The sequence below is a fragment of the Alkalimonas sp. genome (genome assembly GCF_020831925.1).
Taxonomy (GTDB): domain Bacteria; phylum Pseudomonadota; class Gammaproteobacteria; order Enterobacterales; family Alteromonadaceae; genus Alkalimonas.
The window spans coordinates 55783-113453 of sequence record NZ_JAFIFQ010000003.1; the positions used below are offsets into that span (position 1 = coordinate 55783).

General features: G+C 49.8%; 49 protein-coding genes and 1 other RNA gene (2 of these 50 only partly in view). 31 read left to right on the forward strand and 19 right to left on the reverse strand.

Annotation, left to right across the window (positions count from 1 at the left end; translation table 11 throughout):
- The 13 genes in view from JJU14_RS01935 to tilS are tightly spaced (at most 54 nt apart) and all read left to right on the forward strand, a layout consistent with a single transcriptional unit that may run on beyond the window.
- Positions 1 to 690 carry the 3' portion of a phosphatidate cytidylyltransferase gene (locus tag JJU14_RS01935; RefSeq protein WP_228610913.1) on the forward strand. It extends 174 nt beyond the left edge of the window, so only the last 690 of its 864 coding nucleotides appear in the window; its start codon lies beyond the left edge, outside the window; its stop codon occupies positions 688 to 690.
- Complete coding sequence (gene ispC, locus JJU14_RS01940) at positions 691 to 1902, forward strand: 1-deoxy-D-xylulose-5-phosphate reductoisomerase (RefSeq protein ID WP_228610914.1); 1212 nt, start codon at positions 691 to 693, stop codon at positions 1900 to 1902.
- On the forward strand, positions 1899 to 3254 hold the full coding sequence (rseP, locus tag JJU14_RS01945; RefSeq protein WP_228610915.1) for a sigma E protease regulator RseP: 1356 nt from the start codon (positions 1899 to 1901) through the stop codon (positions 3252 to 3254). The genes ispC and rseP overlap by 4 nt, the downstream gene beginning before the upstream one ends.
- A 31-nt stretch (positions 3255 to 3285) precedes the next feature.
- Complete coding sequence (bamA, locus tag JJU14_RS01950; protein ID WP_228610916.1) at positions 3286 to 5772, forward strand: outer membrane protein assembly factor BamA; 2487 nt, start codon at positions 3286 to 3288, stop codon at positions 5770 to 5772.
- A gap of 19 nt (positions 5773 to 5791) precedes the next feature.
- Entirely contained in the window at positions 5792 to 6313 is a 522-nt protein-coding gene (locus JJU14_RS01955) for an OmpH family outer membrane protein (protein ID WP_091344641.1), read from the forward strand.
- Complete coding sequence (lpxD, locus tag JJU14_RS01960; protein ID WP_228610917.1) at positions 6314 to 7357, forward strand: UDP-3-O-(3-hydroxymyristoyl)glucosamine N-acyltransferase; 1044 nt, start codon at positions 6314 to 6316, stop codon at positions 7355 to 7357.
- Positions 7358 to 7377: 20 nt separating this feature from the next.
- Positions 7378 to 7830: a 3-hydroxyacyl-ACP dehydratase FabZ gene (gene fabZ, locus JJU14_RS01965; protein ID WP_228610918.1), complete on the forward strand. Its 453-nt coding sequence runs from the start codon at positions 7378 to 7380 to the stop codon at positions 7828 to 7830.
- A 1-nt stretch (position 7831) separates the two neighbouring features.
- The gene (gene lpxA, locus JJU14_RS01970) at positions 7832 to 8602 is read left to right on the forward strand and encodes an acyl-ACP--UDP-N-acetylglucosamine O-acyltransferase (RefSeq protein ID WP_228610919.1); all 771 of its coding nucleotides are present in this window, start codon (positions 7832 to 7834) and stop codon (positions 8600 to 8602) included.
- A gap of 54 nt (positions 8603 to 8656) precedes the next feature.
- Positions 8657 to 9826: a lipid-A-disaccharide synthase gene (gene lpxB / locus JJU14_RS01975; RefSeq protein ID WP_228610920.1), complete on the forward strand. Its 1170-nt coding sequence runs from the start codon at positions 8657 to 8659 to the stop codon at positions 9824 to 9826.
- Entirely contained in the window at positions 9819 to 10415 is a 597-nt protein-coding gene (gene rnhB, locus JJU14_RS01980; protein WP_228610921.1) for a ribonuclease HII, read from the forward strand. The genes lpxB and rnhB overlap by 8 nt, the downstream gene beginning before the upstream one ends.
- Entirely contained in the window at positions 10412 to 13885 is a 3474-nt protein-coding gene (dnaE, locus tag JJU14_RS01985) for a DNA polymerase III subunit alpha (RefSeq protein WP_228610922.1), read from the forward strand. The genes rnhB and dnaE overlap by 4 nt, the downstream gene beginning before the upstream one ends.
- A 28-nt stretch (positions 13886 to 13913) precedes the next feature.
- Positions 13914 to 14870, forward strand: coding sequence for an acetyl-CoA carboxylase carboxyl transferase subunit alpha (accA, locus tag JJU14_RS01990; protein ID WP_228610923.1), 957 nt, complete (start codon positions 13914 to 13916; stop codon positions 14868 to 14870).
- 22 nt (positions 14871 to 14892) lie between these two features.
- Positions 14893 to 16239 (forward strand): tRNA lysidine(34) synthetase TilS, encoded by a 1347-nt coding sequence (gene tilS, locus JJU14_RS01995; RefSeq protein WP_228610924.1) that lies wholly within the window; start codon positions 14893 to 14895, stop codon positions 16237 to 16239.
- Between the two features lie 3 nt (positions 16240 to 16242).
- Here tilS and JJU14_RS02000 read toward each other — a convergent pair whose 3' ends face one another.
- Both JJU14_RS02000 and JJU14_RS02005 read right to left on the reverse strand, forming a co-directional pair.
- On the reverse strand, positions 16243 to 17142 hold the full coding sequence (locus tag JJU14_RS02000; protein WP_228610925.1) for a GGDEF domain-containing protein: 900 nt from the start codon (positions 17140 to 17142) through the stop codon (positions 16243 to 16245).
- 161 nt (positions 17143 to 17303) lie between these two features.
- Entirely contained in the window at positions 17304 to 18446 is a 1143-nt protein-coding gene (locus JJU14_RS02005; RefSeq protein ID WP_228610926.1) for a patatin-like phospholipase family protein, read from the reverse strand.
- Positions 18447 to 18615: 169 nt separating this feature from the next.
- On the opposite strand from JJU14_RS02005, the gene JJU14_RS02010 reads away from it, so the two are divergent.
- The 3 genes from JJU14_RS02010 to ffs all read left to right on the forward strand — a co-directional run bounded on the left by JJU14_RS02010 (position 18616) and on the right by ffs (position 21475).
- Positions 18616 to 19512: a DUF3014 domain-containing protein gene (locus tag JJU14_RS02010; RefSeq protein WP_228610927.1), complete on the forward strand. Its 897-nt coding sequence runs from the start codon at positions 18616 to 18618 to the stop codon at positions 19510 to 19512.
- 124 nt (positions 19513 to 19636) lie between these two features.
- Complete coding sequence (locus tag JJU14_RS02015) at positions 19637 to 21265, forward strand: methyl-accepting chemotaxis protein (RefSeq protein ID WP_228610928.1); 1629 nt, start codon at positions 19637 to 19639, stop codon at positions 21263 to 21265.
- A 113-nt stretch (positions 21266 to 21378) separates the two neighbouring features.
- Positions 21379 to 21475, forward strand: an RNA gene (ffs, locus tag JJU14_RS02020) — signal recognition particle sRNA small type.
- Between the two features lie 20 nt (positions 21476 to 21495).
- Here ffs and JJU14_RS02025 read toward each other — a convergent pair.
- A complete protein-coding gene (locus JJU14_RS02025) occupies positions 21496 to 21756 on the reverse strand; it encodes a late competence development ComFB family protein (protein ID WP_091344617.1) in 261 nt (86 codons plus the stop codon).
- Between the two features lie 135 nt (positions 21757 to 21891).
- On the opposite strand from JJU14_RS02025, the gene JJU14_RS02030 reads away from it, so the two are divergent.
- A complete protein-coding gene (locus JJU14_RS02030; RefSeq protein WP_228610929.1) occupies positions 21892 to 22986 on the forward strand; it encodes a tryptophan 2,3-dioxygenase family protein in 1095 nt (364 codons plus the stop codon).
- On the opposite strand, the gene JJU14_RS02035 is transcribed toward JJU14_RS02030, so the two are convergent.
- Genes JJU14_RS02035 through dinG form a run of 4 tightly spaced genes read right to left on the reverse strand, consistent with a single transcriptional unit; the run spans position 22960 to position 27280 of the window.
- Positions 22960 to 23889 (reverse strand): histone deacetylase, encoded by a 930-nt coding sequence (locus JJU14_RS02035; protein WP_228610930.1) that lies wholly within the window; start codon positions 23887 to 23889, stop codon positions 22960 to 22962. The two genes, JJU14_RS02030 and JJU14_RS02035, sit on opposite strands and share 27 nt — an antisense overlap.
- A 1-nt stretch (position 23890) precedes the next feature.
- Positions 23891 to 24442, reverse strand: coding sequence for a primosomal replication protein PriC (gene priC, locus JJU14_RS02040; RefSeq protein ID WP_228610932.1), 552 nt, complete (start codon positions 24440 to 24442; stop codon positions 23891 to 23893).
- A gap of 1 nt (position 24443) precedes the next feature.
- Positions 24444 to 25223: a TSUP family transporter gene (locus JJU14_RS02045; RefSeq protein WP_228610933.1), complete on the reverse strand. Its 780-nt coding sequence runs from the start codon at positions 25221 to 25223 to the stop codon at positions 24444 to 24446.
- An 11-nt stretch (positions 25224 to 25234) separates the two neighbouring features.
- On the reverse strand, positions 25235 to 27280 hold the full coding sequence (gene dinG / locus JJU14_RS02050) for an ATP-dependent DNA helicase DinG (RefSeq protein ID WP_228610935.1): 2046 nt from the start codon (positions 27278 to 27280) through the stop codon (positions 25235 to 25237).
- A 290-nt stretch (positions 27281 to 27570) separates the two neighbouring features.
- Here dinG and JJU14_RS02055 point away from each other — a divergent pair, with 290 nt between their 5' ends.
- The 3 genes from JJU14_RS02055 (at position 27571) to JJU14_RS02065 (ending at position 34822) form a co-directional block, all read left to right on the forward strand.
- Positions 27571 to 30426 carry a TonB-dependent receptor gene (locus tag JJU14_RS02055; RefSeq protein WP_228610936.1) on the forward strand — a complete coding sequence of 952 codons (2856 nt, stop codon included), beginning with the start codon at positions 27571 to 27573 and terminating at the stop codon, positions 30424 to 30426.
- 498 nt (positions 30427 to 30924) lie between these two features.
- Positions 30925 to 33798 carry a TonB-dependent receptor gene (locus JJU14_RS02060; protein WP_228610937.1) on the forward strand — a complete coding sequence of 958 codons (2874 nt, stop codon included), beginning with the start codon at positions 30925 to 30927 and terminating at the stop codon, positions 33796 to 33798.
- 79 nt (positions 33799 to 33877) lie between these two features.
- Positions 33878 to 34822 carry a class I SAM-dependent methyltransferase gene (locus JJU14_RS02065; protein WP_228610939.1) on the forward strand — a complete coding sequence of 315 codons (945 nt, stop codon included), beginning with the start codon at positions 33878 to 33880 and terminating at the stop codon, positions 34820 to 34822.
- 30 nt (positions 34823 to 34852) lie between these two features.
- Here JJU14_RS02065 and JJU14_RS02070 read toward each other — a convergent pair whose 3' ends face one another.
- On the reverse strand, positions 34853 to 35554 hold the full coding sequence (locus JJU14_RS02070; RefSeq protein WP_228610941.1) for a SapC family protein: 702 nt from the start codon (positions 35552 to 35554) through the stop codon (positions 34853 to 34855).
- Between the two features lie 153 nt (positions 35555 to 35707).
- Between JJU14_RS02070 and JJU14_RS02075 the strand changes: the two genes are divergently transcribed.
- Positions 35708 to 37114 carry a putative 2OG-Fe(II) oxygenase gene (locus JJU14_RS02075; protein ID WP_228610942.1) on the forward strand — a complete coding sequence of 469 codons (1407 nt, stop codon included), beginning with the start codon at positions 35708 to 35710 and terminating at the stop codon, positions 37112 to 37114.
- On the opposite strand, the gene JJU14_RS02080 is transcribed toward JJU14_RS02075, so the two are convergent.
- Positions 37111 to 37458 (reverse strand): hypothetical protein, encoded by a 348-nt coding sequence (locus JJU14_RS02080; protein ID WP_228610944.1) that lies wholly within the window; start codon positions 37456 to 37458, stop codon positions 37111 to 37113. The genes JJU14_RS02075 and JJU14_RS02080 overlap by 4 nt on opposite strands.
- A gap of 405 nt (positions 37459 to 37863) precedes the next feature.
- Here JJU14_RS02080 and apt point away from each other — a divergent pair, with 405 nt between their 5' ends.
- The 6 genes from apt to adk all read left to right on the forward strand — a co-directional run bounded on the left by apt (position 37864) and on the right by adk (position 44518).
- Positions 37864 to 38412, forward strand: coding sequence for an adenine phosphoribosyltransferase (gene apt / locus JJU14_RS02085; RefSeq protein ID WP_228610946.1), 549 nt, complete (start codon positions 37864 to 37866; stop codon positions 38410 to 38412).
- 86 nt (positions 38413 to 38498) lie between these two features.
- Positions 38499 to 40568, forward strand: coding sequence for a DNA polymerase III subunit gamma/tau (dnaX, locus tag JJU14_RS02090; RefSeq protein WP_228610947.1), 2070 nt, complete (start codon positions 38499 to 38501; stop codon positions 40566 to 40568).
- A 65-nt stretch (positions 40569 to 40633) separates the two neighbouring features.
- Positions 40634 to 40960: a YbaB/EbfC family nucleoid-associated protein gene (locus JJU14_RS02095; protein ID WP_228610949.1), complete on the forward strand. Its 327-nt coding sequence runs from the start codon at positions 40634 to 40636 to the stop codon at positions 40958 to 40960.
- Positions 40961 to 40974: 14 nt separating this feature from the next.
- The gene (gene recR, locus JJU14_RS02100; protein ID WP_228610950.1) at positions 40975 to 41577 is read left to right on the forward strand and encodes a recombination mediator RecR; all 603 of its coding nucleotides are present in this window, start codon (positions 40975 to 40977) and stop codon (positions 41575 to 41577) included.
- A gap of 142 nt (positions 41578 to 41719) precedes the next feature.
- Entirely contained in the window at positions 41720 to 43642 is a 1923-nt protein-coding gene (htpG, locus tag JJU14_RS02105) for a molecular chaperone HtpG (RefSeq protein WP_228610951.1), read from the forward strand.
- A gap of 231 nt (positions 43643 to 43873) precedes the next feature.
- Positions 43874 to 44518: an adenylate kinase gene (gene adk / locus JJU14_RS02110; RefSeq protein ID WP_228610952.1), complete on the forward strand. Its 645-nt coding sequence runs from the start codon at positions 43874 to 43876 to the stop codon at positions 44516 to 44518.
- Positions 44519 to 44591: 73 nt separating this feature from the next.
- Here adk and tpx read toward each other — a convergent pair whose 3' ends face one another.
- On the reverse strand, positions 44592 to 45203 hold the full coding sequence (tpx, locus tag JJU14_RS02115; RefSeq protein WP_228610953.1) for a thiol peroxidase: 612 nt from the start codon (positions 45201 to 45203) through the stop codon (positions 44592 to 44594).
- A 118-nt stretch (positions 45204 to 45321) separates the two neighbouring features.
- Between tpx and JJU14_RS02120 the strand changes: the two genes are divergently transcribed.
- Together JJU14_RS02120 and JJU14_RS02125 are read left to right on the forward strand one after the other, a co-directional pair.
- Positions 45322 to 46338, forward strand: a complete 1017-nt coding sequence (locus JJU14_RS02120) for a response regulator (RefSeq protein ID WP_228610954.1) — start codon at positions 45322 to 45324, stop codon at positions 46336 to 46338.
- Positions 46339 to 46340: 2 nt separating this feature from the next.
- Entirely contained in the window at positions 46341 to 47327 is a 987-nt protein-coding gene (locus JJU14_RS02125) for a diguanylate cyclase (RefSeq protein ID WP_228610955.1), read from the forward strand.
- On the opposite strand, the gene JJU14_RS02130 is transcribed toward JJU14_RS02125, so the two are convergent.
- The 4 genes from JJU14_RS02130 to sodB form a co-directional block, all read right to left on the reverse strand.
- Complete coding sequence (locus tag JJU14_RS02130; protein WP_228610956.1) at positions 47322 to 48836, reverse strand: SpoVR family protein; 1515 nt, start codon at positions 48834 to 48836, stop codon at positions 47322 to 47324. The genes JJU14_RS02125 and JJU14_RS02130 overlap by 6 nt on opposite strands.
- Positions 48837 to 48856: 20 nt before the next feature.
- Positions 48857 to 50125: a YeaH/YhbH family protein gene (locus JJU14_RS02135; RefSeq protein ID WP_228610957.1), complete on the reverse strand. Its 1269-nt coding sequence runs from the start codon at positions 50123 to 50125 to the stop codon at positions 48857 to 48859.
- 19 nt (positions 50126 to 50144) lie between these two features.
- A complete protein-coding gene (locus JJU14_RS02140; RefSeq protein ID WP_228610958.1) occupies positions 50145 to 52067 on the reverse strand; it encodes a PrkA family serine protein kinase in 1923 nt (640 codons plus the stop codon).
- A gap of 207 nt (positions 52068 to 52274) precedes the next feature.
- Positions 52275 to 52859, reverse strand: a complete 585-nt coding sequence (sodB, locus tag JJU14_RS02145; protein WP_228610959.1) for a superoxide dismutase [Fe] — start codon at positions 52857 to 52859, stop codon at positions 52275 to 52277.
- Between the two features lie 245 nt (positions 52860 to 53104).
- On the opposite strand from sodB, the gene JJU14_RS02150 reads away from it, so the two are divergent.
- Positions 53105 to 53449 (forward strand): Grx4 family monothiol glutaredoxin, encoded by a 345-nt coding sequence (locus JJU14_RS02150; RefSeq protein ID WP_228610960.1) that lies wholly within the window; start codon positions 53105 to 53107, stop codon positions 53447 to 53449.
- Positions 53450 to 53497: 48 nt separating this feature from the next.
- Here the strand turns inward: JJU14_RS02150 and rnt are convergent, their stop codons facing one another.
- Positions 53498 to 54160, reverse strand: coding sequence for a ribonuclease T (rnt, locus tag JJU14_RS02155; RefSeq protein ID WP_228610961.1), 663 nt, complete (start codon positions 54158 to 54160; stop codon positions 53498 to 53500).
- 113 nt (positions 54161 to 54273) lie between these two features.
- On the opposite strand from rnt, the gene JJU14_RS02160 reads away from it, so the two are divergent.
- The gene (locus JJU14_RS02160) at positions 54274 to 55149 is read left to right on the forward strand and encodes an OmpA family protein (protein WP_228610962.1); all 876 of its coding nucleotides are present in this window, start codon (positions 54274 to 54276) and stop codon (positions 55147 to 55149) included.
- Here the strand turns inward: JJU14_RS02160 and JJU14_RS02165 are convergent.
- The 4 genes from JJU14_RS02165 to mnmC form a co-directional block, all read right to left on the reverse strand.
- Positions 55146 to 55493: a hypothetical protein gene (locus JJU14_RS02165; RefSeq protein WP_228610963.1), complete on the reverse strand. Its 348-nt coding sequence runs from the start codon at positions 55491 to 55493 to the stop codon at positions 55146 to 55148. The genes JJU14_RS02160 and JJU14_RS02165 overlap by 4 nt on opposite strands.
- A 118-nt stretch (positions 55494 to 55611) precedes the next feature.
- Positions 55612 to 56013 (reverse strand): response regulator, encoded by a 402-nt coding sequence (locus JJU14_RS02170; RefSeq protein WP_228610964.1) that lies wholly within the window; start codon positions 56011 to 56013, stop codon positions 55612 to 55614.
- Positions 56006 to 56635 carry a response regulator gene (locus tag JJU14_RS02175; RefSeq protein WP_228610965.1) on the reverse strand — a complete coding sequence of 210 codons (630 nt, stop codon included), beginning with the start codon at positions 56633 to 56635 and terminating at the stop codon, positions 56006 to 56008. Before JJU14_RS02175 ends, JJU14_RS02170 begins: the two co-directional genes overlap by 8 nt.
- Positions 56636 to 56755: 120 nt before the next feature.
- On the reverse strand, positions 56756 to 57671 hold the 3' portion of the coding sequence (gene mnmC, locus JJU14_RS02180; RefSeq protein WP_228610966.1) for a bifunctional tRNA (5-methylaminomethyl-2-thiouridine)(34)-methyltransferase MnmD/FAD-dependent 5-carboxymethylaminomethyl-2-thiouridine(34) oxidoreductase MnmC. 947 nt of this gene lie beyond the right edge of the window; only the last 916 of its 1863 coding nucleotides appear in the window; the start codon falls outside the window, past its right edge — the gene reads right to left on this strand; its stop codon occupies positions 56756 to 56758.

The following is a 57671-nucleotide window of genomic DNA, read 5'->3' on the forward strand; positions in this document are numbered from 1 at the left end:
GTCGCCTTAACTGCTGTTCTAATGCTAGCTACCTATGTGCTGCTGCCTGCTGGCCTGAACTGGCCTTATACCGGTTCTGCACTGATTTTTGCCGTGTTGGCGGCTGGTATTTTGTGGTGGGGCTTGGCTGTGGTGCTGGTGGTGAGCTTTCCTGCAAGCCAGCCGTTTTGGTCACAGCAACTTTGGTTGCGTGCCTTGATGGGGCTTCTTACTTTGGTGCCGGCCTGGCTGGCCATTGTGCTGGTGCGCAGTGTTGGCATCGAGGTCAACCCCTATGCGGGTGCCTGGCTTATTTGTGGCTTACTGGCGCTGGTGTGGGCCGCCGATATCGGCGGCTATCTGGTGGGTAAGCCTTTTGGCCGCACCAAGTTGATGCCTAAAGTCAGCCCGGGCAAAACCATTGAAGGCATGTTGGGTGGCCTTGGCATGGTCTTTTTGCTGTTGGCGGCTTTTTGCTGGTATTTAGGCTGGCCGGAGCAAAGCCCGGTGCTTTTTGTCGCTGCTTTTGTCCTCACTACGTTATCCGTCTTTGGTGATTTGACCGAAAGCATGTTAAAGCGGGTGGCTGGGGTGAAAGACAGTGGCCGGATGCTGCCAGGACATGGTGGTATTTTGGATCGGATTGACAGCCTAACGGCAACAGCACCGCTTTACGCCTTGCTGGTCGCCTTATTGGGTGGTTTTTACTAGATGCAGCAACTGGTGATCTTGGGAGCCACTGGCTCCATCGGGCAAAGTACTTTGAAAGTGGCGGCAGAGCATCCAGAGCGTTTTGCTGTGCTGGCATTGACAGCGCATCGCTCGGTCAATGCCATGCTGCAACTTTGCCTGCGTTTTCAACCGCGCTTTGCCGTGATGTCGGATCACACAGCGGCCTTAGAGTTGCAGCAGCGATTACAGGCAGTGCAAAGCAATACGGAAGTGCTGGCTGGTGAGCAGGCACTTTGTGATATAGCGGCGCACCCGGATGCAGACATGGTGATGGCTGCCATTGTCGGAGCCGCTGGTTTGTTACCCACTTTGGCTGCTGTCAAGGCAGCTAAAACAGTTCTGTTGGCAAACAAAGAAGCACTGGTGATGGCTGGGGCTTTTTTTATGCAACAAGTGCGACAAAGTGGTGCCCGGTTATTGCCGATTGATAGTGAGCACAATGCTATTTTCCAATGTTTGCCTGCGACGTTGCAGCAGGCCGTCTGTAAGCACCAATTGCATGCTGATAGCCTGCAACAACAGAGCATCAGTAAAATCATACTGACAGCCAGTGGCGGGCCTTTTTTACAGAAACCGCTTGATGAGTTTGCTCAGATTACACCCGCTCAGGCAGTAGCCCATCCGAACTGGGACATGGGTCAGAAAATATCTGTCGACAGTGCCACTATGATGAACAAAGGACTGGAGCTGATTGAAGCTCATTGGTTGTTTCAGTGTCCGGTTGAACAGATTGAGGTGGTGATCCACCCGCAGAGTGTGATTCATTCCATGGTACAGTATCAGGATGGATCGGTGATTGCGCAGCTTGGACAGCCTGATATGTGCACGCCCATCGCCTATGCTATGGCGTACCCTGAACGAGTCAGAACTCAGGTGCCGCCATTGGACTTTAGCACACTGACCGCACTGACATTCTCAAAAGCAGAGCAGGCGCGCTTCCCCAATCTCTATTTGGCGATTGATGCCTGTCGCTATGGTCAAGCCGCCACTACCGCATTGAATGCCGCCAACGAAGTGGCGGTAGCAGCATTTCTTGCCGGACGGCTGCGTTTTGATCAAATCGCACTGGTCAATGCTGATGTACTGGAGCAACTCGCAACAGCACAAGCAACAGAGCTAGAGGCTATTCTGGCGTTGGATCAACAGGCCAGAAAGGCCACCGAGCAATTCATCATAAGGCAACTGGCATGAGCGCGCTTATCTGGAATATTGCTAGTTTTGTGATTGCCCTGGGCATTCTGATTACCGTGCACGAGTTTGGTCACTTTTGGGTGGCACGAAGAAACGGTGTCTTGGTCAAACGGTTTTCCATCGGCTTTGGTAAGGCTTTATTTCGTTGGCGCGATCGGCAAGGGACCGAGTTTGTGGTGGCGATGATCCCGCTTGGCGGCTATGTTCGCATGCTGGATGATCGTTTTGACCCTGTGTTGCCGCAATTTAAAGATCTGGCTTTTAACCAGAAAACCGTGCAGCAGCGCATGGCCATCATCGTTGCTGGCCCTATGGCCAACTTTATTTTTGCCATCTTCGTACTCTGGTTGATGTACATGATAGGTGTACCGGAAGCTAAGCCAGTTATTGCCGATGTGCGAGCGGGCTCTATTGCGGCCCATGCCGAACTTCGGCCAGACTACCAGATAACAGCAGTGAATGGCCGCACGGCAGCAGATGTCCGCACACTGAACTTGTTGCTGGTAGAACAGCTTGGGCGTAACCAGATGACGCTGCAGCTGGAACACCGGCAAAGTGGCCAGCGTGCCGAACGCCAGCTCGATACCCGCCAGTGGCAGTTTGACCCGGATCGGCAAACGATCTTTGATAGCCTGGGTATTGATTTGATGATGCCAACACCATTGACGACTTTGGCTCATATTGAGCCGGGTTCTCCGGCTGAGCAAGCAGGCTTGGAAGTTGGTGATGAAATTACTCATGTTGATAATTCGTCGTTGCAAAACTGGTATCAGTTAACTGAATGGATACAAAATAATCCATCCAGGCCCCTTGACATACGCATTCTGCGGCAAGGCCAGTCACTGGCCTTGACAGTAGTACCCGGAGAACGGCAAACTGCCGATGGCTTTACGCAGGGCTATCTTGGGATAGTACCGGCAAGCAGTGGCTGGCCTGAAGGAATACGCTATACCAAGCGGCACAACCCACTGACTGCATTGCAAGTTGGGGTGGAGCAAACCTGGCAGTTAACCCGGCTTAGCTTTAGCATGATTGGCAAGTTTATCTTTGGCGATGTCTCAGTGCGGCATTTAAGTGGACCTATTTCCATTGCCCAGGGCGCAGGGACTACCGCCAGTATTGGGCTGATTGCATTTTTGACCTTTCTGGCCTTGATTAGCGTCAACCTTGGGGTCATCAATTTATTGCCTTTGCCAATTTTGGATGGCGGGCACTTAATGTACATGGTTGTTGAACTAATACGTGGCAAACCGGTCTCTGAAAAGGCGCAGGAGATAGGTTTTCGGATAGGGGCCATGGTTCTTCTGCTGTTGATGGGAATTGCGCTACTCAACGATATTTCTCGTTTGTAATCACTAATCAAAAGTTGTTCACAGAATGATAATGAAACGATTGGCAGCTGCCATGCTGCTTGCTGGAATCAGTCACACCATCCATGCAGATGAACCCTTTGTGGTGCAGGATATTCAGGTCGAAGGTTTGCAGCGAGTTGCTTTAGGTGCAGCTCTGAATAACATTCCTTTCAGTATTGGTGACTCGGTGACAGAGTACACCTTGTCCCGAAGCATTAAGACGCTGTTTTCTGCCGGCCATTTTGATGACATCCGCGTGCTGCGTGATGGCAATGCGGTGATCTACCGCTTGAAAGAGCGGCCAACAATTAACAGTATTGAGTTTGATGGCAATAAAGACATCAAAGATGATCAGCTGAATGAAAGTTTAACGGCGCAGCGTATTCAGGTTGGCGAACCTTTGGATCGCACCATTTTACGCAGTGTTGAAAATGGTCTAACCGAGTTTTACCACGGCGTGGGCAAATACCAGGCTAATGTGGAAGTAGAGCTGGTGTATTTACCGCGTAACAGGGTCAACGTCAAAATTAAGTTCGATGAAGGCGATGCTGCATCGGTTCGGCAGATCAATATCGTTGGTAACGAAGTGTTTGATAATGACACCTTGTTAAGCGTGTTTGAATCCGGCCAGGATAAACCATGGTGGCGTTTTTTGTCCTCTGATCGTTATCAGAAGCAAACGCTGCAAGGCGACTTTGAACGTGTGCAAAGTTACTACCTGGACCGCGGTTATCTGCGCTTCAGCATCGACTCGTCGCAGGTCTCGGTTAGTCCGGATAAGTCGTCAGTTTATGTCACATTGAATGTGACTGAAGGCGAGCAGTATACCGTGACAGGGGTACGTTTTGCCGGTGACTTGATCGGTCAGGATGCTCTGATTGAACGCATCGTGCCTATTCGTCCAGGCGAGCTCTACAATGGCGCTTTGGTGACCTTTACCGAAGAAACCATCAGCCGGGTCTTAGCTCGTTTTGGGTATGCCAACTCTCGCGTTACCACCATTCCTGATATCAACGACGATACCAAAGAAGTTGAGTTGACCATCAATGTGGACCCGGGTAAACGCATCTATGTGCGCCGCATTGATATTGCTGGTAACTCTAATACCAAAGATGAAGTGTTCCGTCGTGAGCTTCGCCAACTTGAAGGTGGTTGGTTGTCGAACGATGCGTTGGAACTGTCCAAGCAGCGTATTCAGCGCTTGCCTTATGTTGAGCGCATTGAGTTTGAAACTCGCGATGTGCCGGGTATAGAAGATCAGGTGGATATCACCTTCAATGTGCGCGAGCAGCCATCCGGCAGTTTTAATGCGGGCATTTCGTATGGTGACTTCCAGGGGCTTGCTTTCCAGATTGGTGTCGAACAAACCAACTTTATGGGTTCTGGTAACAGTGCCGGTATCAATTTAAATACCAATAAGTACCAGAAAACAGTGTCACTCAATTACAACAATCCTTACTTCACGTTGGATGGGGTAAGCTTAGGTGGCCAAGTATTTTACACCAAAACGGATTACAGCAGCTTAAGCTCGAATCTGGAAGCGTACCGTCAGACACGCTATGGCATTGGTACCTCCATGGGTATTCCAATCAACGAGTACAATCGATTGAATTTTGGTGCATCCATCAGTGTGAATGATCTGAGCTTACTGCAGGATTACGATCAGCTGCGCCACTTCAAGAATGTGTTGCTGGATGGCAATGATCCGGATGGGCGTTTAAAGTACATCAACTATGAGCTGACAGCAGGCTGGGTACAAAGTACTCTGAACCGCGGCTTGTTCCCGACCGCTGGCCACTATTTTGGTTTAAATGGCCGGGTTTCTACACCAAACTCCGATCTACAGTTCTTTAAGACCACTTTTGAAGCGCGTAAATACATCCCGCTCAGTCGTGATCATAGCTGGACCTTTATGAGTAAGCTCGAACTTGGTTACGGCAATGGGTATGGTAGCCGAAATGGCTATGATTACACCTTGCCTTTTAATGAGAACTTTACTGCGGGTGGTTACAACATCCGTGGTTTCGAGCACAGGATTATTGGTCCACGTGCTGTCTTCCGGATCCCAACGTCAATCCCTGGCTTGCCCGATCCAATTGGTGGCGGCAGTGGTAATTTACCGGGTGACCCGTCCAATGACCGTTACAGTGTATCGCAACGCTCGATTGGTGGTAATGCCATGGCGGTTGCTACGCTGGAGCTGATCACGCCGACACCTTTTGTTGGTGAAGACAATCGCAACTCGGTTCGAACCAGTGTTTTCATTGATGCCGGTAACGTCTGGGATACGGAGTTTGATTTCAATCGCTATGCCAGCCTAACACAGCAGCGTCAATTTGATCGTGAACCGCTGTTGGCAGATTACTCAGATCCGTCTATGATCCGGGTCAGTACCGGTGTATCCTTGCAATGGATTTCACCGATGGGTCCTCTGACCTTCAGTCTTGCCAAGATCATCAATAAATACGATGGTGACTTGCAGGAAAACTTTAGTTTTAATATTGGTGCTACTTTCTGAACATTGAGAACAAAGGATGATGACCTTGAAAAATTTATTTGTTAAAACCGCTGCAACTTTGGTTTTTGGTGCTTTTTTGTTAGGGGCAACGGCTGCTCATGCTGCAAAAATTGCGTTTGTAGATGTGCAGGCGATTGCCAGCCAGTTGCCACAGGCGCAGCAGATTCAGGAAACTATTATGGCTGAGTTTGGCGAGCGCATTGAAGCGATTGGCCAGCTGGAGCGCGATATCAACTTCAATGTTGAAAAAATTCGTCGTGATGGTCCGACCATGAGTGAAGCTGAACAGCAGCGTCTGGCTGAAACCATCCAGCAACAGCAAATTCAGTACGAGCAAATGGCGCGTCCATTGGACGAGCAAATGCGTCAGCGTCAGGCTGAAGAGCGCAACAAGCTGCTTGCTGTGATCAAAAACGCTATCGATAAAGTAGCCGAGCAAGGTAACTACGACATCGTGCTGAACTCTGGTGCAGCCGTCTATGCCAAAGACAGCTACGATATTTCAGCGGCTGTTGTTCGTCAAATTCAAAGCGGCAACTAAATGAAAAGTTGGACCGCCCTGCAATTAGCTCAGCATCTCGATGCTGAGCTAATTGGTTCTGAAGAGCTGCAAATAGGCAGCGTTGGCACTTTAGAGCGGGCCCGGCCTGATCAGGTCAGTTTCCTCTCTAATCCAAAACTCAAGCATTTACTGACGGACTGCCAGGCTGGCCTCTTATTGCTGCGCGCTGAAGATAAAGCGATGTGGCCAGGAGCCGCCCTTTTGGTTGCCGATCCTTATGTTGCATTTGCCAAGCTTGCTCAATTACTGGACTCCACACCGCCAGCGGCTTTAGGAATACATCCTACCGCTCAGATTGATGCTGGCGCAACCCTTGGTAAAGGGGTGTCGGTTGGCCCTTATGCTGTTATTTCAGCCGGAGCGGTGATTGGCGATGATGTGGAAGTGGGTGCTCACACTTTTATTGGTGAAGCTGCTCGCCTTGGCGCTGGTTGCCGGATTTGGCCCAATGTCAGCATTTACCATCGCGTAGAGCTTGGTAGCAACTGCATTGTGCACAGTGGTGCTGTATTGGGAGCCGATGGCTTTGGTTTTGCCAATGAGCGCGGGCGATGGTTGAAAATACCTCAGGTTGGTACTGTGCTAATTGGTGATGATTGTGAAATCGGCGCTCAGACCTGTATTGACCGTGGTGCAATTGAAAATACAGTGATAGGCAATAATGTCATTATTGACAACCTGTGTCAGATAGCACACAACGTGCGGATAGGCGATCATACCGCTATCGCCGGATCTACCACCATTGCTGGTAGTGCCATTATTGGTCGTTATTGCATCATCGGTGGTGCAGCGGTTATTAACGGTCATATTGAGATCTGTGATGGCGCGCAAATCAGTGGTATGGCCATGCTAATGAAGCCCGTAACGGAAAAAGGCGTCTATACTTCAGGCATACCAGCCACTACCAATGCAGAATGGCGGAAAAATACGGCACGTTTGCGAAAAATAGATCAGCTGTATCAACGCGTCAAAGATCTTGAGCAACAGCTGGCAGACAGCAAGACAACTGACAAGCAAGCATAAAGACAAACAGAGGATCAACTTTGGCTAATCCCATTTCAAGTCTTGAAGTTCAGGACATTATGGCTTTGTTGCCACATCGCTACCCATTTTTATTGATTGATCGGGTGATTGATTACACCCCGGGAGAAAGCCTGACTGCGATTAAAAATGTCACCATCAATGAACCTATATTTACCGGGCATTTCCCGGGCCGGCCTATTTTCCCTGGGGTTCTGATTCTGGAAGCCATGGCGCAGGCAACGGGCATTTTAGGATTCAAGACAGCGGCAGAGCGCTCTGAAAACGAGTTGTATCTGTTTGCAGCCATCGATGAAGCTCGCTTCAAAAAACCTGTGGTACCGGGTGATACCATGGTGCTGGAAGTAAAGTTTTTAAAAGAGCGCCGTAATATGTGGAAATTCTACGGTGAGGCCAAAGTTGACGGTCAGCTGGTCTGTTGTGCCGAGCTGATGTGTGCCAGGAGAGAATTCTGACGTGATCCATCCATCTGCAGTGATAGAGCCTACAGCTCAGTTAGGCAACAACGTCCGGGTTGGTCCTTTTAGTTACATCGGGCCAGATGTTATTTTGGGCGATGACTGCATTGTCGAGTCCAATGTGGTGATCAAAGGCCCTAGCATTATAGGTCGTGGCAATCACTTTTTTCAGTTCGCCAGCATAGGTGAAGCCTGCCAGGATAAAAAATACAAAAATGAACCGACAGAGTTGATAGTCGGTGATTTTAATATTTTCCGCGAAGGCTGTACTGTGCATCGTGGTACCATTCAGGATGAAGGCAAAACTGTTATTGGCAGCCACAATCTGTTTATGAATTACACCCATGTCGCTCATGATTGTGTGATTGGCAGCAATGTTATTTATGCCAATAATGCTTCGACTGCGGGTCATGTGCATGTTGGGGATTGGGTTATTTTGGGCGGCATGAGTGGTGTGCACCAATTTTGCCATATCGGAGCCCATAGCTTCATTGGTGGTGGCTCTATTGTGTTAAAAGATGTGCCCCCCTTTGTAATGGCCAATGGTAGTCCAGCTACTCCTGTAGGTATTAACACCGAAGGCTTAAAACGTCGTGGCTTTACGGCAGAGACTCTGCTGGACATTCGTCGAGCTTACAAAGAAATTTATCGCAAAGGGCATACGGTGGCTGAAGCCGTTGCTGCTCTTGCCAGTCACAGCGAATCCAGTGCGGAAGTTCGCCGTTTAACGCAGTTTATCGAGCAGTCCAAGCGCGGTATTATTCGTTAACTGTATCCTCGGCCGCAGTCGCTGCGGCCAGCGCCGATGTCTGGAATCCTGCTTATGTCCTCTGAGTTACAGACACAAAAAAAGCTTCGCATCGCCATTATTGTTGGCGAGCACTCCGGTGATATTCTTGCTGCCGGAGTGATGGCTGCCTTTTTAAAACAACGACCAGATACCGAGTTTTTCGGCATTGGCGGTCCGCGCATGCAGGCACTGGGTTTTGATGCCTGGTTTGATATGGAAGAACTGGCGGTGATGGGGCTGGTCGAGGTCCTTGGACGCTTGCCGCGGTTGCTGTCTATCCGCAAACAATTGATTACCCGCTTGCTGGCGAGTCCTCCGGATTTGGTACTTGGCGTGGATGCACCAGATTTTAATCTGCCGGTCGAGCTTAAGCTAAAGCAGGCAGGGCTTACCACTGTGCATTATGTCAGCCCATCGGTTTGGGCCTGGCGTCAAAAGCGTATTTATAAAATTGCCGCTGCAACCGATTTGGTACTGGCTTTATTACCCTTTGAAAAAGCATTTTACGACAAGCACCAGGTGCCATGCCGTTTTGTCGGTCATACCTTAGCTGATCAGATGCCACTACAGCCCGATAAAGCTGCCGCCAAAGTCGCTCTTGGCTTAGGCGAACAGCCGTTACTTGCCTTAATGCCTGGCAGTCGTAGCAATGAAATCAAGTTACTTAGTCCGGCTTTTTTACAAGCAGCTGCAAAGCTGAAAGCCTTGCAGCCTGAGCTGCAGTTAGTCTGTGCAATGGTGACAGAGCAAAAGGCGGAAGTATTTGCTGCCATTAAACAACAGGTTGCTCCGGATTTGCCTTTGCAGGTGCTGGTTGGTCAGTCGCGTGAACTGCTGACCGCCGCCGATGCAGTCTTTATTGCGTCTGGCACCGCCACCCTGGAGGCAATGTTGGCTAAATGCCCTATGGTGGTGGCCTATAAACTCAATGCGGTTACTTACCAACTGGCAAAATGGTTGGTGAACATTGATTACTTTAGCCTGCCGAATCTACTGGCGAATGAGCCATTGGTTGCTGAGCTGCTGCAAGAACAGGTAACACCAGAGGCATTGGTCGCGGCCATGGAGCCCTTGTTGGGGGATTCTGGCAGTCAGTTACGTCAGCGTTTCACTGAGTTGCATCAGCAACTTGCTTGTGATGCCAGTCAGCAAGCCGCCACTGCCATTCTGGAGTTGATTGCAAAGCGGGGGACGCATGACTGATTTTATCCGTCCGGACGTACGCTTGGTATGTGGTGTCGATGAAGTAGGGCGTGGCCCTTTGATTGGTGCCGTGGTAACAGCTGCTGTGATCCTGGATCCAAGCCAGCCTATAGCAGGTTTAACCGATTCAAAAAAACTGTCGGAGAAAAAGCGTCAGCTGCTGGCGAAAGAAATCCGCCAAAAGGCGTTGTGCTGGAGTCTTGGCAGGGCCGAGCCGGCCGAAATAGACCAGCTCAATATTTTGCATGCTACCCTATTGGCTATGCAGCGCGCGGTGGCCGGCTTATCAGTGCAACCCGAGTGGGTATTGATCGATGGCAACCGCTGCCCACAACTGCCAGTCCCTGCTACGGCAGTGGTTAAAGGTGACAGTAAGGTCGCTGAAATCAGTGCTGCCTCGATACTTGCCAAAGTCGCTCGTGATGAAGAAATGCATGTACTGCACCAGCGTTATCCGCAGTTTGGCTTTGATCGTCACAAAGGCTATCCGACGGCGGATCACCTGAGAGCCATTCAGCAGTTTGGTGTATTGTCAGAGCATCGTCGCAGTTTTAAGCCGGTACAACAGCAGATAGAGGCATCGGCATGAGCTTGCCGGCTTTTATTCACCTGCGGGTGCACAGTGATTTTTCCATGGTTGATGGTCTGGCCAAGGTTAAACCCATTTTAAAAGCAGCTGTGCAGCTGCAAATGCCTGCACTGGCTTTGACCGACCAAATGAATCTTTGTGGTTTGGTACGCTTTTATGGCGGAGCCATTGACGCGGGCATTAAACCCATCATCGGAGCTGATTTTTGGGTGCACGATACTCAAATCAGCCAGGACAGTGGCCGCTTGCTGATACTGGCAGCGGACAATACTGGCTATAAAAATCTGACTTTGCTGATATCGAAGGCTTATTTGCGAGGGCATCTGGATGGTAAGCCGCAAATTGATCATCATTGGTTGGCAGAGCACAGTGCTGGTCTGATTTTGTTGTCAGGTGGTAAAGATGGCCTGCTGGGTAAATCCCTGCTAAAGCAGAATCCGCAGGTTGCCAAAGCGCTGACAGCTTTTTATCAGCAACACTTCAATGATTGCTTTTATTTGGAGCTTATTCGCACCGGACGGCCAGATGAAGAGCAATACATTCAACTCGCGGTTGATTGGGCGCAACAGAACGACTTGCCGGTAGTTGCGACCAATGAGGTGGTGTTTTTAACACCGGATGATTTTTCTGCCCATGAAATTCGCGTTGCCATTCATGATGGCTACACGCTGGACGATAAACGCCGGCCAAAAAACTATTCCGAGCAACAATATCTGCGCAGTGAGCAGGAGATGGTGGCGCTGTTCCACGATATCCCGGAGGCACTGGCAAACTCGGTAGAAATTGCCAAACGCTGCAACGTCACCATTCGTTTGTACGAGTATTTTTTACCGGCTTTTCCCACCGGCGGTATGTCGGATGCGGATTTTCTGGTGCTTAAATCGCGCGAAGGTCTGGAGCAGCGGCTGGAACAGCTGTTTCCAGAGCCTGGAGAGCGGGCGGCCAAGCGTGGTGAGTACGATGAGCGTCTGCAGATTGAGCTGGATGTTATTAACCAGATGGGCTTTCCAGGCTACTTCCTGGTGGTGATGGAGTTTATTCAGTGGAGTAAAGATCATGGCATACCAGTGGGGCCGGGTCGAGGCTCGGGTGCTGGCTCACTGGTAGCTTATGCGCTGAAAATTACCGATCTGGATCCGCTGGAGTTTGATCTACTGTTCGAACGGTTTTTGAATCCAGAGCGCGTATCAATGCCGGATTTTGACGTTGATTTTTGCATGGATCGACGGGATGAGGTGATTGAACACGTGGCCGACATGTATGGCCGCGAAGCCGTGTCGCAGATTATCACCTTCGGTACCATGGCAGCCAAAGCGGTTATTCGGGATGTTGGCCGGGTGCTGGGGCATCCTTATGGCTTTGTCGATCGTATCTCCAAACTGATACCGCCAACACCTGGCATGACGCTGGAGCAGGCTTTTAAAGAAGAGCCGCGTTTGCCAGAGCTGTACGAGCAGGATGAAGAAGTTCGCGATCTGATTGATATGGCGCGCCGGTTGGAAGGGGTGACCCGCAATGCCGGTAAGCATGCTGGTGGGGTTGTGATAGCCCCCACCAAAATTACTGATTTCTCGCCACTCTATTGTGATGATGCTGGCAATAACCCGGTAACACAGTTTGATAAAAATGATGTAGAGACTGCCGGGCTGGTTAAGTTCGACTTTCTTGGTCTGCGCACACTGACCATACTGCAGTGGGCTGTGGATATGGTCAATGTGCGTCGGCAGCAACACAATCAACCCCTGGTTGATATTAATACCATCCCTCTTAACGATCCGAAAAGTATTCAAACGTTGCTGCGGGCGGATACCACGGCAGTATTCCAGCTGGAATCGCGTGGTATGAAAGACCTGATCCGCCGCCTTAAACCCGACTGTTTTGAAGACATGATTGCCTTGGTGGCCTTGTTCCGTCCTGGCCCCTTGCAGTCCGGCATGGTGGATAACTTTATTGACCGTAAGCAGGGACGGGAAGACATCTCTTACCCAGATGCCAATTATCAACATGAATCGCTCAAACCCATTTTAGAGCCGACCTACGGCATCATTCTGTATCAGGAGCAGGTGATGCAGATTGCCCAGGTGCTGGCCGGTTATACCCTGGGTGGCGCCGACTTGCTGCGCCGGGCCATGGGTAAGAAAAAACCAGAGGAAATGGCCAAGCAGCGAGCCGTATTCGAAGAAGGCGCCCGAAATAATGGCATCGACGGCGAGCTGGCCATAAAGATATTTGACCTGGTGGAAAAATTCGCAGGTTATGGCTTTAACAAGTCACATTCTGCTGCCTACGCCCTGGTATCGTATCAAACGCTGTGGATGAAAACGCACTTTCCGGCTGAGTTTATGGCAGCGGTCATGTCGGCAGATATGGACAATACCGATAAAATCGTCACGCTCGTCGATGAATGTGATCGGATGAAGTTAAAGCTGCTACCGCCAGATGTGAATGCCGGCCAGTACAAGTTTACCGTGGATGAGCAGGGACGGATTATCTATGGCATTGGTGCGATAAAAGGCGTTGGTGAAGGCCCGGTTGCGGCTATCATCGAAGCGCGTGAGCGCTTTGGTGCATTCACGGACTTGTTTGATTTTTGCTACAAGGTCGATCTGAAAAAACTGGGCAAGCGGGTGATAGAGAAGCTGATTATGGCTGGCGCCCTGGATCGGTTAGGCCCTCATCGAGCCGCGATTTCCGCCAGTCTGGAAGACGCTGTGCGCGCGGCCGAGCAGCAGGCTCATGCTGAAGCTATTGGTCAGAATGATCTCTTTGGTGCTTTAACGCCAGAGCCGGAGCAGGCGATGCAGTCTTTTCGCCAGGTGGCGCCATGGCCGGATGAAGTTTGGTTGGAAGGTGAGCGCGAAACGCTGGGCCTGTACCTTACCGGGCATCCAATCAATCGTTATCTTGACGAGTTAAAGCATTATGTTGGCTGCCGATTAGTGGACTTGCAGCCAACCCGGGGTGAGCAAACCATTACCGTTGCAGGCCTGGTCGTTGCTGTGCGGGTTCTGGTGAATAAGCGAGGCCGGCGCTGGGCTTTACTGACGCTGGATGATAAGTCGGCCCGAGTCGATGTGCGTTTGTTTCCTGAGCAATTTGACAGCTTTGAAACCCTGCTGCAAAAAGACAAAGTTCTGGTGGTTACCGGACAGGTACGATTTGATGATTTCAGTGGTGGCCTTACAATGACCGGCCGCGATCTGGCTGAAATTACGTCAGTACGAGAAAAATATCTGAAATCGCTGCAAATTACGCTAAAATCAGCGCAATGTGATGAGAAGTACCTCGACAAGTTGCAGCAGACACTGGCTGAACATAAGTCGGGTACTGTGCCGGTGTTGCTGCATTATCAGCGGCCGGAAGGAACGGTCAGTCTGCGGGTAGGTACTGAGTGGTGGGTGACACCAACTGATTTGCTGTTGCATCAGTTAAGGCAGCTGGCCGAAATAGAATTAGATTTTCATAATTGAACCGAATCATAAGAAGGTTTGACGACTCATGATGTTAAATTATCTGGAATTTGAGCAACCCATTGCCGAATTGGAAGCAAAAATTGATGAGCTGCGCAATGTCAGCCGCAACGGCGATTTCGATCTTGGGCTGGAAGAGGAAGTCAACCGACTGAAAGAAAAGAGTCTGGCATTGACGAAAAAGATTTTTGCGGACCTTGGTGCCTGGCAGGTTGCCCAGTTGGCGCGTCATCCAAACCGGCCTTATACACTCGATTACATTGAGCATGTATTTACCGACTTTGACGAGTTGGCAGGTGATCGTACCTTTGCCAACGATGTTGCCATCGTTGGCGGTACGGCCAGACTGGATGGCCGACCGGTGATGGTAATTGGCCATCAAAAAGGTCGCGATACCAAAGAAAAAGTACGTCGTAACTTCGGCATGCCGCGGCCGGAAGGTTACCGCAAAGCTTTGCGCCTGATGGAAATGGCTGAGCGTTTTAAGATGCCCATCATTACCTTTATCGACACCCCGGGTGCTTACCCGGGTATTGGTGCCGAAGAGCGGGGGCAAAGTGAAGCCATTGCCCGGAACCTGAAAGTCATGGCTGGTTTAAAGGTGCCTGTGGTCTGCACCGTTGTCGGTGAAGGTGGTTCAGGTGGTGCTCTTGCCATTGGTGTTGGTGATAGAGTGAATATGCTGCAGTACAGTACTTACTCGGTCATTTCACCGGAAGGTTGCGCCTCTATTTTATGGAAAAGCGCAGAAAAAGCAGCGGTTGCCGCCGATGCCATGGGCATTACCGCTGAGCGTCTGAAAGAGCTGGATCTGATTAACCGGGTAGTGCCGGAGCCATTAGGCGGTGCGCATCGTAATCCACAGCAAATGGCATTGTCTTTAAAAGAGGTTATTCTGAGTGATTTGCAGCAACTGGATACATTATCGGTGCAGGAGCTGCTGGATAAGCGCTATCAACGACTGATGTCGTTTGGTTATTGCTAGGCTCATGTTAAGTTAAGCGGTTATGGCCGCAGGCAATGCGCGTTCAATCGACAAGCAGCTGGAGGAGACTCTGGCTGCTTGTTTGCATTTACACCAGCCCAAAAAAGTGGTGCTGGCACTCAGTGGTGGCCTGGATTCGATGGTGCTGCTGGAGCTGCTACATCGTTTATCAGCCAGGGCTCCCTGGCAGCTATCGGCCGTGCATGTTCATCATGGGTTGCAACCTCAGGCGGATGACTGGCTGCAATTCTGCCAGCAATCCTGCGCTAAAAGATCGGTGCTCTTTGCGTCTCATCGTCTGACACTGGATGGTCGGCATAATCTGGAGGCACGTGCCAGGGATGCGCGCTATCAGCTGTTGGCGCAGCATTGCGCTGAGCCGGGCAGTGTGTTGCTGACTGCCCATCATGCCGATGATCAATTGGAAACGCTGCTGCTTGCTTTGAAGCGCGGCAGTGGACTGACCGGGCTCGCTGGCATGGCCTCAAGCCGGCCTTTTGCCGCAGGTTTGCTGGTACGCCCATTGCTGGCACATAGCCGCCTGGAGCTGGAGCAGTTTGCAGATTTTCATCAGTTGCATTGGGTAGAAGATCCAAGCAATCAGGACCTGCGGTTTGATCGCAATTTTTTACGTCAGCAAGTGCTGCCGCTGTTGGCAGGGCGCTGGCCTGGCTTTGCTCACAGTGCTGCGCGAAGCATGGCGCATTGCGCTGCGGCAGATAACCAGCTGGAGCAAATTTGGCAACAGCAATTACAGCCTTATCTAAGCGAAAATAAGCGGGTGTTGCAGTTAGCTGCTTTGCAGGGAAAAAATCGAACAGAGCAAAATGCCATGCTGCGCTCCTGGCTGAAACTGCATCAATTAAACCCGGAGCTGGCCTGGTTAACTACCTTGCATCAACAAGTCATTGCGGCTAAAGCTGATGCCATTCCAGAGCTGCAGTTGCAGCGCTACCAGCTTAGACGTTTTCAGGGAGCTTTGTATCTGTGTGAGCCTTTAGCCGCTAAGCCTCATACTGGCTTAGTATGGCAGGGGCAGGCACAACTTGAATTACCGGCCGGGCTTGGGTGGTTGCATTTCCTTCACTCGGAAACAGCGCCTGGTGAAAACTGGTTACCACTGGCGGATACAACTAAACTGGAACTCTGTTTTGGTCAGCTCAGCCTGTTATTTAAGCCTGCTGGTGCTCAGCACCACAAGCCTTTGAAACAGTGGTGCAAACTATGGCAGATCCCGCCCTGGCAACGCCCTTATTTACCACTACTGCTGTGCCATGGCGAAGTGCAACTGGTTGCTGGCTATGCCAGCTGTGTATCACCGGCGAAGGCAACCTTGTGGTGTCTGCTGCAGGCCGAACCTTTTCGCTAAGCCTTAGGCTTGACGAACGCGGTTTTTGCCAGCCTCTTTGGCCAGATAAAGGGCTTTATCGGCTGCTGAGAATAGTTCTGCCGGAGTTTGTCCTGGCTGCCAGTGTGCAATACCAATACTGGCAGTCACATGATGTTGCTGGCAATCGTGCTGGCGCGAAATAGCTTTTACCAGCCGTCTGGCAATCAGCTCACTGCTGGCAACATCCTCATCACTTAGTAACACTGCAAACTCATCGCCGCCAAAACGAAACAGTGAGTCGGTTGCCCGTAAGGTGCTGTGCATGGCATTGGCAACGGCGATCAAAATATCATCGCCTGCGGTATGACCATAAAGATCATTGACCTGCTTAAAGTTATCCAAGTCAAGCAGCAACACCGCACAGCAACTTTGACTGCGCATCGCCAGTTGAATGGCTTTATCCAGACTGTCATCAAAGAATCGGCGGTTGCCAAGGCCGGTCAGTGTATCTTTGAGTGCCATTTGCTGTAGCCGGGTAACCACCAGGGCATTTCGAAGCGAGTACAGCCACTCTACTTCAAGCGCTTGCAGCTTACTGCAAACAAGCGGAGTGAAGGGGTGTTCACTGCAATAATGCAATTTGGCCAGGCACTGCTCTTTGAGCATAAGCAAGCTACGATGCTGAAATTCTGCACTGGCAGAGCCTGCTGCACCGAAGTGACCAATAGCGGTCTGCAACTCCAGGCCGGTCAGCGGCAGAATATTGCCTGCTGCCATCGAAAAAAGCTGTAGTTGCTCACGCAGATCGAGCGTGGTTTGCAACTGTGCCAGCAAGGATTGATGCTGCTGGACAGTGGGAGCGCGCCAGTACTCATCGGTCGCGACTGCAGCGTAGCTGGGCGCGTCTGGCAGACTGATTTCGCTAAGTAAACATAAGCTCATAACTGCTTCCTGGTTAAGGTGATACAGTCGTAAAAGCAAAAATTGTGCCTAAATGTTAATAGTGAGCTCTATCAATGGCTTATGAACTGTTCAACTCGTTTACTTGACAAGCTATAGTGATAAGCGGCACTTTTTTGACAAAGAAGTCGCCAGAGAGCAGATTAATCCGATTGCAGGAATTCGATAATGGCATCCAATTGATGCATGCCATCCTCGAAGCCAATTTCAATCAGCCGACGCGTATAATCCTGTTCAAACAGCAAATAGCTGGCCAGGCTGGAATCCGAGTGCTGGCCAATCCCCATCAGCCGGAACATCGTGCGCACCGCCAGTGGCAAGGATAAGAAATGCTCGCTGGCGATTTGGTTAAAATTCTGGCTTGGGTTTACCAGCAAGCTATCAATTGGCTTGAGGCTGGTTTCAATCCCATGCTGCTGCATGGTTGCTATGGTGCTGTTAATGCGCTGCATACGCTCTAAATCCGAGTTCAGGGTGTCGGCAAAAATAGTATCCAGCAAATGACCGGCGATGGTGGCAAGGCCTGGATGATGCGGTAAACGCTGGCTTCGGTCATGGCTGCGAGGTTGTTCCAGACCAATAATCAGGATTTTTTCTGCGCCCAGATGAATGGGCGCACTGAGTGGAGATAGTTGATTGACTGAGCCATCGCCAAAATACTGCTGGTGGATTTGTACCGAAGGAAATAACAGCGGGATAGCGGCAGAAGCCAGCAGATGATGCAAACCAAGCAGGGTCCGCTGACCGCAGCGCTTAGCCCGGCGCCAGTCACTGGCGCTGTCGGACTGAAAGAATGTAATGGAATCGCCATCGTTGTAACTGGACGCGGTCACTGAGACGCTGGACAGGTAGCCACCCATGATGTTGCGATCGATACGTTGCAAGTCGAGGATCTTACCAAGCAGCTGTTTTAAAGGGGTGTTATCCAACATACTGACTGCACGCTTGTTGGCATAATCGGCCTGAAAAGCGCTGAATAAACCGCGCAGTAGGTGGCGAAATACCCTTGGGTAGTCGGAATAGTACACCTGATTGGTATGGAAGTGCCGCCATACCCATTCAATTTTTTTTACGCCCAAATGAAAACAAGAGGCGTAACAGGCAATACCGGTGCCATTGATGGCTCCTGCGGAAGTGCCGCATATAATTTCAAACGGAATTTTGCTATTGCGTGGGTAGCGGGTGGCAATGGCTTTAAGGACACCCACCTGATAGGCAGCCCTGGCACCACCACCGGTCAGCAGCAAAGCTGTTTTTCGTTGCTTGTCGGAACCTGTTTGTTTCATTCGGCTGAACTTTTACTCGCTTTGCTGCTCTGTTGAGTTAAGCTGCTGGCTAAAAAGAGTTATTGAAAAATTTCCAGCCATTGTATGCTGAGCAGACTGTGATTACGACCTGACTTTAGTCTGGTCGGATAACGAATTGAATGCAACTTTCCAACGCAAAGAGGGCATTATGACAGAGCGTGAATCATCTGAAGCATCTGCACCTGGTCAGCAGCTATACTACCTGGGGCTGGCTGCTGTGGTCATGGTCTTATTGATAGCTGGCTGGCTGTTGTTTCGCTCAGACAGTCCGGAGCCTGAACCTGTGCAGCCATTGCCGCAAGCTGAGCTTACGGAATTACCCGATGCTGAACCTTTTGTACCAGACCCCGTTGCCTTGGAGCCTGTCCCTGAATTGCCGGTTGAGCCGCTTACCGGTGACTTGCCGGTTGACGCTATGCCTGAGCTTGCTGAAGCAGAGCCTGAACCAGAGCCAGAGCCTGCGTTGCCTGCATTGAATGATTCAGATGCCGAAGTAAGACAGTCGTTGCTGCAACTCCCCTGGCAACCCGGCCTGGCCGGATTGTTTGTTCGTGAAGACATGCTGCGTCGTCTGGTGGTGCTGACCGACAACATCAGCCGCGGCCAAATCAGCAGCGATCATCTGGTGCTAGAGACACCGGATCAACCCTTTGCGGTAAGACAACAAGGCGAGCAATTGAGCTTGGACCCGGCTGGTTTCAGTCGTTATGAACCCTATCTGACCCTGCTAGAGAGTGTACCAGTCCCGGCTCAAGTCGCATTGTTGCGGCATTATCAGCCATTACTGGATGAAGCTTTTGCCGAGCTTGGTTACCCAGATAAGCCCTTTGAGTATCGTTTGCTGCAAGCCATCGATTACCTGCTGGCACAGCCTGTGATGGACGGAGTTTTTGAGCTGGAGCTGCCCAGCGTGATGTATCATTTTTCCGAGCCACATCTGGAAGCTATGAGCGATGTGCAAAAGCAGTTGATCCGCATCGGGCCAGATAACCAAAGGCGCTTGAATCAACATTTGACAAAATTACGACTGGCGTTACAAGAATGATTGTTTAGGGATTTCCTTATTAATTTTTTATTAAACTATAATTAATTCAGCTATTTATAGCTACCCCTTTACCAGCTTGTGTCTATGCTTAACCAAGCACTGGTACTAGGTATAGGGGTTCATCATGCTGAATCAATTGACTGTAAAATTACGGCTAACAGCCATCATAGTTGTGCCTCTGGTGGTGATCGTGTTGCTGGCAATTTTATCATTGCGCGAAATGCAGCAACTTAATCAGGGGATTGATAGTCTCTATCATGATAGGGTGGTTCCCCTTCGCCAGATCAAAGTGGTATCGGATGCTTATGCCGTGACCATGGTAGATACCTTCCATAAATACCGAAGCGAACAACTCAATGCCAGGCAAGCGCTGCAAGAGTTACAACAAGCCAGAGCTGAAGCCGACCGCTATTGGCGACAGTATCTGGCAACTGAACTCACGGCCGATGAGCGCCGGTTGGTGTCGGATGTCGAGCGTTTGCGCCAACCTTTTTTTAGCGAAGCCGATCGCTTCATCGCTGCCATCGAGCAAAACACCTTTATTACCGCCATAGGCAACAATGAATTTAATCAGCGCCTTTATGCTGTCGCCGATCCGCTTAGTGCTGCCCTGGATGCACTAATTATGCTACAACTGGACGAGTCTGAGCGCTTTCGGGCGGCAGCAGAGCAGGGCTTTCAGCAGAGTCGCATGGTGTTTATGCTGCTGCTGTTGGCTGTGTTTATTACGCTCGCTGTGCTCGGTATCTGGATTTACCGCTCCATTCAAACACCGCTGCGTCAGTTGCAAAATGCCATCAAAACGGTTGGCAGCAGCCTAGACCTAAGGGTGAGAGCCAAAGTCGCCGGCAAAGATGAGTTGGCGGAAGCTTCCATCGCTTTTAATGGCACTATGGAGCGCTTGCAGTTATTCTTCAAAGAGCTGGCTGCTGCTATCCAGCAGCTAGCGACTGCAGCAGAGGAAATGAGTCATATCAGTGAGCAAGTGAGTGCCACTTCGAGTGAGCAAGAACAGCATGTAAGTATGATCGCTACTGCTATTACTCAGATGTCTTCAGCGATCCAGGAAGTTGCGGGCAGTGCTTTGCGTACCTCGGAACAAGCCGGTGAAGCGGATCACTTGTCTGAACAGGGAGTGAGCCGGGTGGAGCAAAGTATCCAATCGATTGGAAAGTTGTCTGCCGCCATGGATGAGGCAACTAAGGTCATTGCACAGCTGAATGATGAGTCAGGCAAAATTAGTCAGGTGTTGGCAGTGATCACCAGCATTGCCGAGCAAACCAATCTGTTGGCACTCAATGCTGCGATTGAGGCGGCTCGGGCTGGGGAAGCCGGTCGTGGTTTTGCCGTAGTGGCTGATGAAGTGCGTCAGTTGGCGACCAATACCCAAAAAGCCACCGAGTCAATTCGTGGTATGATTGATAACCTGCAATTATCTTCCAAAGAAGCGGTTCAGGCCATGGAGAACTCAGGTCAATTTGCCAAGGTTAGCGTGACGCAAGTCAATGAAACCGGTGATGTCATCAGCCAGATGAAAAGCTCGGTCAGTCATATTGTAGAGATGAACGTCCAGGTATCAACCGCGACTGAACAACAAACCATAGTGGCTGAAGAGATCAGCAAAAACATCAGTGAGTTTACCGTCAGTATCGGTGAGGTGACGCATAGTGCCAAACAAAGTGCAGAGGCCAGCGATATGCTGGCACGTTTGTCATCGGATTTACAGCAAAAAGCAGCGGCTTTTAAAGTCTGACTTCGGCTAACCGCTGCTTTTTTCTTGAGCAGCCAGCATACGGATGGTTGCAACCCAGGCAGGATTTGCGCATAATGCGCGCCTGCCATTCAGATGGCACACAATGGTAACCCCATGGGTCCTCTCGCAATGCTAGTAGGTGAACCCGGTCAGGTCCGGAAGGAAGCAGCCGCAGCTTATGACGCATGTGCCGGGATGTGGCTGGTGGGGTTGCCACCCACTTTCCCCCCTTAACCTTGATTATCCAAAAACTCCACGGCTTTGCGAACCGCCTCTTGCACCTTCATTTGCATTTCGAAGCGCTCACTTTGCGGCAGGTAGAACGCCATATCCACTTCATAGCGAATATAACGCGGTGGCAGCTGATTCAGGATAATACAGCTTAAATCCGCCAGATAATCCGGATCTTTATTCTGATCCAAGCCTTGCTCCGCCAAATAATCGATCACCAGCTTTTCATAGTAGTTGTGAATATCATCGTTCAGAATCATGATTACTCTTCTTGGTTGTAAAGCAGACGCTACTGCCTTCAAGCATAATCGGCTTTTACAAAAAAAACCACCGCATTGGTTATGCGGGGGGGGCTTGCTACAATGCCAGCTACTGACGTGGTGGAATCAAAAAAGATGCAGAAAAATCAAAAACCTTGCTATTACGGTGACTACCTTCAGCTGGACCAGCTGCTGAATGCCCAGGCACCGGAAAGTGCGAACTATGGCGCAGAGGCGCATGATGAGACCCTGTTTATCATTGTGCATCAGGTCTATGAGTTGTGGTTTAAGCAAATCTTGCATGAATTAAAAGCGGTACTGGCTGTCTTTGCTGAAGAGGAAGTTAAAGATGAACAGCTGACAGGCATCGTGCATAAACTGAAACGAGTAATCAGTATTCAGCAGCTGCTGAACCAACAAATAGCGGTGATGGAAACCATGACACCGCAAGACTTTATGTCGTTTCGCGATTACCTGGTACCGGCTTCTGGCTTTCAGAGTGTGCAGTTTAAAATGCTGGAAATTGGCCTGGGACTTAAAAGCGACTACCGTATCGATTTTGATAAAAACTCCTTTTATACCAGACTCAATGACAAAGACCGCAACTTCTTGCAGGCGTTGGAGCATCAGCCCAGTTTATTTGAGTTGATTGAGAAGTGGCTGGAGCGCATGCCATTTCTGGAGTTTGGTGACTTTAGCTTCTGGCAATTGTACCAGCAGGCCACCCAGAGCATGCTCAATCGGGATGAAGCCATCGTGCAGAGCATTGAACAACTGGCGGAGTCTGAGCGTGAGCTACAGCTTGGTGAAATCGCCAAAACCCGACAGAAATTTGCGGCCCTGCTCGATAGTGAGGAGTACAGCCAGCTGCAGCAGCAAGGCGCTTTCCGGTTAAGTCAGCGCGCTATGTTATCAGCGCTTTTTATCAGTTTGTATCAGGAAGAGCCGGTTTTTAATCTGCCATTCCAGTTACTGACCTGCCTGACCGAGATTGATGAAAAGCTGACGATATGGCGCTATAAGCATGCCATGATGGTGCAGCGGATGTTAGGCACCAAAATTGGCACCGGTGGCTCTTCCGGCCATGATTACCTGAAACGAACTACCGAGAAAAATCGCATTTTCACCGACCTGTTTCATATGGCGACCTTTTTGTTGCCAAAGTCTGAGTTACCAGCTTTACCTGCGGGTCTGAAAAAACGGTTAGGTTTCTATTTTGCTGGCGATTGAGCTGCCCTCAAGTTCGAAGGCGGCTTTAAACAGTTGCAGATGCAGCTGGGTTAGCGCCGCCAGATCGCGTTGATAGCCGCCACCAATGACGGCCGCAACCGGTATGTCACGCTTACGGCAGCTGTGCAGTACCAGGCGGTCTCGCTGCAGTAAAGCCGCTGTGCTCAGTTGCAGGTGCCCCAGTTCATCTTCTTGGTGACAATCGACACCAGCATCGTACAGCACCAGCTCGGGCTGATACCAGTTGAGCAGGCAGCTAAGCGCCTGTTCCACGTGCGCCAGATAATCTTGTTCGCTGATGGTTGCTGGCAGTGCCAGATCCCAATCCGACTGTTGTTTGTGGTAGGGAAAGTTTTTGTCGCAGTGCACCGAGCAGGTGATGATATCCGGTTCATTCGCCAGCAGCAGTGCGGTGCCATCGCCCTGATGCACATCCAGATCAAAAATCAGCAGGCGCTTTACACCTTGCTGTTGCATGGATTTTGCAGCAAAAGCCAGATCATTGAACAGACAAAACCCGGAGCCCTGATCGTAAAAGGCATGATGATAGCCACCACTTAAATGCAGCGCTAAGCCATGTTGTAATGCGAGTTCGGCGCAGAGTCGGGTACCGGCGATAGAGGTCAGTGAGCGCTGGATCAGCTGCTTCGACCAGGGAAAGCCAATACGGCGCATGGCTTTGGCATCCAGCTGGCCGGAGCAAAGTGCTTGGATGTAGTCCGGGCAATGCAGCAGTGTAAGCTCGTGCTCGGAAAGTGGGGCTGGCTGATGAAATTGTTCGGTTGGCACGCCAAATGACAGCAGCTGTTGCTGCAGAGCATGGTATTTACCAATGGGATAACGATGCCGTTCTGGCAGCTCTAAGGCGCTGTAACATGGATGATAAACCAGAGGAAATGACATATCAGCGCTTGTGCTGCTCCTGAAATTGAATGTGCTGTTCTACCTCGCTGATGGCGCGACGACAGCGTCCTAACCGGGCCTGCAACGCCAGTTGCTGCTGCACCTCCTGGTTTTGTTGCCGGGCAAGACGCAGCATGTCTTCCAAACGTTGTTCGAATTCTTTGTACTGACTCAGTTGCTGATACAGATCACGACTGGATTGGGTAATTTGCTGCACTACCTTTTGTGCTTTACGTTTACCTACTTTAAAGTTTTGACGAGTTTGGCTGTTGGTAAAGGCCCGGGTGAGTGCATTGCACTGGGCTGCGATGCGCTCAGCCAGTCGTTGCTGGTGCTCAGAGCTCACAACTTGCCGCCCCGAGCTATACTGTTCCAGTCGCTTTAATTGCTGCAAGGCTTCATCCACATAATCGGTCAGGTAAGGCGAGTGACAACTGAACAGATCGGTCTGAAACCAATCCAACGGCTTGCCGGGCATCGGCGCCTGATCCAGGGTTCTGGCCTGTTCGCGCAATTGCTCTAAACGTAGTTTCAGCTCGCTGAGCGCTGACATACTAACTCCAGGCCTGCCAGGCCAGGCGCAATGCTATGGCCACCACTACGCTGATAAAGACGGGGCGGATAAAGCGGCTGCCAAAGCGAATGGCGGAGTGGGCACCCAGCCAGGCACCCGCCATCAGACAAAGTCCCATTGCCAGGCCAAGCAGAATAAAGACATGGCCCAGCAACAAAAAGACCGCCAGTGAAACGCCATTGCTGATAAAGTTCATGGTGCGGGCTACGCCGCAGGTCAGCAGCAAGTTGATGCGATACAGTGCCATGGTGGAGACCATCCAGAAGGCGCCGGTACCCGGGCCTGCCACCCCATCGTAAAAGCCCAGCGCCAAACCTTGAGTTCGTTGTTGCCAGAACAGCCGGCGGTTTTGCTTCGGCAGTTCGAGTTGATCGTCCGGCACAATACGGTTAAACAGCGTATAGACAGCGGCCAGTAAAATCACCACCGGCAAATACTTTTCCAGCGCAGCACTGCTTAACTGATCAACCAGCAGGGTACCAAGGGCTGCTCCTATGCCGGTATAGAGCAGGCTGCGGCGCCAGAACACCGGGTCGAATAAGCGTTTGCGGTAATAGGTTACCGAGGCGGTTAAGGAACCGAAGGTCGCTGCCAACTTGTTGGTGCCAAGCGCCAGGTGCGGTGGCAGGCCAGCGGTAAGCAGGGCTGGGATAGTCAACAGGCCACCGCCACCCGCAATGGCATCGATGTAGCCAGCGGTAAAAGCGACGGCGCAAAGGATAAGCAGAACACTGGGTTCGATGGCAAATTCAGCGAACAATTCGACAGGCCTTAATAGTGAATGCTGCGTTTAAATGGTGGTAGCGCATCGAGCATCGCTTTACCATAGGTTTTGCTGACCAGGCGCCGGTCCAGAATCACAATTTGACCGCTGTCCTGTTCTTGCCGCAGTAGTCTACCACAAGCCTGTACCAGTTTCTTCGCTGTTGCTGGTACCGTTAGTTGTACAAAAGGGTTGCCACCTTGTTTAGTCACAGCTTCACTCATGGCCTCTTCCAGCGGTGAGGTGGGTACTGCGAAAGGCAACTTGGTGATCACCAGATTAGTCAACAGAGTGCCTGGTAAATCCAGCCCTTCGGCAAAGCTTTGGGTGCCAAATAAAATACTGGTTTTTTGCGCGGTCACATTCTGTCGATGCTGCTCCAGCAGCTTTTGCCGGGCGGCTTCACCTTGCACCAATAGATCAAAGCCTTTGGCGCGCAGCGCCTCAGCTACCTGATTCATTTGCCAATAAGAAGCAAACAGCACCAGACTGGCTTGCTGCTTGGGTAAGTATTCGGGCAACAGTTGGCACAACTCAGCGGTAAAACCGTCGGCAGTTGGTTCATGCTGCATTTTGGGCAGCAGGATATGGCCTTGCTCGGCATAGGCGAAAGGCGAGTCGACTTTTAGCGTGCGCACCCCTTCCAACTGATCCAGCCCCAGCTCACGCAGGGGATAGCTGAATGAGTTGAGCGCTGTCAGGGTGGCAGAGCAGAGCACACAGGCAAAAGCAGGCCGAAACAACAGACGCTCCAATTGTGCCTGCACCCGCAGTGGGCTGGCGCAGCCAATAATTTGGTGGTCCTGTTGTTCTGGCTGCTCGACCCAACGTGCCTGATAGACCTGTGGGTGCTGAGGCTCAGCCCAAAGCTGCCACAGCGATTGTTGTTGGCTAAACTTCTGATCAAAAGACGACAGCTCCTGCAGAGTGCTGCTGATAGCTCGGGCAGGCAACTGTTGTTCTAAAATCGCCTCCCGAATTTTCTGATGCAGCTGTTCCAGTTGATTGAGCACCTGACGGCTGGATTTAGCCAGTGACTCTGACTGTTGGCTAACAACCCGTGGTAAAGCAGCATCAGCAAAGCGATGCTGTGGTTTATCATGAAACCAGGTTTTTGTAAAAGCTGGAATTTGCTGCTGAATGGGTTGGTAATCGCGGCGGTAGTCATCGATCAGCTCCTGCAGTTTGATGGCGGTTTTTAAAGCCGATTCTGGCAGGTTCGCCTGCATGCGCTGGCTGAACTTCAGCGCTTTTTCCAGCCATAGTTCTTGTTGCACCAAGGGCGCACTAGCGGATAAAAAACTACGCGCGCTATCAACCAGGTGATGACCCTCATCAATCACATAAACACAGTCTTCCGGGGGGGGTAATTGTGCTGAGCCGGCTTCTAAATCGGCCAGCAAAAAGGCTTGGTTGGTCACCAGCACCTGGCTGCCGGTAATCTCAGCCCGCGCCAGGTGAAAAGGGCAGTGCTGGTGACGGCGACTGCCACGATGGCAATGATAGGGATCGGCCTGAATTAACTGCCAGAGTGCATCCGGCACCGCAAAGGGCAGGCTGTCGCTATCACCAAGCCAATGCCGCTGCTGCCATGCTTTCAGTAGCTTGGTAGCAAGCGCCTGATGTTTCATACTGCTATCAGGGAACAGCTCCGGCTGCTGCAACATCTCTTGCAAACGCTCTATGCAGGCATAGCGCTGGCGGCCTTTGACCAGGCAAAACTCAAAGTCCAACCCTGAGTGCTGCTGAAAAAAAGGCAGGTCTTTACGTACCAACTGCTCTTGCAAAGCTACAGTTGCCGTCGCAATGACCAGCGTTTTGTTGTGTGTGAGCACATAAGGAATACAGGCTAGCAAATAGGCCAGTGATTTACCGGTACCTGTGCCTGCTTCGACCAGCGCAATGCGATGATGCCGATGGTAGCTGCCGGCAATGGTATGGGCGATTTCTGCAATCAGCTGGTTTTGTCCTTGCCGAACACAGTAGTTAGGCAAGGCGTTACGGATCTGCTGCTGAATCGCGCGGATGCTTTGTTGGGTTTTAGTTGTCAGCATGTAATTTTTTTTGATCGACCAAGCGTTCTATTCTAGAAACTAACTCTGCAGATAGCAATTACTCTGCCTAATAGCACGGCAGATCGAACAATGGGTCAATCATCTCTTTAAATTTGCATTCATCGCAAATTTTAGCAAGAAGGTTGACCTGGTAGGGGTGAAATGTATAGCATCAGGTATGAAATGCCCTTTTTGTTACAGGGTATTTCAAAAAGGCTTAATGAAAAGCACTAAAATCACCTCACAAAAATTTGATTGTCGCTATGTACGACAACCAGGGAGACTTTCTAATGTATAAAAACAACAAATTGTCCAAAGCAGTGCGCTTGGCAATGACAGTTGGCGCGCTAACCGCGGCCGCTGTACCAGGATTCGTTGTTGCTGATGTTAATGAGCAGGAAGCTACAACTATCGAACGTATCGAAGTAACAGGATCGCGTATTCGTCGTATCGGTGAAATTGCTCCGACACCTGTCACCGTTATTACCGGAGAAGGCCTCGTTGATGCCGGTGTAACCAACGTTGCAGATTTACTGCACCGTATGCCAAACACCTTAATTGGTTTATCACCAGAAACCACCAACAATACCATTTTTGCCAGTGGTTTGAACAACACCGACTTACGCGGTCTGGGTTCCAACCGTACCCTGGTATTGGTTAATGGCCGTCGCTTCATTTCTGGTGCTCCAGGCAGCTCAGCGGTTGACTTGAACAACATTCCTACAGCGATGATTGACCGTATCGAAATCACCACTGGTGGTTCTTCGGCGGTTTATGGTTCTGACGCTGTCGCCGGTGTTGTGAACATCATAACCAAAACATCTTATGATGGTGTTACCATCGATATTTCAACCACTCAGCCTCGTCAAAGTGGCGGTGAGGAAGAGTACGCTTCTCTGACGTTTGGTGCTGATTTAGGCCGTGCCAGCTTTATTTCTAACTTGAGCTGGGCGCGTCAAAAGCAAATCAGTTTTATGGATCGCGACTTTTTACGTGAAGCACCGATTGTAATCCGTAATCCTAACCAGGTATCTGGCGATCCGAACAGCCCTGCAGCTGTTGTCTGGGGTTACGGTCAGCAAGTTCTGGCCTCTTACACTAAAACGGGTACTTTCTCCGCCGGTGGAACGCGTTACACCTTCAGTGACGATGGTTCTCTGCGTCCACAGCAGTTGGGTGAGCCATTGCCACCACTGACGTCAGGTCGGATCGATTACCTGGGTGGTGAAGGTTACAACTTTGCTGAAAACAGCTTTATGCGTACGCCGTTGGATCGTATTAACTTTGTAACCAACATGAGTTATGAGTTTAATGATGACCATCGTATGCAGATGGAACTGAATCTATCCAAAACTGACGCTTATGGTGAGAGCTCGCCAGCGTTCCTGAACTTTATTGCTTATGGCGACAATGCTTTACTACCACAAGCTGCCCGTGATCTGATCAGCCAGCAAAACCTCGGCTTCGATCCACGTGGTGCTGTTTCCATGGGTTATTTAGCTTCTGATTTCGGTAACCGTCAGTACTCACAAGACCGTACCCTGGCGCGGATTTCTTTGGGCTTTGATGGTGCCATTAACGACAACTGGATGTACGATTTCTACATGACCTCTGGCCATGTGCAAGCCGATACCGAATGGTACGGTGAAATGTATGAAGATCGCTTCTACGACGCGATTGATGCCATTGAACTGAATGGTCAGGTGGTATGTCGTGATGAAATCGCGCGTGCACAAGGTTGTTTGCCATTAAATATCTTCGGTCGTGGTCTTTATAGCGATGATGCTTACGATTGGGTTAGCACCGATGCGATTCGTCGTTCGTCCATTCAACAGCACGTGGTTGGCGCTGCAGTAAGCGGCGATATCATGGAACTGCCTGCTGGCTGGTTAGCCGCTGCTTTTGCCGTTGAATACCGTAAAGAAAAAGCTAAGACGCTGCCAGATCCGGCAATGCGTGCAGGTTTGCTGTTTAACAACCAATCTCAGCCATTATCCGGTGATTTTGATGTAAAAGAAATCTCTGCGGAGTTTTCAATTCCATTGATTGAAGGCATGGCTTTCGTTGAGAACTTGACCTTTGAAACAGCCGGTCGTGCGATGCGTTATTCGACCTCTGGTTCAGATACGGCTTGGAAAATTGGCCTGAACTGGGAAATCAATGACGAACTGCGTGTGCGTATTAACCGCTCTAAGTCTGTACGTGCACCGAACATTGGTGAGTTGTTCAACCCACCAGGACAAACGTTTGCTGGCATCACTGATTTGTGTGCCACCAGCCAACGTGATGCATTGAACCCTAATTACCGTGAGAATATCCTGAACAACTGTGCTGCTCAGGGCATTCCGGCTAACTTTGAGCCATCGCAAGAGTGGTTCGGTTCTACTCGTCCAGGCTTTATCATCGGTAATACCGATTTGACCAATGAAATTGCCAAAGATATCACCATTGGTTTTGTCTACAACCCAAGCTTCCTGGATGATTTCAGCCTGACAGTGGATTACTGGAAGTTTGACATGTCCAACATGATTCAATCTTTCACCGCGAACAACCTGGTTCGTTACTGCTATCAGTCGAATTCAATTGATAACGTATTCTGTCCGCTTATCGAGCGTGATCCGAATACCTTTGAAATTGTAAACTTCTTCCAGAAGCCAATTAACTCAGCATTAAGTACTACTGCAGGTGTGGATATTGAAGCGAACTACCGTTTCAGCACCGACTTTGGTGACTTTGGTGTACGTTGGATCGGTACCTATCTGGAAGAGCGTACCTTTAACCAGACAGGCTTTGCTGAAGATGAAGTTGTCAACACTGGTGAACAAGCTCGTCCACGCTGGCGTAACCGTTTAATCACTAGCTACAACTATCAGGACTTCTCAGCGGTTCTGACCATGACTCACCGTCATAGCTCTGTTTTGAATAATGAGTGGACACCAAACCAGAACAACTACAACGATGTACCTTCGTACATCACCTGGGATCTGACCTCACGTTACAACGTGAATGATAATCTGCAAGTTCGTGCTGGTATTTTGAACATGTTCGATCGGACGCCGCCACGTCTTCCGGGTATGTACAACAATGGTAACTACTACGATATGATGGGACAGCGCTTCACTTTAGGTGTGAACTACACTTTCTAAGTAAAGCTGCTTAGGTGAAGTAACCATTTTCATCAGAATAAAAACACCAGCTTCGGCTGGTGTTTTCTTATTATTGAGTTTTAAACATGGGGGCTATCTGCACTAAGCTTGTGGTGTCCGCCAAAAACCTGAGGCAATGCAATTATTTGTCTGTAAGTCCGGCAATACTGTCACGAAATATGTACGAAAAGAGTGTGGCAATTGCTCGCTAAGTTTAGATCATTCGGAACTTTTAAAGAGAATCCGCTCGTTTTACGCCCTTTCAAGTTGTTGCCAGCGATATCTTAGTGCGTACTACATCAGAAAACCTTTAAAAGCAACACCGCAGAACTCCGAAAAACATTCATCAAACTAGTTGACCCTGGCGAAAAATTACGTTTATCATCAAAGAGTGACGGATCGGGGTTTCCCCGGTTTAAGCGGAATGCCAGATGCCGCAAAGTTCTGGCTTAGGTGAAAAATAGAATCACTAATCCATAGTGGTCCAGGGAGAAATACATGTATACGAATAATAAATTAAGCAAAGCTGTGCGCTTGGCGATTGCTTTTGGGGCTGCTTCTGCAACAGCTCTGACAGCACAGGTTGCCGCCGCTGACGAGCAAGAAGCTGAGCGTGTTGAACGGATCCAGGTTACGGGCTCCCGTATTCCACAATCTGCCAACGTTGTTACCTCCAGCCCTATCACCCAGGTTACCGCAGAAGAGTTTGAGTTTGCCGGAACCATTCGTACTGAAGATCTGGTAAGCGACTTACCACAAGTGTTTGCTGGCCAAGCCGCTACCACCAACAATGGTGCCAATGGTACCGCTACCATTTCTTTACGTGGTTTAGGTTCTCAGCGTACTTTAACGTTGATCAATGGTCGTCGGATGGTAAATGGTTCACCAACAGCTGGTTCACCAGATTTGAACCAAATTCCAGCGCAATTGATTAAAAACGTTGAGCTGTTAACTGGTGGTGCTTCTGCAACCTATGGTTCTGATGCAATTTCTGGTGTTGTTAACTTCATGTTGAAGGATGACTTTGAAGGTATTCAGTTCGACTACCAGCACAGTTTCTACCAGCACAACAACAGCAACAGCAGCTCAGCGGCCCAGGCTGTTCGCAATGCTGGCTTTGAACTGCCGGATGGCAATGTACGTGATGGTCACTCCAACATGTACAATCTGATCATGGGCTTTAATTCCGAGGATGGTAAAGGCAACGTTACCATGTTCGGTACTTACCGTCGCATCAAGCCGGTATTTCAGTCGGATCGTGATTTCAGTGCCTGTGCGCTGACCGGTGGTTCTGTCAATGGCTTTGGTTGTGGTGGCTCAGGCGCAGCACCAGACCCGCGTTTCTCTGACTTCTCTACCTTCGATTTTATTACACAGGGCAGTGAGTTTGCTCAATACGATGGTCGTTTGTACAACTATGGCCCGGTTAACTACTTCCAGCGTCCTGATGAGCGCGTTGCCTTAGGTGCTTTTGGTAAGTACGCCTTTAACAACAATGTTGAGTTGTATGCCGAAGTGGGTTATACCCACAACAGCAGCCGCTCGCAAATTGCTGAGTCAGGTGCTTTCTTTGTACCGGTGAGCTTGTCGTGTGCTAACCCACTGATGTCGGATCAGCAGTACAATGCGCTTTGTGCCAACCGCGGCTTGACGCGTGATGATTCCGTATCGGGTTTTGTCGCTAAACGCAACATTGAGGGTGGTCCGCGTATTGATGATCGCGAGCACAACTCACACCGTGCCGTACTGGGTATTCGTGGTGAAATCAACGACCAATGGACCTATGACGCCTATGTCAACTTTGCCCAGGTCAACTACTCGCAAACCTACTTCAATGACTTCAGTAAGTCACGTATTGCTCGTGCCTTAGACGTTGTCAGCGATGCTGATGGCAATGCCATTTGTCGTTCAGTGGCGGATGGCTCTGATCCTACCTGTGTGCCATACAACCTGTTCACCGAAGGTGCTATTGACCAGGCTCAAATCGATTACCTGACCTTGCCATTGTTCTCACGTGGTACCACAGGTTTGACTGAGTTCACTGGTTATGTATTGGGTGACTTAACCGATTACGGCATCAAATCACCCTTTGCTGAGTATGGCGTAGAATTATTGTTGGGTGTGTCAACCCGTCGCGATAGCCTGACCTTTGCTCCGGATCGTGGTTACATCGACTTCGAGGGTGCTGGCCAAGGCGGCCCAACGCTACCGGTTTCTGGTTCGGTCAGCGTCGATGAAATCTTCTCTGAAGCAAAAATCTATCTGGTCGAAGATGCTCCGTTTGCGGAAAGTCTGGTATTGGATTTAGGTTTCCGTTATTCAGAATACGATACCGGTAAAACCACCACCACCCAAAAATACGCCTTGGGTTGGGATATTACTCAAGACTTCAAACTGCGTGCCAGCTACCAGGTTGCTGCCCGTGCTGCTAACATCCGTGAGTTGTTCGCGCCACAAGGTGCCGGCCTGTTCCAATGGAACGCTGATCCATGTGGTGGTGAAACCCCACAACGTTCACTGGCTGACTGTCAGCGTACTGGCGTAACTGCCGATCGCTATGGTTCAATCCCGAACAGCCCTGCTAACCAGTACAATGATTTACGCGGTGGTAACCCGGATCTGGATCCGGAAGAGTCCAAAACCAAATCGGTTGGTTTTGTCTTCCGTCCAAGCTTTATCGATGGGTTTGACTTCTCAGTCGATTACTTCGATATTAAAGTAGAAAAAGCCATTGGTACTATCCCGGCGATTACTGCAGTAAACAACTGTCTGGATACCGGTGATGATCTGTTCTGTAGCCTGGTGCAACGTGCGCCTGGTAACCAGTCACTGTGGTTGGATGGTGGCCGTGTTATTACCACCAACGTCAACATCGGTTTCCTACAACGGACCGGTATCGATGTGAACTCCATGTACACCATGAACCTGAACGACATGGGCCGTATGCGCTTCTCCTTAACCGGTACTTACTTCCAGAAGTACGATAACCAGCCGGTTGCTGGTGGAACGCTGAACGAGTGTGCTGGTAAGTGGGGTGGTGTTTGTGATCCAGTACCTAAGTGGCAGCACAACTTCCGTGCAACCTGGATGACACCATGGGATGTGACCATTTCTGCCAACTGGCGTCATATTGGCAAAGTGGATAACCACCCAAGCCGCGTTGCTAACCAGGAAAACCACTCTGCTGAAAACTACCTGGATCTGACTGTTCAGTGGATGGTTGGTGAAGGTACCCGTCTGAGTGTTGGTGTCAACAACGTGTTGGATAATGACCCGCCATACTACTCAGCGGCTCTGTCTGCGAACACGGACCCAGGTTTCTGGGATTCAACTGGTCGCTATGTATTCTTCGGAATTCAACAGCGTTTCTGATAATCGCAATAGCGATGTTAAGCCCTCCTTGTGAGGGCTTTTTTCTTCTGCTTTGCAAAAAGGTTGAACAGACAGTGATATGACGGACACCAAATCAAGTTGGGACAGATACTGGGCCAAGGGCAGTGCATCGGCATTGCCTTTGAGTGATGACGAGCAAAGGCAGCTTGGCCAGTTCTGGCAAGCACAACTGCTACAAAATACGCCAAAAACCATGACATCGGCCGTTGAGCTGGCGGCAGGTGCTGGTGATCTGACCACGCAACTAATGTTGTTTTTTGGACAGTATCGGCCTGCACCTGTGCTGCATGCGTTGGATAGCTCAGCTCAGGCATTGCAGCAGCTGCAAGTGCGTTTCGAGCGTATAAAACCTTTGCAATGCGATTTGACGGCTGTACCGCTAACCGATCATAGCCAGCAATTGGTGGTCAGCCAGTTTGGTATTGAGTACGGTGGTGCCGCAGGTTTTAACGAGGCAGGGCGTTTGGTGGCGGCCGATGGTGTTATTTTGTTGCTGGTCCACCACACTGACAGTGAAATCTTTCAACAATGTGCCCGAAATAACCGCATGATTCGTTCCATGCATGATGATCAGTTTTTTACCAAAGTCGGCCACTGGTACCGTTTGGCACAACCGGACGCGGCTGTAAGTCAAAGCGACATCATAACAGCCCGAACGACGTTAATGCATGCCTTACAGCAAGCACAGCAGTTGTTGCAGCAAACCGGACTGGTTAGTCTGCAAATCCGGCAGTTTTATCAGGATTGCGCGGAGATAGCTGCTAAGGTGCACCTGTATCAGCTGCAGGAGTTACTGGATTGGCTGCAACGGATGCAAGCCGAGTTACTGGACAGCCAGAGACGCGGCGATGCGATGCAGCAGGTTGCTATGAATTACCAGCAGTTGGATGCACTGTGCAGGGCGCAGTGGCAACCCAGGCAGCTGAAGCACCGAATTGAGCCATTTGAATTAGCTGGTAAGACTCTGGGTTGGTTTGTAACAGCCAGAAAAAAGCCCGCTTAGCGGGCTTTGAATCAGCTCAAACTATTTTGTTTAACCGAGACGCCGCACCAAGTCACTGACCCGGTCTAAAGAGCTTAAATGATGATAGATGGCATCGAGTGCATTCAGTTTGCGCAACTTCAAAAAGTCGCTGTCACTTAATGCCGCCAGTTTCTCCTGATCAATCACATGGAAGCCATTCAGAGCGCCTTGTTTTCCGCTGCTGTCGGTAAATTTTAGCGCTTCTTCTTTAAATAGGTCCAGTTGTTGCAGCAGGGTGGTTGTTTCCACACTGGCCACTTCGTGTGCCAATAAGTCTTGCAGAAATCTGGTCAGGCTTTGGTAAAACTCGGTCGGTTGTTTATTCTCATCAAAGATGGCCTGCCCTTCAGTGGTACTAACCAACTCAGAGTCTGGGTGCAGGCATACCATCCATTGATCATCCGTATTTTCAGCCCTGGCAATGCTAAATGGATAACTGCGCAATGATGCCGGCACATAGGCTGCATCCCATCGGCCCTGATGTAAGAACAGGTTTTGCTTTTCCAGCAAGCCAAAAACAGCAATGGGGCGGTATTGTTTACTTTGCTCTTCGTAGACAAAAAAGATCGGGTAGTGGGCTGAAACCTTGTTGAACTCGCCGAAAAAAACCGGGGTAAATTGCCGGTCTACCAGGTGTTCAATGGTCCCCTGTTGACGAATTTTAATAGCGCTGTGTTGCTCCGGGCTCACCGGTACTGGATTGTTAAACATGTGGGCTTGATTCCTTGTTAGCTATTCTTGTGTCGGTAACTTACTTGCCATCCGTTAAGCTGTCAACTGTGGTGCTGGTTAGGGCGTTTTACTTGGACCCTCAGCACAGTTGTGGTACATATAACGCCATTCCACATTAAGACCATCTGCATCATGAGCGAGTTATCAGCGTTAACACAACAGGCCAAACAGCTTAAGCAACAAAACCGGTATGAAGAAGCCATTGCTTTGTACAAACAAGCATGTTTGATATCACCACAGAATCCGGTCACTGAACATAATTTAGCCGCAGCTTATGGTGACGCCGATTTGTTGCATGATGCCCGCTATCATGCTCGCATGGCGCTGCAACTTGGCTCTACCTATGCCGCCACATGGTTGGTGCTTGCAAGAGCTGAGCAAGGGTTGCAGCATTTTGGGGCTGCTGAACAAGCTTATCGTAAGGTGCTGGCCATAGACCCGACGCAAGCAGAGGCTCAGCTCGAGCTAGCTCAGCTGGTGTGGATGCAATCGGCCAATATTCAGGAAGCTGTAGCCACTTTAATTTCAACCATTAAACAACATCCGGATAACCCGGTGCTTCGGCTTACTTTGGCACGTGTATTTGAAGGGGCGGGCGATGTTGCTGTTGGTTATAAGGTACTGGCGGATACTCTACTGTTCATGGAAGATGAAGTATTACTTAGTACGGCCGCGCATCTTGCCTTGGATAATGGAGACTATGAGCAGGCTTTACTGCACGCAGAGCGTGCTTTTGCTTTCGCTCCGGAGTATGCGCCTGCTTTAATGGCTTATTGTTACGCGCTGATGGCCAATGAGCAGGCTGCCCAGGCCTTGCCGGTCATTGATAGCTATTTACAGCAGCAGCCAGATGACCAACTGGCATTGGCCGTCCAGGCAACAGCGCTCAGATTATGCGGAGATGAGCGCTATCAGGACTTATGCAATTACAAATCTATGGTTCAGGCTTATTCATTGCAGACCCCTCAGGGGTGGTCATCATTGCCGGACTATCTGACAGAACTCAAGCAGGCGGTTCGTCAGCATCACCATTTTAAAGCGCATCCTTTTGGCCAGTCTGTTCGACACGGCAGTCAACAACCAAGCTTACTGCGCTTTAAAGATCCGGCTATCCAGGCCTTCCCACAAGCGATAGCACCGGCTATTGAACAGTATTTGCAGCATATTGGTACTGATAAGCAGCATCCATTATCCAGACGCAACCAGCAAGATTGGCAATTTAATGGCATTTGGTCAGTCTTGTTGAAGTCGCAGGGTTTTCATAGCAACCATGTGCACTCTAAAGGCTGGATATCATCCGCCTGTTATCTGGAGTTGCCCAATACTGTGAAACAGGGCAATGTCGATGGCTGGTTAAAGTTTGGTGAGCCTGGGTTGGCTACTCAACCCAAGTTAGCTGTCGAACGTTATGTGAAGCCTGAGGTGGGCCAGTTGGTGCTATTTCCTTCGTACTTTTGGCATGGCACTGTGCCTTTTAGTAGCAGTGATTCCCGCATGACGATTGCTTTTGATCTGGTACCAAAGTCTTCATGCTGTTAACCGCTTAAACTACAGTCTGCACATCGTTGTTCGGCTGGATCTCTCTCCAGCCGCTCTGCTTCTATTCTGTTCTCACAGTCACAGCAAATTCCGTAAAGCCCAATCTCCATCTGACTTAATGCTGCTTGCACGGCTTCCAGTCGCTTGCTTGGGCCGCGCAACTCTGGTGTGTGCCAATGCAGCAGCAGCTCTGGCCAGCGAGGTAATGGCAATTGCTGTAACTTCAGGTGCAATTGTTGATAGTCCAGGCTAGGCTGGCCAGCCAGGACATTTGCAATGTGCTGCTGCAACTGTTGCTGTTCTTCCAGCAATCGAGTGCGTAATTGATTCAGGCGGATGGACATACAACACCCTAGCTATGGTCATATGATGCAGTATGGCTTAGACCATAGCGGCATGATGTGATGTACATCAAACCGCATGCACGTTTCGGTTAGAAGAGGCTTCTTAGAGGACACAAAAGCCTGCTCTGTGCCTGTGAGCAGACGATTAGCCTCTACTTTGCTGTAAAAGGGATAGTGCAAGCGCCGCTCTTCCGCTAGAATAATGGGTTCTGTCCCAACGCATTCGATGAGGTATTCCAGTGGCTGACGAGAATTTTAAAGAGAGTTTTAATTTGACACAGTTTTTGGCTTTTCTGGCGGTATTTGTGGTCTTGTTGTTGCAGGGGCCTATTGTGCGCTGGCTTCAGATTGTGGGTTAACGCCGGTTTTTTATAAAGCAAAACTGATACAGGATACCATTTACTCATGACCAATCCCGTCCTTAGTGAGCAACTAAAACAAGTCATTAAGACAGTCCCTGATTACCCCAAGCCAGGCATTCTATTTCGTGATGTTACCAGCCTGATGCAGGATGGCCCCGCCTTTGCCAAAGTTATCGATGCACTGAAGCAGCATTTTGCAAACCATGGCATCAATAAGGTGGTTGGTACAGAGTCACGCGGTTTCATTTTTGGTGCCCCTTTGGCCTATGCGCTGGGGGTGGCTTTTGTGCCGGTACGTAAAAAAGGCAAGTTACCACGCGAGCGCATATCGCAAAGTTATCAGCTGGAATATGGCGAGGATATCCTGGAACTTCATATGGATGCCATTCATCAGGGCGACAAAGTCCTGATGGTTGATGATTTACTGGCAACCGGCGGTACCATTGAAGCAACGACACAGCTTATTCGTCGTCTGGGTGGCGAGGTGACACATGCGGCTTTTGTGATTGCGTTGCCTGAGCTTGGCGGGATACAGCGGCTGGAAAAGTTAGGCCTCGAAGTGCTGTCTTTAGTCGATTATGATGGTCATTAATCCTTTGGGGTTGCAACGCTGCCCGTGCCTTTTCGCAGGCAGCTTAGATTCCGCAAGCCAAAGATGATCATGAACAAGGAGTAAGCATGAGCTACCAGGTGCTGGCACGAAAATGGCGGCCTCAGCAGTTTAGTCAACTGTTGGGGCAGCAGCATGTCAAGTCAGCCTTAAGCAATGCGCTTAGCTCCGATCGTTTGCACCATGCCTATTTGTTTACCGGCACACGTGGAGTTGGTAAAACTACCATAGCGCGTATTTTTGCCAAAAGCCTGAACTGCGAGCTGGGGGTGACAGCAACGCCTTGCGGCCAGTGCAGCAGTTGCCTTGAAATCGAAGCCGGTCGCTTTGTCGATTTGTTGGAAATCGATGCGGCTTCCCGAACTAAAGTAGAAGATACTCGCGATCTGCTGGATAACGTCCAATACGCGCCAACGCGTGGTCGTTTCAAAGTGTATTTGATTGACGAAGTGCACATGCTGTCCCGGCATAGCTTTAATGCTCTGCTCAAAACGCTGGAAGAACCACCACCGCATGTGAAGTTTTTGCTGGCGACGACCGATCCGCAAAAGCTTCCGGTCACTGTCTTATCACGCTGCCTGCAATTTAGTCTAAAGGCTTTAACAGAAGCTGAGTTGCAACAGCAATTGACCATGGTACTGCAGCAAGAACAGGTAGCCGCCGAGCAAGAGGCGTTGGCCCTGTTAGCCAAAGCAGCACGGGGTAGTGTGCGTGATGCGCTCAGTTTAACTGACCAAGCCATCGCCCAAACCAATGGCCACATTACTGCTACAGCGGTTCGCGATATGCTTGGGTTATTGCCACAGCACTGGGGGCAAAACTTACTGCAAGCTGTAATACAACAGGATGTGGTGGGAATGCGACAGCAGTTGGATGCCTTGATGTTGCAAACCAGTCAGCCCAGTCAATTGATCGATGATATGCTGGCGTTACTGCATTTTGCTGCCATTTGTCAGTTTCAGCCTGATGCTGCAGAGCTTGCAGGCGAGCAGGCTGTTTTTGTTGCTGAGCTGGCTGCCAGTCAAGAGGCCGAATCATTGCAGCTATACTACCAGCTGTTGATCAGCGGGAAACGAGAGCTGCCTTATGCGCCGGATATTCGCAGTGGCCTTGAAATGGCATTATTGAGGGCTTTGTTGTTTGTACCTCAGTCTGCTGATGCGTCTTCCTCAGCACCATCGGGCACAAGTGGGCAACAACGGCCAAGAGTACAAGCGTCAAAGCAGACGCTATTGGCGCAACCAGCATCCGAGGCAGCAGCGAGAAGTTCGCTTGCACATACGGCGTCTCCCGCCTCAGCTGCAACTCAGCCTGATATCGAATTTCAGCAGACTTTGGAATCAACGCCAGCAGTAGAATCCATGCTCGAACAAGAACCTGAGCTGACCAGGGCGTCAGAGCAGCCAGTATTCCCAGAGTTGCAGGCTCAGCCTGAGTCTCCGCAGATGGATCCAATTACCGCCAGCATTATTGCCAGGCGTGGGGTGCAAGCCGTGGCCGCAGGCAACAGTGCAGCTGCCGCTGAGGTTCAAAGTAAAGCCAAGAGTACAGCTTTGCCTGCATCAAGTTCTGAGCCAGATATGGCAGATAAGCTCTCCATGTCTGCACCTGTTTTGAACAACCAGCACATGGCTGCTTCGATACCGCCTGCATCCGAGCTGGTGACAAAGGACAGCACAGCAAAAAAGTCTGAGCGCCCAAGGGCGCAGCAATTGCTAGGTCAGCCGCTGGATGCTGCCGGTTTTCATTATCGAGCGGCACACGAGATTGATGATTGGGCTGCGCTTATCGAACAGGTGAATGCAACTGGCTTGTATCGATTGTTTCTGCTGCACTCAGTCCCAAGTGTAGCGGGCAGTTGTGTTCAGCTAACCGTCGCTAGTTCAGAGCAGCACCTGGAAACGGATGAGTTTCGCCATCGTATTGAGCAATTGGTGTTGGCTGCATTCCCTGCTGCGATCGAAGTGCAAATCGTCTATCAGGCCGAAGTGACAGGCTGCCCACGCGATATCCAGCTACAACTGGACCAGGCGCGACGCAACTATGTGCAACACGTTATGGCCGAAGATCCTGTTCTTTTAACGATACGACAGAATCTAATGGCTGAGTTTATCGACGACAGTCTGGTGGTTAATTAAATTCATTTTGTGTATGCTGGCGCCCATTGCCAATGGGCGAACAGCCACGATTAAGGAGATAAGCCATGTTTAAAGGTGGTATGGGTAACATGATGAAGCAGGCGCAAGCCATGCAGGAAAAAATGCAGAAAGTGCAGCAGGAAATTGCCAATATGGAAGTCACTGGCGAATCCGGTGCTGGCATGGTCAAAGTCACCATGACAGGCTCACATCAGGTCAAGCGTGTGCATCTGGATGACAGTTTGATGGCAGACGACAAAGAAATGTTGGAAGATTTGGTGGCGGCAGCTATCAATGATGCGGTGCGTCGGGTTGAAGAAACCAACCGTGAAATGATGGCGCAGGTTGCAGGTGGCATGCAATTGCCTCCTGGATTTAAGATGCCGTTTTAAGCCAGGCAACTTCTATGACTGCCAATACGCCTTTGCTGCAGCAACTGATTGATGCGTTAAAAGCGCTGCCTGGGGTCGGGCCTAAAACAGCCCAGCGCATGGCATTTCAACTGTTGGAGCGTAACAGGGAAGGTGGCCGCAAACTGGGTACGGCTTTGCTGAATGCGATGGAGCATATTGGCCAATGCCAGAGTTGCCGTACGTTTTCCGAGCAGGAACTCTGTGCTATCTGCAGTGATCCATCGCGCAGTCAGTCGCCTTTGCTCTGTGTGGTTGGCTCTTCGGCAGACTTGCAGGCAATAGAGCAAACCGGTCAGTTTGATGGCCGCTACTTCGTATTGATGGGCCAACTGTCGCCACTGGATGGCATTGGCCCCGTGGAGCTGGGGCTGGATCGTTTGGAGCAGCAGTTGGCGAAAGGAGATGTCGAGGAAGTGATCCTCGCGACCAACCCTACCATGGAAGGGGAGGCAACGGCTTACTATATTGCTGAGTTGTGCCATCGGCAGCAGATCAGCGTCTCCCGTTTAGCGCAGGGTGTGCCTGTTGGTGGCGAGCTGGAATATCTGGATGGCTCGACTTTGTCTCATGCCTTTAGTGGTCGAAAACGTTTCTAACGCTTGAAATTTTCAGCTTTCCTCCCCATATAAATAGCATCCTAACGCCGGCTGGTCCGGCATTGCTTAAAGCTTGCCGGCATGGCGCTGGCTGCGGCAAGCAGTATCTATTCACTACATCATTAAAGAGGATTTTGTTGCTATGGCTGAGACCGCAAATAAGCAAACGCATGGCTTTCAGGCCGAGGTAAAGCAGTTACTTCACCTGATGATCCACTCGCTGTATTCCAATAAAGAAATTTTTCTGCGTGAGCTGGTATCCAACGCATCCGATGCTGCGGATAAGTTGCGTTTTCTTGCATTATCCGAGCCTGGTTTGTATGGCGATGATGGCGAGTTGCGGGTTCGTATCAGTATGGATAAAGATGCGAAAACGCTGACCATCAGCGACAACGGCATCGGTATGACCGAGCAGGAAGTCAAAGACAACCTGGGTACCATTGCCAAGTCTGGCACCAAAGAGTTTTTCTCGCAATTATCTGGCGATCAAAGTAAAGATGCCACGCTGATTGGTCAATTTGGCGTCGGCTTTTATTCGGCTTTTATCGTGGCAGACAAAGTCACGGTGCGTACCTTAAAAGCCGGTGCAGCTGCTGATCAAGCGGTGGAGTGGGAGTCGGCTGGTGAAGGCGAGTACAGCCTGGCGTCATGTAAGAAAGAGGGCCGTGGTACCGATATTATTTTGCATCTGCGCGAAGGTGAAGATGAGTTCCTGGAAAAATACCGGGTGCAGTCTGTCATTACCAAATACTCCGATCACATCAGCATCCCGGTTGAAATGTGGCAGGATGAACAGCCAGAGCAAAAGGGTGAAACCGACGACGAGACGATTCCGGCAGTACCTGGACAGTGGCAAGCGATTAACAAAGCCACAGCACTCTGGACTCGCGATAAATCGGACATCAGCGACGAAGAGTACCAGGAATTCTATAAGCATATTTCTCATGACTGGACTGAGCCACTCAGCTGGAGTCACAACAAGGTTGAAGGCAGTAATAATTATACCAGCTTGCTGTATATTCCGAAAAAAGCACCCTTTGATTTATGGAACCGCGAAGCTCGCCATGGTTTGAAGTTGTATGTGCAGCGTGTCTTTATCATGGACGATGCTGAAGAGTTTATGCCGAGCTATCTGCGCTTTTTCAAAGGTTTGCTCGATTCCAGCGATTTACCGCTGAACGTCTCGCGCGAAATCCTGCAAGATACCAAAGCCACCCAGGCGCTGCGCAAAGGTTGTACCAGCCGGGCACTGAAGATGCTGGAAAAACTGGCCAAAGATAGTGAGCAATACCAGCTGTTTTGGACTGAGTTTGGTCAGGTCCTGAAAGAAGGTCCTGCGGAAGATATGGTCAACAAAGAGAAAATTGCTGCTTTGTTGCGCTTTGCATCAACCCACAACGACGATGGCAGCCAGAATGTTTCCCTCAGCGATTACCTGGGGCGAATGAAAGAAGGTCAGGAGGAAATCTACTTCCTGGTGGCTGATAACTATGCAGCTGCCAAGCACAGCCCGCATTTGGAAGTGTTCCGCAAGAAAGGCATTGAAGTCCTGTTGCTATCGGATCGCATCGATGAGTGGCTGATGCAGCATCTCACTGAGTTTGAGCAGAAGAAGTTCCGCTCAGTCGCCAAAGGTGGGCTGGATTTATCCAAATTGGATGATGAAGCCGATAAAGCAGCGCAAAAGCAATCGGAAGAAGCCTTTGCCAGCACGGTTGAGCGCTTTAAAACTGCTTTGGGTGAACAGGTGAAAGAAGTTAAAGTCAGTCATCGTTTAACCGACAGCCCGGCTTGCGTTGTGACCGACGAGTTCGATATGAGCACTCAAATGATGAAACTGATGGAGTCGGTTGGTCAGAAAGTACCGGAAGTAAAACCGATTTTTGAAATCAACTCCGAGCATGAGCTGGTAAAACACATCGCTGATGAGCAGGATGAAAGTCGTTTCAAAGAGTGGGCGGAAGTACTGCTTGAACAGGCTTTGCTGGCAGAGCGGGGTAGTTTGAAGAATCCGGCTACTTTTGTCGGCCGACTGAACAAGCTGTTGTTGTCGCTCACCAGGTAAAACAGCACCCGCAAGTCGCGACTAAAGTCTAAGCACACTGAGAAAACACCAGCAAACCAGCTGGTGTTTTTTTACAGAGCTTAGCTTTAGGCATTGCAATCACTACTACCAAAGGCGGGTGCAACCAGCGCCAGCTGTCAGATGCGGACAAAATTCTTGTTTCAATGCCATCATTGTGTAAAGATCCAGACCGTCCATATTTGAAAAATTTAGAACACATGAGGGTGTTGTATGCGGATTATTTTGTTGGGTGCCCCAGGTGCCGGAAAGGGGACTCAGGCTCAGTTTCTGATGAACAAGTTTGGCATCCCGCAAATTTCAACGGGGGATATGCTGCGGGCAGCTATCAAAGCAGGGACTGAACTGGGTTTGGCAGCCAAACAAGTGATGGATGCCGGGCAGTTGGTGTCGGATGATATCATTATTGGCCTGGTGAAAGAGCGCATTGCAGAACCGGATTGTGCGAAAGGTTTTTTGCTAGACGGATTCCCACGGACTATTCCTCAGGCAGAAGCCATGGATGCACATGGCATTGCGATTGATCATGTCATTGAGTTTGATGTGCCGGATGATGTGATTGTTGAGCGGATGGCTGGCCGTCGGGTGCATCCAGCATCTGGTCGAGTCTACCATGTGGTATACAATCCGCCTAAAGTGGCAGGAAAGGACGATCAAACCGGTGAAGAGTTGGTGATCCGTGCTGATGATACCGAAGAAACAGTTCGTAAACGTCTGGCTATTTATCATGAACAGACCAAGCCTTTGGTAAATTTCTATCGTGCTGCGGCAGATGCCGGTAAAACCAATTACCACCACCTTGATGGAACTCAGAAGGTGGATGCTATCGCTGCACAGTTAACCCGCTTACTGGCTTAAACCATTGCGTCTGATTACAAAAGCGATGCTAATGCATCGCTTTTGTTGTTGTATGGCATTGCTTTTTTACGGCCTAGCTGTCAGCCAGCATTTTTGCCAGGGCATCCAATGCATCTTGATAGTCCGGCTCGTTTGCTAATGACTTGACTTGCTGAATATAACGGATCACACCGTTACGATCGATCAACAGCACCGTTCGAGCTAGCAAACCCATATCCTTAATCAATAAACCATAACTGCTGCCAAAATCACGCCAGACAGCATCGGATAATACCTGCAACTGGTCGACTGCTTCCTGTTCACAAAAGCGTCTTTGGGCAAAAGGCAAGTCTGTGCTGATGGTGAGCATCACCACGTCCGCAGGGAGCCTGGAAACCTCCTCATTAAAACGCTTGGTTTGCAGCGAACAAGTGCCTGTGTCTACACTGGGAACTACGCTGATCAAAACTGGTTTTCCGGCAAAATCCTGCAAAGAAACGGCCTTAAATTGTTGGTCGACTACCCGAAATGCGGGTGCTTGCTGACCAAGCTCAATCGGATGACCTTGCAGTTCTACCAGCTGTTGTCCGGCCCGAATATCACTGAGTCGGGTTGGAAGCTGCGCCGTTAAATCGACGCTATAAGCAGCGCTACTGAGTGCGACGCCACCAATTAGGGTACAGAGTTGAGATAAGGTTATTTTCATTCAAGGTACCTCTTAACGGTAAAGGTTTAGCCTAACACAGAACCATCTGTCTGCATGATGGCTATTTGCAGAGTGTGCGTATAAACTATAAACAAACACAGAGAAAAATGAACAGCCTATGATCCCTGCGGTGCTAATTTGCGATGATTCCAACCTGGCAAGAAAACAAATGGCGCGCTGTTTGCCAGAGAGTTGGCAGAGTGCGATCCATTTTGCGGCCCATGGCGCTGAAGCACTGCAATTAATTAAGACAAATGCGATTGATCTGCTTTTTTTGGATCTGAATATGCCTATCCTGGATGGCTATCAGGTGCTGTCAGCATTAAAAGAAACACAATCTACTATTCGGGTCATTGTGGTCTCCGGTGATGTGCAACCAGAAGCTTACGAGCGGGTCATGCAATTGGGGGCTGTTGATTTTGTAAAAAAGCCGGTTGATGCTAGCAAGATAGCTGCCTTACTGGATACCGTGGCTTCAGAGCGCAAGTCGAAACCGGAAGCGAAGGTACCTGCTCAGCTTTTACCGCAGACGGTAGAAGTGGATGCCGAGCTAAGAGATGTGTTTCAGGAAATCACCAATGTGGCGATGGGGCAGGCCGGAGACTTGCTGGCTCGTTTGCTTAATGTTTTTGTTAAGCTGCCTATTCCCAATGTGAATTTAATCGAAGTTAGTGAGCTGCACATGGCACTGGCGTCGGTCGAAGATGAAAGCAGTACCTCAGCTGTGTGTCAGGGCTTTATTGGGGGCGGGGTATCCGGTGAGGCGCTGCTTATCCTGACCGACTCCAGTTTTAAAGACATTGCCCGCCTGATGAATTATCACGGCAAATTGACGCATCAGGTCGAGTTAGAACTGCTGATGGACATTGCTAATATCTTGATAGGTTCCGTGTTAAAAGGGTTATCTGAACAGCTGGATATGGGCTTTAGTCAGGGGCATCCGGTGGTGCTTGGACAACATGCCGCTGTCAGTGAGCTGATTAAAGCCAACTCTGGTCGCTGGCGCAAAACCCTGGCGATTGAAATCAGTTACGGCATTGAAAACTACAATATCATGTGTGATCTGTTGTTGCTGTTTACCGAGGACAGCCTGAAAACACTGAAACACAAAGTCGCGTTCTTACTGGAAGATTAGTTATGTCAGATGCACAGGTTGAAGTTTCAGAAATCCACTGGCTCATGGACATGTTTCAAACCGTGGACGTTGGTTTAGTGGTGCTGAACTGTGATTATCGTATCCAGGTCTGGAATGGCTTTATGGAAAGTCACAGCGGCTTAAGTCCTCGCCAGGTACGTGATCGTTACTTATTTGATTTATTTCCGGAAATTGATGAAGACTGGCTGCGCAGGAAGTGTGACCCAGTATTACTACTAAAAAATCGTGCTTTTACTATCTGGGAGCAGCGCCCTTATATTTTTAAATTTCGTAATTATCGTCCTATCACTGGCTCTGCTGAATTTATGTACCAAAACAGTACTATTTTTCCACTCACCAACACCCGTGGAGAAGTGACGAACTTGTGTCTGATTATTTACGATGTCACCGATGTGGCGGTCAGTCGGCTGGAACTGGAATCGATGAATCATCGTTTGCATCAGCTTTCAAAAACTGACTTTTTGACTCAGTTGCACAACCGCGGTAGTTGGGAAAATACTTTGGTGCAGGAGTACAAGCGTATTCAGCGGCATCAACATGTCAGTAGCCTATTGATGATCGACATTGATCACTTCAAACGCGTTAACGATGATTATGGCCATGCTGCTGGCGATGAAGTGATCCGGGAAATTGCCAAGCTGGTGAAAAAAAATCTGCGTGAAACCGACATTGCCGGCCGTTATGGTGGTGAAGAATTTGCGGTGCTTTTAGTGGATACTCCGGAAGCGCAGGCTATGTATTTTGCGGAGCGGCTGCGTAAGTCGGTGGAAAAAACACCGATACGGCATCATGAGATGATCATTCAGTGCTCGGTAAGTATCGGTATTGCAGAGTCAGCCAGAGCGATGGAAAACCATCGTCAGTGGATAGAGCAAGCCGATAAAGCCTTGTATTTTTCGAAGGCGAATGGCCGTAATCGCGTTACATTAGCAAGCAGCATGCCCTCTGAGCAGCCCGAAACCTCATGAAGCAGCAGGGCAGCGGCACAGCTCCCGAATAACGCCATCGTCTTGTTGCTGCTCCAGACTCACCTGAAAGCCCCATAATCGGTGCAAATGCTTCATGACTTCCGCAGTACTCTTTTCTTCCAACGGGATGTTTTGCTGCGGTACATAGCGTAATGTTAACGATCGATCGCCACGAACATCGACATTGTATACCTGAATATTGGGTTCCAGCTGACTTAAGTTGTACTGCGCAGACAGCATCTGGCGAATACTCTGATACCCCTCCTGATTATGGATGGCGGCAACTTCCAGGCTTGGATCTTTGCTGTCATCAACAATGGCAAACAGATGAAAGTCGCGGATCACTTTCGGTGATAAGTACTGACTGATAAAGCTCTCGTCCTTAAAGTTTTGCATGGCAAAGTGCAAAGTTTCAAGCCAGTTTGAACCAGCAATATCGGGGAACCATTCTTTATCTTCAGCCGTCGGCTGCTCGCAAATACGGCGTAAGTCGGTAAACATGGCGAAACCGAGCGCGTAAGGATTGATACCCGAATAATATGGGCTGTTGTATGGCGGCTGTGCAACCACGTTGGTATGGGTATGCAGAAATTCCATCATAAAGCGCTCGCTCACCACACCTTCATCGTACAGATGTTGCAAAATGGTGTAGTGCCAAAAGGTAGCCCAGCCTTCGTTCATGACCTGGGTTTGTTTTTGCGGATAAAAGTATTGCGAGATTTTGCGCACAATCCGCACCAGTTCACGTTGCCACGGCTTTAATAAAGGCGCATTTTTTTCAATAAAATACAAAATGTTCTCTTGCGGCTCGACAGGAAAGCGTTTGTTATGCTCGGTTTCTGCGACTGGTTTGGTTGGAATAGTACGCCATAAGTCATTGACCTGGGATTGCAGGTAAGCTTCACGTTCTTCCTGGCGTTTTTGCTCTTCTTCCATCGAAATTTTTTGTGGTCGTTTGTAGCGATCAACTCCGTAATTCATCAGGGCATGACAGGAATCGAGGATTTCCTCAACCTCAGCAATCCCATACTTTTCTTCACAGCGATTGACATAGTCTTTGGCAAATAACAGGTAATCGATAATGGACGAGGCATCGGTCCACGTCTTAAATAAGTAGTTATTCTTGAAGAAGGAGTTGTGGCCGTAGCTGGCATGAGCCATCACCAGGGCTTGCATGGTGATGGTGTTTTCTTCCATCAGATAAGCAATGCAAGGGTTGGAGTTGATCACGATTTCATAGGCCAGTCCCATGTAGCCGCGCTTGTAATTCTGCTCGGTCTGAATAAATTTTTTGCCGTAAGACCAATGATTATAACCCAGTGGCATACCAATGCTGGAATATGCATCCATCATTTGCTCGGCAGTAATCACTTCGATTTGGTTGGGGTAGGTCTCCAGCCCATAATGGGCTGCCACCCTGGCAATTTGCTGATGATAGTCGTCCAGCAGCTCAAAGGTCCAGTCCGGCCCATCTGACAAGGGGGTTGGTTTACGCTGTGCTTTGGCCATCATATACCTCCGCTGAAAAACTAAGCTGCTTGTTTTTTAAAGAGCTCTCTGAATACCGGGTAAATATCGGCCTGTTCCCGAATGGACTGAATGGCAAAATTGTCAAACTGCGGTAGCAGACTTTCGTACTGTTGCCACAAGCTTTGATGCGCTCGGGTGCTGATTTCGATATAGGCATAATAACGCACTAGTGGCAGGATATGATTGCGCATAATTTGTTGGCACAATGGGCTATCATCAGTCCAGTTATCGCCATCCGATGCTTGAGCGGCGTAAATATTCCACTCTTCCGGGTTGTACCGCTCACGTACAATGTCGTGCATCATTTTAAGCGCACTGGAAACGATGGTGCCGCCAGTCTCCTGGGAGTAGAAGAACTCTTGTTCATCAACCTCTTTGGCCTGAGTGTGATGACGAATGTAGACCACCTCGACATTTTTGTAACTGCGGCTAAGGAACAGATAAAGCAGAATGTAAAAGCGCTTTGCCATATCCTTGGTGGCCTGATCCATTGAGCCAGATACATCCATCAAGCAGAACATCACGGCTTTACTGGTCGGCTCTGGCCGTTTCTGGTAGTTTCGATAACGTAAGTCAAAACTATCGATGTATGGCACTGCCGCAATGCGTTGCTTTAAATGCGTAATCTCTTCTTCCAGCTGCATCAGTTGTCGTTGATTGGGAACGGCTTCTTGCTGCAGAGCCGCTAGCTGCGCTTCCAGTTCAGTCAAGGTACGTTTTTTATCAGCCGACATGGCAATACGCCGGGCTAGCGAGCCCCGTAACGAGCGAACAATATCGATATTGGTTGGTACCCCTTCAGCCCGGTAGCCGGCTCGCACCTGTTTGTATTGAGTTAGTTTATCCAGCTGATTTTTTTTCAGATTGGGTAATTCCAGATCTTCAAACAGCAGATCCAGGTACTCATCTTTGGAAATAGAAAAAACAAAGTCATCTTCACCTTCACCATCCGCGCTGGCATCACCGCGGCCACTGCCTTGGCCTCCACCTCCATCCGGCCGTTTGATGCGATCGCCAGGGCTGAACTGATCATTGCCAGGATGGACAATTTCTCGATGGCCACCTTTACCATGATGAAACATCGGTTCAGTAATGTCCTTTCCTGGAATGCTGATGCTCTCCCCACTGTCGATATCGGTCACGCTACGCTTACTGATCGCATCGGAAACGGCCTTTTTGATCTGTTGCTTGTAGCGCCGCAAGAAGCGCTGTCGGTTGACAGCACTCTTGTTTTTGCCATTGAGTCGTCGATCAATAAAATGCACCATACTGCCTCCGGTTGCGTATTTACTGCGATTTACGCACCCGCAAATACCACTCCGACAACAGCCGGACTTGTTTGCGGGTATAGCCTTTCTCCATCATACGATTGACAAAATCGTCATGTTTCTTCTGATCTTCGGTTGAAGTTTTGGCGTTGAACGAAATAACAGGCAGTAACTCTTCGGTGCTGGAGAACATTTTCTTCTCAATCACAGTACGCAGTTTTTCGTAGCTGGTCCAAACCGGATTTTTGCCATTGTTTTTTGCTTTGGCTCTAAGCACAAAGTTGACGATTTCGTTGCGAAAGTCTTTCGGGTTGCTAATGCCAGCCGGCTTCTCAATTTTTTCCAGCTCGGCATTCAGCGCTGCCCGGTCGAACAATTGTCCGGTTTCCGGGTCGCGGTATTCCTGATCCTGGATCCAGAAATCAGCATAGATTACATAGCGATCAAAGATGTTTTGCCCATATTCGGAGTAAGACTCGAGATAAGCGGTTTGGATCTCTTTGCCAATAAATTCAACATACTTGGGTGTTAGATAACCCTTTAAATGTTCCAGCAATCGCTCTGCCATTTCAGCTGGAAACTGTTCGCGTTCAATTTGCTGCTCCAGTACATAAAACAAATGCACCGGGTTCGCAGCTACTTCGGTCGAGTCGAAGTTGAACACCCGTGACAGAATTTTAAAAGCAAAGCGGGTCGACAGGCCGGTCATGCCTTCATCGACCCCGGCATAATCACGATACTCCTGATAAGACTTGGCTTTTGGATCGGTATCTTTGAGGCTTTCGCCATCATAGACCCGCATTTTGGAATAGATGCTGGAGTTTTCAGGCTCTTTCAACCGTGATAACACCACAAACTGGGCCAGAGAGGATAAAGTCCCTGGGGCGCACGGAGCTTCACGCAGCTCTGAATTATCGATCAGCTTGTGATAAATGTTTTGCTCTTCCGATACCCGCAGGCAGTAAGGAACTTTGACAATGTAGACCCGATCAAGGAACGCCTCGTTGTTTTTGTTGTTTTTAAAAGTCTGCCATTCCGACTCATTGCTGTGGGCCAGAATCATGCCGTCAAACGGCAGAGCGGCCAAGCCTTCAGTCCCGTTGTAGTTGCCTTCCTGAGTGGCTGTGAGCAATGGGTGCAACACCTTGATTGGCGCTTTGAACATCTCGACAAATTCCATCAGGCCTTGATTAGCACGGCACAAGGCTCCTGAGTAGCTGTAAGCATCTGGGTCGTGTTGCGCGAAGTGCTCGAGTTTACGAATGTCGACTTTACCGACCAAGGCGGAAATGTCCTGGTTGTTTTCATCGCCGGGCTCGGTTTTGGCGATCGCAATTTGGTTCAAAATGGATGGGTGGCGTTTAACGACACGGAACTGGCTGATGTCGCCATTGAACTCATGTAGCCGTTTACTGGCCCAAGGTGACATGATGGTGGATAGATAGCGCCGCGGTATCCCAAACTCTTCAGCCAGCAGCTGGCCGTCTTCATCGGCGTCGAACAGGCACAATGGATGGTCGTACACCGGCGAGCCTTTCAGGTAGTAGATAGGCACTTGTTGCATCAAATACTTCAGCTTTTCAGCCAGTGAAGACTTACCACCACCAACCGGGCCAAGCAGGTACAGAATTTGTTTCTTTTCTTCCAGTCCCTGAGCCGAGTGTTTTAAATAGGAGACAATCTGTTCGATGGCATCTTCCATGCCATAAAAGTCGGCAAACGCAGGGTAGCGGCTGATCACCCGATTGGAAAACAAACGGCTAAGTTTGGGATCATTCGAGGTATCAATCAGTTCCGGCTCACCAATAGCCAGCAGCAAACGTTCGGCGGCACTGGCAAAACAACTTTTATCGGTTTTGCACAGCTGCAGAAACTCCTGAATGCTGTATTCCTCTTCCTTGGTTGCTTCGTATCTGGACTTATAGTGCTCAACAATGCTCATATGCACCTCCGATCAGCTGACGAAAATAGGTACCAGTTACTCTAAGGTTAGACAGTAAAAAATAAATTCGCTCAGAATTCATCGCAAAAAGATGGATTTAATCGAGCTCAAATAAAGTGCAATGGTGTTGAATTATGTACGGCGGGCAGGGAAATTGGATTTAAAAAAGCCCGATTTATAAACCGGGCTTGATATCGCTAAGACGGATTAGGCTGCAAAATTCTTGCTGGCGAAATCCCAGTTTACCAAGGCCCAGAAAGCATCCAGGTAAGTTGGGCGGGCGTTGCGGTAATCGATGTAGTAAGCGTGCTCCCACAAGTCAACGGTCATTACCGGCGTAAGGCCATCATGAGCTAACGGAGTATCAGCATTGCTGGTGTTAACGATATCCAGGCTGCCATCGGCTTTTTTCACCAACCAGGTCCAGCTGGAGCCGAAGTTGTTGACGGCTTTGTCGTTAAACGCAGCTTTAAAGTCGGCAAATGAACCCCATTTGGCGTTAATCGCATCTGCCAGAGCACCAGCAGGCTCACCACCACCATTCGGGCTCAGGCAGTGCCAGTAGAAGGTATGATTCCACACCTGGGCGGCGTTATTGAACACTCCACCTTCAGAGGTACGAACGATCTCTTCAAGTGACTTACCAGCGAAGTCGGTACCTTCAATCAGGCCATTGAGCTTAACCACATAGGTGTTGTGATGCTTGCCATAGTGGTATTCCAGAGTTTCTTCTGAAATATGCGGAGCAAGTGCATTTTTTGCATACGGCAAGGCGGGTAATTCGAAAGCCATTTTATTCTCCATTCACGTTGTTAATAGTGTCTGCACGGTTTAGACTACAATACCTGAGTAAAATACTCAAGTTTTAACCGGCCCTGCCAAGCTCTAACGCGTCGCTTATTGAGGGCACTTAGATGTTTTGTTACGACTGCCTACCATGATTGGGTCAGTCCGCCGAAAAACAAGGGGCAGGCCATGAATTTCCTGTTGGAACAAGGTACAATGCCCGCACTTCCGAATAGATACGAGGATATGCTATGGAAACCCTGGATAGAATTAAACAGCAAATTACTGAAAACCCAATACTGTTGTACATGAAGGGCTCGCCAAAACTGCCAAGTTGCGGTTTTTCTGCTCAGGCTGCCCAGGCATTAATTAGCTGTGGTGAGCAGTTTGCCTTTGTGGATATTCTGCAAAACCCGGATATTCGTGCCGAGCTGCCTGTTTATGCAAATTGGCCTACCTTCCCACAGCTATGGGTGGAAGGTGAGTTGATTGGTGGTTGCGACATCATTCTGGAAATGTTTCAGCGTGGTGAGTTGCAGCCATTGATCAAGGAGGCGGCTGCAAAGCACAGTCAGGATGAAGCCGCTGGCGAATAAGGCTGTGGTTTGACGTAAAAAACCGCTGCGGCGGTTTTTTTACATCGGTTAGTCGCAGCTCTCTGCTGCAGATTGCACCATCTCGCTGGTCAAAGGCCAGCCGCCTAGTTGCTGCCATTGATTGACGATATGGCAAAACAGTTCGGCCGTACGCTCGGTATCGTACAGAGCGCTGTGCGCTTCTTTGTTGTTAAAATCAATACCTGCCTGTTTGCAGGCTTTTGACAGCACAGTTTGCCCCAGAGCCAGTGCTGACAGGCTGGTGGTATCAAAGGAAACAAAAGGGTGGAAGGGATTGCGCTTTAAGTTAATGCGCTCGCAGGCGGCATTAAAAAAACCCTGATCAAAAGCTGCATTGTGCGCAACGATCACCGAGCGCTGACAGCCAGCAGCTTTTTGCGCTTTACGAACTGCCTTGCAAATTTCGGTAATGGCTTCACGCTCTGGTACCGCACCTCGCAGCGGCTGATACGGATCGATGCCATTAAAGGCCAGCGCGCTCGGCTCAAGATTAGCGCCGGCAAAAGGCTCGACATGAAAGTGCAGTGTTTCGAATGGTTTTAGCTGGCCTTGCTCATCCATAGTAAGCAGGGTGGCGGCTATTTCCAGCAGTGCATCCGTTGAAGCATTAAAGCCGGCGGTTTCAATATCAATCACCACCGGGTAATAGCCCCGAAAACGTTGTGCCAGTAAAGAAGTTGTTTGCGCCATGAACCCGCCTGCTATGCTGAAAGTGCTATTATGCCAAAAGATCCGGTTTAGATCTCGTCCCGGCACGGCGTTTGCTAGGTTTTTACTCAGAATGTTCATCTAGGATGTCTCTTATGCGGTTTTTGTTGCCAATCCCGCTTTTTTTGCTGTGCACACAGCTGGCTTTTGCCGGACAAAGCTATATCCGGCAATATTCTGCCGCTTTGGAGCAATCCGAGTGGCAGCTGCGGCACAATACACCGCTACGCTGTGAGATCAGTCATCCTATCCCTGGCTTTGGTGAGGCAGTATTTCACAGTGAGGCCGGCAAAGAGCTGAATCTTTGGTTTGAGCTCAAAATGCTGCAACAACCGGATGCCTATGCTTTGGCAGAAGTGCTGTCATTACCACCGCGTTGGCGGCCTGGAGAGCAGCCCAGAGCGATAACCAACATGCGTCTGCTCAAGCAGTTTGATGGGGATTTACCCAAAGAGTCCGCCTGGGCCATGTTGCATGAACTGGAACGTGGTTATCAGCCCACATTTTATTTCTCTGACTGGTACCGACCAGACAATAAAGTCGTTGCCAGTCTAAACCCAGTGCAATTCCCAACCGTGTACCGCGAGTTTAGCCAATGTATGTCCATGCTACTGCCGTATCGTTTCGACGATATTGCTTTTACTGTATTGAGTTACGAAGTAGGGGGCGATCAGCTAACCCGTGAGTCCAGGCGCCGACTGGCCGCGATTGCTGAATACCTGAAGCACGATGATGCCATCGAAGTGGTGCAAATTCAGGGGCATACCGATACCTATGGCGGAAGGTGGATGAATGAGCAATTATCCATTCGCCGGGCAGAAAAGGTTAAAAGCTTTTTTGTGGAGGCTGGTTTGCCTGAACACCGCATCGAAGTGGAAGGCTTCGGCCAGCGCCGTAATGTGGCACCAAACCAACGTGTACAAGACAGGGCCATCAACCGCCGGGTTGTGGTGCAGATGAACAGACCTTAAGGGTTGTTAGCAAGCACCATCATATCCACCTGACGCCATTGCTGCTGCTCTGAGATAATAATCCGAATGCGTTGCTGCGCTTGAGTGTAGTGCAGCTCCAACTGGCCATAACGCTGCCTTTGCTCGGTTGGCTCACCCAATTGCTGCTGATAAAACTGTTGCAGCTGATGCTGACTTTGTTGGCTGAAGTAACTGAGTACGGCGGGCAGTCTGTCATCCAGCCGGGCAAACTCTCTGGCATCCTGAGGTTTTTGCCATTGTTCAAAATTCACTGCTGCCTGGACGCCGGCGGTAACGAGTAACAACAAAAAAGACAACGCCAACTTTGGTGCGGACATTTGCATTGGATTTTCCTTCTTATCAGTGCCTTTGGTCTTACTGACAGCTTTGGGCAATAAAGTCCGGTCAGATTCGCTTTAGCTTACCACCCGACCACAGCAGCGGCTAGTTTCTCTGTGAGCATTATTGTGTCAGGTAACGCTCATACAAACGAAGGGCTGCCAGGATTTTATCGCCGGTAAATGGTTTGACAATAAAACTGGCCGCACCATCCGCCATGCTTTGTTTAACGTTATCCAGGGTGCTGACGCCACTAACCATTACGATGAAGCAATCTGGCTTTAATGCTTTGAATTTTTTCAATAGCTCTAATCCGGATGCGTCGGGCAATTCAATATCCAGAAACACCATGCCCGGCAACTGCATGCTAAACAAGTCCATCGCCGCCGAGGCCTTGCCAGCATTATAAAAGGTGAAGTTTTTATTGCGGATCTTACCGCTTTGGCAAATAGCCATAATGTTGTTTCGTAGCAGCTGACGGGTGTAATCAACATCATCCACCAATAAAATTTTACGCTCAGGCATGTTTGACCTCCTGCAGCTGCAGATGCAACTGAGCAAGGCGGTGCTCTATAACTGCTGACGGTTCCTGCTGCATCAGTGCTTGTTGCAGCTGCTTCGCTTTTTCACTGATAGACGGATAACCAAAGCTGCCGGCTGAGCCTGCTAGCTTATGACTAAGGCGTTGCAGCTCAGGCCAGTCTCGTTGCTGACGGCATAGGTCTAATTGCTGCTGCAACTGAGGCAGACTGTGAAGAAATTGCTGCATTAGCTCCGGTGCTATCACCAATGCAACCGATGGCTTAGGACTTTGTTGTTGAAACAACTGCTGCAAATCAGTTTCTTGTAAGGGTTTCTTCAACACACTGGTAAAGCCATCAGCAGTGATGTTATCAGCAGACATGGCGTAAATAGGGCGCTCATAACCAAGTTGCCGCAACAAGGTCATGGCCTGAATACCATCGCAAACCGGCATCTGAATATCCATTAACAGCACATCGTATTCGTAGCTAAGAGCCAGGCTAACGGCTTCCTCACCGTTTGTAACCGCTGCGACCTCAGCGCCATGCGCTTCGCATTGCATTTGCAGTAGCTGCCGTAAAAAATCATCATCCTCGGCCAGGATTAAGCGAATGGTGTCAGTCATGAGGGACTCTCCAACCAGGCTAGCAAAGATTAACTACCCAACCTTCAACGCTGCTGCCGGGTGGGTAACTATTATCTTGCGGCAAATATTCTGTAGACACAAGTTTTGGTAACCAAAGGCTTACTTCTGATAACGGCAAGCTTTTAATTGTTTTTGCCAGCTCAATGGCAGGGGGCTTGGCTCCTGCATCAGACTGGCAGCCAGAGTTTCTGCCACTAAGGGCGCAAATAGTAATCCTCGTGCGCCAAAACCGGTCAGTATCTGACACTGCGAGCCAGTCATTGGCCAGTTGCCATAAAGTGGCAGATGATCGGGGACGGTGGCTCGAACACCTGCTCTGGACTCGATGACCGTAACGGGGGTCATCCATGAGGGGTGCTGCAGGCTATCCTGCACCAGAGCCAGATTGGCGTCATCATCAGCTGATAGCAGCTCATCGTTGCTGCGGTTGCGGTCGAAGGTTGCACCAATGGCTTGCAGCCCTTGCCAGGCAGGTGTGATATAACCTTTGTGGCAAAGCACCGTTTTTAAAGGTTGCAGTGACTCTGCCTGCACATAACTGACCTGGCCTCGGATGCCGCGAATTGGTAGTGGGTTTCCGTTGAGTAAAGTATTGCTCTGATGGCCAAGTGCCAACACCAGTGTGTTCGTATCCAGCGGCGGTCGTGTGCCGCCATGCAATCGCCAGCCGTCGGGTATAGCCTCCAATTGCTCTACAGGCCATTGATAATGAATGGTCATGCCTGGTTGCTTCGCCAGGTAACCGGCTGCTGCAAGACAAAACTGTTGCGGGCTTAACCAGCCGGCGCTGGGATACCAAATAGCAGCATAGGGCAGTTCCAAGCCCGCTATATCACTGGCGTTTGAGGCTGTAAGGCTCTGCACTAACTCGCCCGGCCAGCTGTCCGTTAATTTACTCAGTCGTTTTTGCAACTGTGAAGTGCAGGCTTGGTGCAAGACACCGCACCAGTCCATTGGGAACTCAAAGTGTAGCTGGCTGAGCGAAAAGAACCGGCGGGCAAAGCCAAAACAACTG

What these genes read in the sequence shown, in the direction of transcription:
- ispC (WP_228610914.1), top strand. Translation starts at nt 691, where the DNA reads ATGCAGCAACTGGTGATCTTGGGAGCCACTGGCTCCATCGGGCAAAGT.
- rseP (WP_228610915.1), top strand. Translation starts at nt 1,899, where the DNA reads ATGAGCGCGCTTATCTGGAATATTGCTAGTTTTGTGATTGCCCTGGGC.
- bamA (WP_228610916.1), top strand. Translation starts at nt 3,286, where the DNA reads ATGAAACGATTGGCAGCTGCCATGCTGCTTGCTGGAATCAGTCACACC.
- JJU14_RS01955 (WP_091344641.1), top strand. Translation starts at nt 5,792, where the DNA reads ATGACCTTGAAAAATTTATTTGTTAAAACCGCTGCAACTTTGGTTTTT.
- lpxD (WP_228610917.1), top strand. Translation starts at nt 6,314, where the DNA reads ATGAAAAGTTGGACCGCCCTGCAATTAGCTCAGCATCTCGATGCTGAG.
- lpxB (WP_228610920.1), top strand. Translation starts at nt 8,657, where the DNA reads ATGTCCTCTGAGTTACAGACACAAAAAAAGCTTCGCATCGCCATTATT.
- rnhB (WP_228610921.1), top strand. Translation starts at nt 9,819, where the DNA reads ATGACTGATTTTATCCGTCCGGACGTACGCTTGGTATGTGGTGTCGAT.
- dnaE (WP_228610922.1), top strand. Translation starts at nt 10,412, where the DNA reads ATGAGCTTGCCGGCTTTTATTCACCTGCGGGTGCACAGTGATTTTTCC.
- accA (WP_228610923.1), top strand. Translation starts at nt 13,914, where the DNA reads ATGATGTTAAATTATCTGGAATTTGAGCAACCCATTGCCGAATTGGAA.
- tilS (WP_228610924.1), top strand. Translation starts at nt 14,893, where the DNA reads ATGGCCGCAGGCAATGCGCGTTCAATCGACAAGCAGCTGGAGGAGACT.
- JJU14_RS02000 (WP_228610925.1), bottom strand. Translation starts at nt 17,142, where the DNA reads ATGAGCTTATGTTTACTTAGCGAAATCAGTCTGCCAGACGCGCCCAGC.
- JJU14_RS02005 (WP_228610926.1), bottom strand. Translation starts at nt 18,446, where the DNA reads ATGAAACAAACAGGTTCCGACAAGCAACGAAAAACAGCTTTGCTGCTG.
- JJU14_RS02010 (WP_228610927.1), top strand. Translation starts at nt 18,616, where the DNA reads ATGACAGAGCGTGAATCATCTGAAGCATCTGCACCTGGTCAGCAGCTA.
- JJU14_RS02015 (WP_228610928.1), top strand. Translation starts at nt 19,637, where the DNA reads ATGCTGAATCAATTGACTGTAAAATTACGGCTAACAGCCATCATAGTT.
- JJU14_RS02025 (WP_091344617.1), bottom strand. Translation starts at nt 21,756, where the DNA reads ATGATTCTGAACGATGATATTCACAACTACTATGAAAAGCTGGTGATC.
- JJU14_RS02030 (WP_228610929.1), top strand. Translation starts at nt 21,892, where the DNA reads ATGCAGAAAAATCAAAAACCTTGCTATTACGGTGACTACCTTCAGCTG.
- JJU14_RS02035 (WP_228610930.1), bottom strand. Translation starts at nt 23,889, where the DNA reads ATGTCATTTCCTCTGGTTTATCATCCATGTTACAGCGCCTTAGAGCTG.
- priC (WP_228610932.1), bottom strand. Translation starts at nt 24,442, where the DNA reads ATGTCAGCGCTCAGCGAGCTGAAACTACGTTTAGAGCAATTGCGCGAA.
- dinG (WP_228610935.1), bottom strand. Translation starts at nt 27,280, where the DNA reads ATGCTGACAACTAAAACCCAACAAAGCATCCGCGCGATTCAGCAGCAG.
- JJU14_RS02055 (WP_228610936.1), top strand. Translation starts at nt 27,571, where the DNA reads ATGTATAAAAACAACAAATTGTCCAAAGCAGTGCGCTTGGCAATGACA.
- JJU14_RS02060 (WP_228610937.1), top strand. Translation starts at nt 30,925, where the DNA reads ATGTATACGAATAATAAATTAAGCAAAGCTGTGCGCTTGGCGATTGCT.
- JJU14_RS02065 (WP_228610939.1), top strand. Translation starts at nt 33,878, where the DNA reads ATGACGGACACCAAATCAAGTTGGGACAGATACTGGGCCAAGGGCAGT.
- JJU14_RS02070 (WP_228610941.1), bottom strand. Translation starts at nt 35,554, where the DNA reads ATGTTTAACAATCCAGTACCGGTGAGCCCGGAGCAACACAGCGCTATT.
- JJU14_RS02075 (WP_228610942.1), top strand. Translation starts at nt 35,708, where the DNA reads ATGAGCGAGTTATCAGCGTTAACACAACAGGCCAAACAGCTTAAGCAA.
- JJU14_RS02080 (WP_228610944.1), bottom strand. Translation starts at nt 37,458, where the DNA reads ATGTCCATCCGCCTGAATCAATTACGCACTCGATTGCTGGAAGAACAG.
- apt (WP_228610946.1), top strand. Translation starts at nt 37,864, where the DNA reads ATGACCAATCCCGTCCTTAGTGAGCAACTAAAACAAGTCATTAAGACA.
- dnaX (WP_228610947.1), top strand. Translation starts at nt 38,499, where the DNA reads ATGAGCTACCAGGTGCTGGCACGAAAATGGCGGCCTCAGCAGTTTAGT.
- JJU14_RS02095 (WP_228610949.1), top strand. Translation starts at nt 40,634, where the DNA reads ATGTTTAAAGGTGGTATGGGTAACATGATGAAGCAGGCGCAAGCCATG.
- recR (WP_228610950.1), top strand. Translation starts at nt 40,975, where the DNA reads ATGACTGCCAATACGCCTTTGCTGCAGCAACTGATTGATGCGTTAAAA.
- htpG (WP_228610951.1), top strand. Translation starts at nt 41,720, where the DNA reads ATGGCTGAGACCGCAAATAAGCAAACGCATGGCTTTCAGGCCGAGGTA.
- adk (WP_228610952.1), top strand. Translation starts at nt 43,874, where the DNA reads ATGCGGATTATTTTGTTGGGTGCCCCAGGTGCCGGAAAGGGGACTCAG.
- tpx (WP_228610953.1), bottom strand. Translation starts at nt 45,203, where the DNA reads ATGAAAATAACCTTATCTCAACTCTGTACCCTAATTGGTGGCGTCGCA.
- JJU14_RS02120 (WP_228610954.1), top strand. Translation starts at nt 45,322, where the DNA reads ATGATCCCTGCGGTGCTAATTTGCGATGATTCCAACCTGGCAAGAAAA.
- JJU14_RS02125 (WP_228610955.1), top strand. Translation starts at nt 46,341, where the DNA reads ATGTCAGATGCACAGGTTGAAGTTTCAGAAATCCACTGGCTCATGGAC.
- JJU14_RS02130 (WP_228610956.1), bottom strand. Translation starts at nt 48,836, where the DNA reads ATGGCCAAAGCACAGCGTAAACCAACCCCCTTGTCAGATGGGCCGGAC.
- JJU14_RS02135 (WP_228610957.1), bottom strand. Translation starts at nt 50,125, where the DNA reads ATGGTGCATTTTATTGATCGACGACTCAATGGCAAAAACAAGAGTGCT.
- JJU14_RS02140 (WP_228610958.1), bottom strand. Translation starts at nt 52,067, where the DNA reads ATGAGCATTGTTGAGCACTATAAGTCCAGATACGAAGCAACCAAGGAA.
- sodB (WP_228610959.1), bottom strand. Translation starts at nt 52,859, where the DNA reads ATGGCTTTCGAATTACCCGCCTTGCCGTATGCAAAAAATGCACTTGCT.
- JJU14_RS02150 (WP_228610960.1), top strand. Translation starts at nt 53,105, where the DNA reads ATGGAAACCCTGGATAGAATTAAACAGCAAATTACTGAAAACCCAATA.
- rnt (WP_228610961.1), bottom strand. Translation starts at nt 54,160, where the DNA reads ATGGCGCAAACAACTTCTTTACTGGCACAACGTTTTCGGGGCTATTAC.
- JJU14_RS02160 (WP_228610962.1), top strand. Translation starts at nt 54,274, where the DNA reads ATGCGGTTTTTGTTGCCAATCCCGCTTTTTTTGCTGTGCACACAGCTG.
- JJU14_RS02165 (WP_228610963.1), bottom strand. Translation starts at nt 55,493, where the DNA reads ATGCAAATGTCCGCACCAAAGTTGGCGTTGTCTTTTTTGTTGTTACTC.
- JJU14_RS02170 (WP_228610964.1), bottom strand. Translation starts at nt 56,013, where the DNA reads ATGCCTGAGCGTAAAATTTTATTGGTGGATGATGTTGATTACACCCGT.
- JJU14_RS02175 (WP_228610965.1), bottom strand. Translation starts at nt 56,635, where the DNA reads ATGACTGACACCATTCGCTTAATCCTGGCCGAGGATGATGATTTTTTA.